General features: G+C 67.5%; 47 protein-coding genes, 1 tRNA gene and 1 rRNA gene (1 of these 49 running past the window's edge). 17 read left to right on the top strand and 32 right to left on the bottom strand.

What is annotated here, in order from left to right; all coding sequences use genetic code 11:
• From AC1DNC_RS16060 to AC1DNC_RS15995, 14 genes are all read right to left on the bottom strand, one after another.
• On the bottom strand, positions 1-1,367 hold the 5' portion of the coding sequence (locus tag AC1DNC_RS16060; RefSeq protein WP_476863532.1) for a flagellar hook-length control protein FliK. The gene continues 235 nt to the left of window position 1, outside the view; the window shows 1,367 of its 1,602 coding nt (coding positions 1-1,367); its start codon is at positions 1,365-1,367; its stop codon lies off the left edge, out of view.
• 14 nt (positions 1,368-1,381) lie between these two features.
• Positions 1,382-2,101, bottom strand: a complete 720-nt coding sequence (locus AC1DNC_RS16055) for a C40 family peptidase (protein WP_476863531.1) — start codon at positions 2,099-2,101, stop codon at positions 1,382-1,384.
• Complete coding sequence (locus AC1DNC_RS16050; protein ID WP_476863530.1) at positions 2,098-2,532, bottom strand: flagellar FliJ family protein; 435 nt, start codon at positions 2,530-2,532, stop codon at positions 2,098-2,100. The genes AC1DNC_RS16055 and AC1DNC_RS16050 overlap by 4 nt, the downstream gene beginning before the upstream one ends.
• Positions 2,529-3,857, bottom strand: a complete 1,329-nt coding sequence (locus AC1DNC_RS16045; protein WP_476863529.1) for a FliI/YscN family ATPase — start codon at positions 3,855-3,857, stop codon at positions 2,529-2,531. Before AC1DNC_RS16045 ends, AC1DNC_RS16050 begins: the two co-directional genes overlap by 4 nt.
• On the bottom strand, positions 3,854-4,534 hold the full coding sequence (locus AC1DNC_RS16040; protein ID WP_476863528.1) for a FliH/SctL family protein: 681 nt from the start codon (positions 4,532-4,534) through the stop codon (positions 3,854-3,856). Before AC1DNC_RS16040 ends, AC1DNC_RS16045 begins: the two co-directional genes overlap by 4 nt.
• Positions 4,524-5,540: a flagellar motor switch protein FliG gene (gene fliG / locus AC1DNC_RS16035; RefSeq protein WP_476863527.1), complete on the bottom strand. Its 1,017-nt coding sequence runs from the start codon at positions 5,538-5,540 to the stop codon at positions 4,524-4,526. Before fliG ends, AC1DNC_RS16040 begins: the two co-directional genes overlap by 11 nt.
• Positions 5,537-7,147 carry a flagellar basal-body MS-ring/collar protein FliF gene (gene fliF, locus AC1DNC_RS16030; protein WP_476863526.1) on the bottom strand — a complete coding sequence of 537 codons (1,611 nt, stop codon included), beginning with the start codon at positions 7,145-7,147 and terminating at the stop codon, positions 5,537-5,539. The genes fliG and fliF overlap by 4 nt, the downstream gene beginning before the upstream one ends.
• Positions 7,147-7,452, bottom strand: coding sequence for a flagellar hook-basal body complex protein FliE (gene fliE, locus AC1DNC_RS16025; RefSeq protein WP_476863525.1), 306 nt, complete (start codon positions 7,450-7,452; stop codon positions 7,147-7,149). Before fliE ends, fliF begins: the two co-directional genes overlap by 1 nt.
• Positions 7,452-7,844: a flagellar basal body rod protein FlgC gene (locus AC1DNC_RS16020; RefSeq protein ID WP_476863524.1), complete on the bottom strand. Its 393-nt coding sequence runs from the start codon at positions 7,842-7,844 to the stop codon at positions 7,452-7,454. The genes fliE and AC1DNC_RS16020 overlap by 1 nt, the downstream gene beginning before the upstream one ends.
• Entirely contained in the window at positions 7,844-8,185 is a 342-nt protein-coding gene (locus AC1DNC_RS16015) for a flagellar basal body rod protein FlgB (RefSeq protein ID WP_476863523.1), read from the bottom strand. Before AC1DNC_RS16015 ends, AC1DNC_RS16020 begins: the two co-directional genes overlap by 1 nt.
• Positions 8,186-8,352: 167 nt before the next feature.
• Positions 8,353-8,754 carry a hypothetical protein gene (locus AC1DNC_RS16010; RefSeq protein ID WP_476863522.1) on the bottom strand — a complete coding sequence of 134 codons (402 nt, stop codon included), beginning with the start codon at positions 8,752-8,754 and terminating at the stop codon, positions 8,353-8,355.
• Complete coding sequence (gene fliS, locus AC1DNC_RS16005; RefSeq protein ID WP_476863521.1) at positions 8,747-9,244, bottom strand: flagellar export chaperone FliS; 498 nt, start codon at positions 9,242-9,244, stop codon at positions 8,747-8,749. Before fliS ends, AC1DNC_RS16010 begins: the two co-directional genes overlap by 8 nt.
• The gene (gene fliD, locus AC1DNC_RS16000) at positions 9,244-10,572 is read right to left on the bottom strand and encodes a flagellar filament capping protein FliD (RefSeq protein ID WP_476863520.1); all 1,329 of its coding nucleotides are present in this window, start codon (positions 10,570-10,572) and stop codon (positions 9,244-9,246) included. The genes fliS and fliD overlap by 1 nt, the downstream gene beginning before the upstream one ends.
• Positions 10,573-10,762: 190 nt before the next feature.
• Positions 10,763-11,599, bottom strand: a complete 837-nt coding sequence (locus AC1DNC_RS15995) for a flagellin N-terminal helical domain-containing protein (protein ID WP_476863519.1) — start codon at positions 11,597-11,599, stop codon at positions 10,763-10,765.
• A gap of 304 nt (positions 11,600-11,903) precedes the next feature.
• Between AC1DNC_RS15995 and AC1DNC_RS15990 the strand changes: the two genes are divergently transcribed.
• From AC1DNC_RS15990 to fliW, 4 genes are read left to right on the top strand one after another with little or no spacing between them, the layout of a single operon-like run.
• Positions 11,904-12,389 carry a flagellar protein FlgN gene (locus AC1DNC_RS15990; RefSeq protein WP_476863518.1) on the top strand — a complete coding sequence of 162 codons (486 nt, stop codon included), beginning with the start codon at positions 11,904-11,906 and terminating at the stop codon, positions 12,387-12,389.
• A gap of 10 nt (positions 12,390-12,399) precedes the next feature.
• Entirely contained in the window at positions 12,400-13,842 is a 1,443-nt protein-coding gene (gene flgK / locus AC1DNC_RS15985; RefSeq protein WP_476863517.1) for a flagellar hook-associated protein FlgK, read from the top strand.
• A 2-nt stretch (positions 13,843-13,844) separates the two neighbouring features.
• A complete protein-coding gene (gene flgL, locus AC1DNC_RS15980) occupies positions 13,845-14,768 on the top strand; it encodes a flagellar hook-associated protein FlgL (protein ID WP_476863516.1) in 924 nt (307 codons plus the stop codon).
• On the top strand, positions 14,765-15,154 hold the full coding sequence (gene fliW, locus AC1DNC_RS15975) for a flagellar assembly protein FliW (RefSeq protein WP_476863515.1): 390 nt from the start codon (positions 14,765-14,767) through the stop codon (positions 15,152-15,154). The genes flgL and fliW overlap by 4 nt, the downstream gene beginning before the upstream one ends.
• 41 nt (positions 15,155-15,195) lie before the next feature.
• Here fliW and AC1DNC_RS15970 read toward each other — a convergent pair whose 3' ends face one another.
• Both AC1DNC_RS15970 and AC1DNC_RS15965 read right to left on the bottom strand, forming a co-directional pair.
• On the bottom strand, positions 15,196-15,759 hold the full coding sequence (locus AC1DNC_RS15970) for an AMIN-like domain-containing (lipo)protein (protein WP_476863514.1): 564 nt from the start codon (positions 15,757-15,759) through the stop codon (positions 15,196-15,198).
• Between the two features lie 269 nt (positions 15,760-16,028).
• A complete protein-coding gene (locus tag AC1DNC_RS15965) occupies positions 16,029-16,331 on the bottom strand; it encodes a DUF4193 domain-containing protein (protein ID WP_354233579.1) in 303 nt (100 codons plus the stop codon).
• Positions 16,332-16,472: 141 nt separating this feature from the next.
• Here AC1DNC_RS15965 and AC1DNC_RS15960 point away from each other — a divergent pair, with 141 nt between their 5' ends.
• Positions 16,473-16,820, top strand: coding sequence for a hypothetical protein (locus tag AC1DNC_RS15960; protein ID WP_476863513.1), 348 nt, complete (start codon positions 16,473-16,475; stop codon positions 16,818-16,820).
• Between the two features lie 18 nt (positions 16,821-16,838).
• Here AC1DNC_RS15960 and AC1DNC_RS15955 read toward each other — a convergent pair whose 3' ends face one another.
• The gene (locus AC1DNC_RS15955; protein ID WP_476863512.1) at positions 16,839-17,321 is read right to left on the bottom strand and encodes a GyrI-like domain-containing protein; all 483 of its coding nucleotides are present in this window, start codon (positions 17,319-17,321) and stop codon (positions 16,839-16,841) included.
• 171 nt (positions 17,322-17,492) lie between these two features.
• On the opposite strand from AC1DNC_RS15955, the gene AC1DNC_RS15950 reads away from it, so the two are divergent.
• Positions 17,493-18,038, top strand: a complete 546-nt coding sequence (locus AC1DNC_RS15950; RefSeq protein ID WP_476863511.1) for a hypothetical protein — start codon at positions 17,493-17,495, stop codon at positions 18,036-18,038.
• Positions 18,039-18,565: 527 nt separating this feature from the next.
• Here AC1DNC_RS15950 and AC1DNC_RS15945 read toward each other — a convergent pair.
• Positions 18,566-18,642: transfer RNA gene (locus tag AC1DNC_RS15945), tRNA-Thr, on the bottom strand.
• 148 nt (positions 18,643-18,790) lie between these two features.
• Positions 18,791-19,684 carry a DsbA family protein gene (locus AC1DNC_RS15940; protein WP_476863510.1) on the bottom strand — a complete coding sequence of 298 codons (894 nt, stop codon included), beginning with the start codon at positions 19,682-19,684 and terminating at the stop codon, positions 18,791-18,793.
• 336 nt (positions 19,685-20,020) lie between these two features.
• On the opposite strand from AC1DNC_RS15940, the gene AC1DNC_RS15935 reads away from it, so the two are divergent.
• The 3 genes from AC1DNC_RS15935 to AC1DNC_RS15925 all read left to right on the top strand — a co-directional run bounded on the left by AC1DNC_RS15935 (position 20,021) and on the right by AC1DNC_RS15925 (position 22,771).
• Positions 20,021-21,430, top strand: a complete 1,410-nt coding sequence (locus AC1DNC_RS15935; RefSeq protein WP_476863554.1) for an alpha,alpha-trehalose-phosphate synthase (UDP-forming) — start codon at positions 20,021-20,023, stop codon at positions 21,428-21,430.
• Positions 21,420-22,232 carry a trehalose-phosphatase gene (gene otsB, locus AC1DNC_RS15930; RefSeq protein WP_476863509.1) on the top strand — a complete coding sequence of 271 codons (813 nt, stop codon included), beginning with the start codon at positions 21,420-21,422 and terminating at the stop codon, positions 22,230-22,232. The genes AC1DNC_RS15935 and otsB overlap by 11 nt, the downstream gene beginning before the upstream one ends.
• Positions 22,233-22,366: 134 nt before the next feature.
• Positions 22,367-22,771, top strand: coding sequence for a hypothetical protein (locus AC1DNC_RS15925; protein ID WP_476863508.1), 405 nt, complete (start codon positions 22,367-22,369; stop codon positions 22,769-22,771).
• A gap of 44 nt (positions 22,772-22,815) precedes the next feature.
• Here AC1DNC_RS15925 and AC1DNC_RS15920 read toward each other — a convergent pair whose 3' ends face one another.
• A complete protein-coding gene (locus AC1DNC_RS15920; protein WP_476863507.1) occupies positions 22,816-23,226 on the bottom strand; it encodes a VOC family protein in 411 nt (136 codons plus the stop codon).
• Positions 23,227-23,484: 258 nt separating this feature from the next.
• Between AC1DNC_RS15920 and AC1DNC_RS15915 the strand changes: the two genes are divergently transcribed.
• Together AC1DNC_RS15915 and AC1DNC_RS15910 are read left to right on the top strand one after the other, a co-directional pair.
• Complete coding sequence (locus AC1DNC_RS15915) at positions 23,485-24,567, top strand: ABC transporter ATP-binding protein (RefSeq protein WP_476863506.1); 1,083 nt, start codon at positions 23,485-23,487, stop codon at positions 24,565-24,567.
• 158 nt (positions 24,568-24,725) lie between these two features.
• On the top strand, positions 24,726-26,138 hold the full coding sequence (locus tag AC1DNC_RS15910) for a DUF4032 domain-containing protein (protein WP_476863505.1): 1,413 nt from the start codon (positions 24,726-24,728) through the stop codon (positions 26,136-26,138).
• A gap of 98 nt (positions 26,139-26,236) precedes the next feature.
• Here the strand turns inward: AC1DNC_RS15910 and AC1DNC_RS15905 are convergent, their stop codons facing one another.
• From AC1DNC_RS15905 to AC1DNC_RS15885, 5 genes are all read right to left on the bottom strand, one after another.
• Entirely contained in the window at positions 26,237-27,607 is a 1,371-nt protein-coding gene (locus tag AC1DNC_RS15905) for an FAD-binding oxidoreductase (protein ID WP_476863504.1), read from the bottom strand.
• Between the two features lie 49 nt (positions 27,608-27,656).
• A complete protein-coding gene (locus AC1DNC_RS15900) occupies positions 27,657-29,531 on the bottom strand; it encodes a glycoside hydrolase family 13 protein (RefSeq protein ID WP_476863503.1) in 1,875 nt (624 codons plus the stop codon).
• Positions 29,532-29,533: 2 nt separating this feature from the next.
• Entirely contained in the window at positions 29,534-30,502 is a 969-nt protein-coding gene (locus AC1DNC_RS15895; protein ID WP_476863502.1) for a sugar ABC transporter permease, read from the bottom strand.
• A complete protein-coding gene (locus AC1DNC_RS15890) occupies positions 30,499-32,151 on the bottom strand; it encodes an ABC transporter permease subunit (RefSeq protein WP_476863501.1) in 1,653 nt (550 codons plus the stop codon). The genes AC1DNC_RS15895 and AC1DNC_RS15890 overlap by 4 nt, the downstream gene beginning before the upstream one ends.
• Before the next feature lie 121 nt (positions 32,152-32,272).
• Positions 32,273-33,577 carry a sugar ABC transporter substrate-binding protein gene (locus tag AC1DNC_RS15885; RefSeq protein ID WP_476863500.1) on the bottom strand — a complete coding sequence of 435 codons (1,305 nt, stop codon included), beginning with the start codon at positions 33,575-33,577 and terminating at the stop codon, positions 32,273-32,275.
• Between the two features lie 324 nt (positions 33,578-33,901).
• On the opposite strand from AC1DNC_RS15885, the gene AC1DNC_RS15880 reads away from it, so the two are divergent.
• Both AC1DNC_RS15880 and AC1DNC_RS15875 read left to right on the top strand, forming a co-directional pair.
• Positions 33,902-35,647, top strand: coding sequence for a glycoside hydrolase family 13 protein (locus AC1DNC_RS15880; RefSeq protein WP_476863499.1), 1,746 nt, complete (start codon positions 33,902-33,904; stop codon positions 35,645-35,647).
• Positions 35,648-35,649: 2 nt separating this feature from the next.
• Positions 35,650-36,684, top strand: a complete 1,035-nt coding sequence (locus tag AC1DNC_RS15875; RefSeq protein WP_476863498.1) for a LacI family DNA-binding transcriptional regulator — start codon at positions 35,650-35,652, stop codon at positions 36,682-36,684.
• A gap of 60 nt (positions 36,685-36,744) precedes the next feature.
• Here the strand turns inward: AC1DNC_RS15875 and AC1DNC_RS15870 are convergent, their stop codons facing one another.
• The 5 genes from AC1DNC_RS15870 to AC1DNC_RS15850 all read right to left on the bottom strand — a co-directional run bounded on the left by AC1DNC_RS15870 (position 36,745) and on the right by AC1DNC_RS15850 (position 44,874).
• Positions 36,745-37,050, bottom strand: a complete 306-nt coding sequence (locus AC1DNC_RS15870) for a DUF6966 domain-containing protein (protein ID WP_476863497.1) — start codon at positions 37,048-37,050, stop codon at positions 36,745-36,747.
• Between the two features lie 145 nt (positions 37,051-37,195).
• Positions 37,196-37,396: a hypothetical protein gene (locus AC1DNC_RS15865; RefSeq protein ID WP_476863496.1), complete on the bottom strand. Its 201-nt coding sequence runs from the start codon at positions 37,394-37,396 to the stop codon at positions 37,196-37,198.
• Between the two features lie 978 nt (positions 37,397-38,374).
• Entirely contained in the window at positions 38,375-38,659 is a 285-nt protein-coding gene (locus AC1DNC_RS15860; RefSeq protein ID WP_476863495.1) for a hypothetical protein, read from the bottom strand.
• Between the two features lie 149 nt (positions 38,660-38,808).
• Entirely contained in the window at positions 38,809-44,295 is a 5,487-nt protein-coding gene (locus AC1DNC_RS15855) for a DUF6531 domain-containing protein (protein WP_476863494.1), read from the bottom strand.
• A 297-nt stretch (positions 44,296-44,592) separates the two neighbouring features.
• The gene (locus AC1DNC_RS15850; protein WP_175321939.1) at positions 44,593-44,874 is read right to left on the bottom strand and encodes a pyrophosphorylase; all 282 of its coding nucleotides are present in this window, start codon (positions 44,872-44,874) and stop codon (positions 44,593-44,595) included.
• Positions 44,875-45,129: 255 nt separating this feature from the next.
• Between AC1DNC_RS15850 and AC1DNC_RS15845 the strand changes: the two genes are divergently transcribed.
• The 4 genes from AC1DNC_RS15845 to AC1DNC_RS15830 all read left to right on the top strand — a co-directional run bounded on the left by AC1DNC_RS15845 (position 45,130) and on the right by AC1DNC_RS15830 (position 55,784).
• Positions 45,130-47,988, top strand: a complete 2,859-nt coding sequence (locus AC1DNC_RS15845; RefSeq protein WP_476863493.1) for a hypothetical protein — start codon at positions 45,130-45,132, stop codon at positions 47,986-47,988.
• Positions 47,985-49,328: a type 1 periplasmic-binding domain-containing protein gene (locus tag AC1DNC_RS15840; RefSeq protein WP_476863492.1), complete on the top strand. Its 1,344-nt coding sequence runs from the start codon at positions 47,985-47,987 to the stop codon at positions 49,326-49,328. The genes AC1DNC_RS15845 and AC1DNC_RS15840 overlap by 4 nt, the downstream gene beginning before the upstream one ends.
• A gap of 64 nt (positions 49,329-49,392) precedes the next feature.
• Complete coding sequence (locus AC1DNC_RS15835; protein ID WP_476863491.1) at positions 49,393-53,727, top strand: FtsK/SpoIIIE domain-containing protein; 4,335 nt, start codon at positions 49,393-49,395, stop codon at positions 53,725-53,727.
• Positions 53,728-53,804: 77 nt separating this feature from the next.
• Positions 53,805-55,784, top strand: coding sequence for a serine/threonine-protein kinase (locus tag AC1DNC_RS15830; protein WP_476863490.1), 1,980 nt, complete (start codon positions 53,805-53,807; stop codon positions 55,782-55,784).
• A gap of 43 nt (positions 55,785-55,827) precedes the next feature.
• Here the strand turns inward: AC1DNC_RS15830 and AC1DNC_RS15825 are convergent, their stop codons facing one another.
• Both AC1DNC_RS15825 and rrf read right to left on the bottom strand, forming a co-directional pair.
• On the bottom strand, positions 55,828-56,313 hold the full coding sequence (locus AC1DNC_RS15825; RefSeq protein WP_476863489.1) for an SRPBCC domain-containing protein: 486 nt from the start codon (positions 56,311-56,313) through the stop codon (positions 55,828-55,830).
• Between the two features lie 552 nt (positions 56,314-56,865).
• Positions 56,866-56,960: ribosomal RNA gene (rrf, locus tag AC1DNC_RS15820) — 5S ribosomal RNA — on the bottom strand; the annotation flags it as partial.

The raw sequence follows: 56,960 nt of genomic DNA, 5'->3' as shown, positions 1-56,960 counted from the left end.
GTGGCTCCAAAACCGGAGTCGGCGAGTTCCTTGCGCAGTTCGGGCAGGATCCCCCGGAGAGCTTCCCGGCCGGTGTCACCGGGAGCGAACAGCTCGATGCGGACGCCGGCGCCGTCGATGTGGGCGCGCACCGTCAGCGGTCCAAGGTCCTCCGGGGTGACCTTCAAGGTCATGATGTGCTGGCCATGCGGTGCCCCGGCAAGGGTAAATAGCGGCTTGGCCAGCTGCGGCTGGAGCGCGGGCTGCTGGGCCGGCACCGGCGCTGCGGTCACTGTCGGACGGGCCGTACCGGGCGCGGGCTGCGCCACCGCGGTGGCGCCCGCGGCTCCTGCCGCGGCGACGCCGTCCGTGGCGGCGGGCAAGCCGGGCGCGGGGGCGTCGGAGTCCCGGTTGGGAAGCTTTCCGGCGCCGCCGACGACGCCGGCCAGGCCGAGTGCCGCCGTTACGGTGGCGTTGGGCACCGCTGGAGTGGGCGTCGCCGTCGTCGGAAGCGTCGCCGGAGCCGTCGTGGGAGCCGCTGCCTGGTGCGTTGCCGGTGAGACCGCCGCGGCGGGATCCGCGGGCGCAGCCGGGGCGGCCGCAGCCGTCGGATCCGCGGCAACAGCTTGAGCGGAGGGGGTGCCGGCAGCCAAGCCGCCGCCTGCCGGTGCGCCGGCGGAACGGGCGGCGCCCGGAGCCGCGGCGGCCGCGACGGCGATGGCCGGAAGGGCCGTAGCCGAAACGGCACTGCCCGGCAGCGTCGCTCCGGGCTGCGGAGCGGCCACAAGGCTGCTCGGGGTGTTGCCCGCCGGTTCCTGGCGCACGGCGGTGGCGCCCGGAACGGAAGCCGGAACCGGAGCGGCGGCAGGGCCGTTGTTCATGGCCGGAACGCTGGCAGTTCCGGCCACGTTCACCAGGCGCGGGTCCATCAGGCCGGAAGCTGCGGTGGTCTGGCTTTCCGCCGGCAGGGCGCCGTTCACGGGCGGCGTCGCAGCAGCACTTGCACCGGCCACAGCCTGCGCGGCGGGGATGTCGCCGCTGGGCGCGGCGGGCTGGACGGGCTGGACTGGCTGGATTGCGGCGGCAAACTGGGCCGAGGCTGCCAGGACTCCGGGCGCGACGGCGGCGGGGTCGGCAGCAGCAGCTGCATCCTGGGCCGGCGCGTCGGCTTGGTGCTTCGAGCGGCCGGCGTCACCCGACGCGGCGGGGGTGGATCCGTTGGGAACGGCGGGGGCAGCCGGGGAAGCGGCCTCGTGGCTCACGGCGTCGCTCAGCACGGAGCCGAAGCCGCCGCCGTCGGAGGCTCCTTGCTGGGCGCGGGCGCGGCCCCCTTGCTGGGCGCCGCGGGCCTGCACCGGGGAACCGGCGAGCGCGGTCGCCAAATCCATCGAAGCCATGCCTTTCATCGGGCGCCTCCCGCCGGGACGATCCGCCGGATGGAGGTCAGGTTGGACTGCTGCTCCCAGGCGTCGCGGATCTGGATGGTCTTGCCGGGCACGGGCGCGTCGATGGCCTTGCCGTTGCCGAGGTAGATGGAGATATGGTTCCCGCCGAAGCTGATCAGCAGGTCCCCGGGCTTTGCCTCGGCGAGCGATGCCACCGGCGTTCCCTGTTTCATCTGGTCGCTGACGACGCGGGGAAGCTCGACGCCGAGGTCCTTGAAGACCCGCTGCGTGAAGCCGGAGCAGTCCATCCCGGTAGCAGGGTTGGTGCCGCCCCAGACGTAGGGCACCCCGATGTACTTCTTGGCCATGGCAACGACGTCCGTTCCGGTCGCGGTCCCGGCAGGGACAGACACCGGACCGGCCATCGAGGCGGGCCCGGCGAGCCCCGCCAGGTCCCCGAGGCCCTTGGTCGCGCCGAGGCCCAGGCCGCTTCCCAGGCCCAGGCCGCCGGCCAGGGAAGAGGGATCCGTCGCCGCGACGTCGGCGTTTCCGCCCAGGGCCGCGCTGAGCGCGTCGGTGAAGGACCCGGCGTCGGCGTTTCCTGCCCCGGTGGCGAGGGACGTCGCTGTGGCGGCCTTCAGCGCCGCGGCGGTGCTTTCGGTCTGCGCGGGACGGGTGAGTTCAGCAATCATCGACTGGATGCCCTGCATACGGCCCAGCGCCTCGGTCATGCTCATGAGCGCACCTGCTGTTCATCCCGGTGCCAGATCGTCGAGGAGATTTCGTCCAGCGTGGACTGTTCGGCACGTAACTCGGCGGTGTTCAGCTCAGCGTGGTGGCGGGCCTGCAGCTTTTCCAGGCCAACGGACCGGGTGCGGGCGGCGATGAACTCCTCGCGCGCGGTGGCCTCATCCGTCTCGGCGACGCGGGCGAGGTTCTGCAGGTCCGCGAGCATGCTGTGGGACGCCGAGCGGGCAGCCGCGACGGCACGCAAGGACGCGGAGCTCTCGATGGCCTCGTCGGTGGCGGACAGCTCCCGGCGGGCGGAGGCTTCGCGGGCGCGGACGGAGCTGGACCGGGAACGGGCGCGGGCCAGCCCGGAGGCTGCCTGGTCCTGCTGGATCTGGCGGAGGCGCAGCAGCCCCGCGAGCGAAAATTGCCGGTTCATGCCGCGGCTCCCAGGATCGAAGTGAGGTGGTCCAGTTGACGCCAGGACTCAGGGTGGGGGGTGGACTCGTCCATCGGCTGCTGCAGGAAACCGCTGACGGATTCCTCGTGCGCCAGGGCGGCGTCCACCAGCGGGTTGGTCCCGGACTGGTAGGCGCCGACGTCGATCAGGTCCTGTGCTGCCTTGCGGGCGGCGAGGACGCGGCGAAGCGTGGAAGCCGCCTCGAGGTGCGGGCGGGCGTTGACCTTGGACGCGACGCGCGAGACGGACCCCAGCACGTCCACCGAGGGGAAGTGTCCCGTCACGGCGAGCTTGCGGTCCAGCACCACGTGGCCGTCGAGGATGGATCGTGCGGCGTCGGCGATGGGTTCATTGTGGTCGTCGCCGTCCACCAGCACGGTGTAGATGCCGGTTACGGAGCCGGTTTCGGCGGTGCCGGCGCGCTCCAGCAACCGGGCGAGGATGGAGAAGGTCGACGGCGGGTAGCCGCGGGTGGCGGGGGGTTCGCCGGCGGAGAGGCCGATCTCGCGCTGGGCCATGGCCACCCGGGTCAGGGAGTCCATCATGAGCACGACGTCCTGCCCCTGGTCGCGGAAGGATTCGGCGATGCGGGTGGCCGTGAACGCGGCCCGCATGCGCATCAGCGCCGGCTCATCGGAGGTGGCGACGACGACGACTGAGCGGGCCAGCCCGGCGGCGCCCAGGTCGTCCTCCAGGAATTCGCGGACTTCACGGCCGCGCTCCCCCACGAGGGCGATCACGGACACTTCGGCGTCGGTGCCGCGGGCAATCATGGACAGCAGCGAGGACTTGCCGACGCCGGAGCCGGCGAAGAGGCCCATGCGCTGGCCCTTGCCAAGGGTGGTCATGGTGTCCAGGACCCGGACGCCGGTCTGCAGCGGGGTGTTGATCCGGGCGCGCTTCATGGCGTTCGGCGCCTCGTTGTCGATCGGCACGCGCGGGCCGCTGAGCAGCGGGCCCTTGCCGTCAATCGGGCGGCCGAGGCCGTCGAGCACCCGGCCGAAGAGTCCCGCGCCGGTGGGAACCAGCACGGTGCCGCCCTTGGCACGGACTGCGTCACCGGCGGCGACGCCGGCCAGGCGTCCCAAGGGCATGCAGCGCACGGCGCCGTCCAGGGCTGCCACCACCTCGGCGTCGAGCCCGGGGTTCTCCCCCACGGTAACCAGGTCACCGAGGGCGCAGTCCAGGCCGGACACCTCCAGGCCCAGGCCCATCACCGAGGTGACGATGCCGACCCGCTGGGGTGCGGCAGCGGCAAGTGCGGCCGCGAAGTCATCGCCCTTGGGGCGCCACTGGTCGATCATGGCTGCCCTCCGGAGAGCGCGTCCGGGGCCTCCGCGGCCCGCTGCTGGTCCCCCAGCAGAGCTGCCTGGGCGCGGGCCAGGGCGCTGCCGAGGCTGGCGTCGAGCCAGCCTTGCTGGTACTCCACCTTCGCGTCTCCGCGCAGCAGGGACGAATCGGCGAGCAGCGGCAGGCCGGCCGGCAGGTCCTGGCCTTCCTTGGCGAGCACCTCGATGTCGGCGGGATGCAACCGGATGGCCAGCACCGTGGCGGCGTCGTTGCCGGACAGGGCGCGGGCCAGGGCGGCGCGGGCGGTCCGGGTGCCCTCGGCGAGTTCGTAGCCGAGGATGGCCTCGGCCAGCTCCAGGGCGGTGCGGGCCAGCACCTCTTCGGCGTCGTGCAAGGCCTGGACGTTGCGGTGGGCGAAGTCGGTACGGGCGACGGCGAGGGCGCGGACGGCACGGTCCAGGTCCTGCTGCCCGGCGGCGAGGGAGGCGGCCTGCTCGGCAGCCATCCGGTCGCGCCAGCGGCGCTGTTCCTTCGCGGCGGCGCGGACACCCGCCGCGTAGCCGGCGGCGTGGCCCTCGGTGTAGCCGGCCTGTTCGTTGGCCGGGCCGCCGGAACGCAGTGAGGGGAAGACGATGCGGGCCGGGGCGCCCCCGGCCGAGCCGGCGTCCGTCGAGGACGCGTCAGTAAACATAGTCTTCTTCGTCCCCGCGCTGGATGGTGATCTGGCCTTCCGCTTCGAGCTCGCGGATGGAACGGACGACGGCGGCCCGTGCCTCCTCGATCTGCGAGGCGCGCAGCGGTCCCAGCGCCGCCATCTCGGATTCGAGGATTTCCAGGTTGCGGCCGGAGACGTTGGTGGTGATGGTTTCCAGGACCTGTTCCGTGGCGCCCTTCATGGCGACGGCAAGCACGGAGGCGTCCAGGCCGCGGAGCACCAGCTGGACGTCGCGGCGTTCCAGCTTGACGATGTCGTCGAACGTCACCATCTGGGCGCGGATCTCCACGGCGAGGTCGGGGTCGAGCAGGTCCAGTCCATCCAGGACGGAGCGTTCGGTGCCGGCGTCGGTCCGGTTGATGATTTCCAGCAGCGGCTGGATGCCGCCCACCACCTTGGAGGCCTGCTGCGAGACTGCCGCGCCGCCGCGCAGTTTCAGCGTGTCGGCGACGATGCCGATGGCTTCCGGCGCGCCCGAGCCCATGGTCGCGATGCTCAGTGCGACGTCGGCCCGGAGCGAGCCGGGCAGCCCGGACATCACGGCCGAGGCCTTGCGCGGGCTGAGGTGCGCGAGGACCAGGGCGATGGTCTGCGGAAGTTCGCCGTCGATCAGGGCGAGGATCTGGACCGGTTCGATGTCTTCGAGGAATTCGAACGACTTACCGGCCATGTTGACGGTGAGCCGGTTGATCAGGCCCGCGGCCTTCTCCGAGCCGAAGGAGGCCTCGAGCAGGCCCTCGGCCAGTTCCCGGCCGCCGCGGGCCTGCCGCGGGCTGCTCAGGGCGGCCTCGTGGAAGTCCTTCATGATCTGTTCGGCGACTTCCGGGTCCACCTTGCGGAGCCGGACGATCTCGGCAGCGATTTCTTCCGCCTCGGCGTCCGTGAACTGTGCCATCACCCGGGCCGCGTTGGGCGGGCTCATCTGCATCAGGACGACGGCGGCGCGCTGGGTGCCGGTAAGGGTCGAATCGACGAGTTTCATGCGGGCTGCCTGTCATCCATGAGGCTGCGGAGGTAGTCGGCTGCCTTCTCCGGGTTGGAGGCGACCATGTTGTCGATCTCCTGCATGCGGCGTTCGGCTTCCAGCACCTCCATCGGCGGCGCGGGCAGCGGCTGCAGCGGCAGGGCAGTCAGCGGGATGGCCGACGTCGCCGGGGCGGGGTCCAATGCGGTGACGGCGGGGATCGTCGGCAGCAGGTCCAGGCGTTCGCCCAGGTCCACCGGCTCGCGCTTCTGTCGGCGGCGCAGGACGACGACGACAATCAGCGCCAGGATGAGCAATCCGAGCAGGATGCTGCCGGCGGTGACCAGGGTTGCGAAGAAGGCCTGCTGCTTCTGTGCCTCGAGGTCGGCCTTGGCCGCGTCGAGCGAGGCGTTGGCCTGGTCCGCGGCCGCGGTGCTGAACGGGATCACCTCGACGGTGACGATGTCGCCGCGGGCCTTGTCCACGCCGGCGGCCGAGGTCACCAGCGCGGTGAGCGAGCCGATGTTGAGTCCGCCGGCGGCGGCCTGGCTGACGGCCACCGAAATGGTCTGGCGCTTGACGGCGCCCGGCGGGATGACCCGGTCCTCGGTGACCTTGTTGACGGCGTTGTTCTTGGTGGCGGTCGTGGAGTCGAAGCTGCCGTTGCCGCTGGTCCCGCCGGGGACGGCGATGTTGTCCGGACCGAGGACGCCGGCGGCGCCGCCAGCGCCCCCGCTGTACTTTTCCGTCTTGGAGCTTTCGCTCAGCGGCAGCGCGCCGGGGGTGTTGGAGAAGGTTTCGCTCTTTTGCTGGGCCGACTCGCCGGTGATGTCCGCCGCCACTGCCACGGTGGAATTGCCGGGACCGACCACGCGGTCCAGGACGGCGCGGACGGCGTCGCCGGTGCGCTGCTGGTAGTCGGCGGCCTGCTTCGAGGAGGAACCTGCGGCTCCGCCGCCCACCGTGGACAGAACGTTGCCCTGCGAGTCCACCACGGAGACGTTGGCGGGCTTGAGGTTTTCGATCGCGGCGGAGGTCAGGTGCACGATGGCCTGGACCTTGTCGCCGGAAAGGGTGACGCCGGGCGCGGTCTCCACGAAGACCGAGGCCGTGGTGTCCGGGGTCTTGGAGACGAAGACGGTCTTTTCCGGGATGGCAAGCCGGACCGCGGCGGTCTTCACGCCGTCCATGGCGGAGATGGTGCTGGCCAGTTCGCCCTCGAGGGCGCGCTTGTAGGTGACAGACTGCTGGAATTCCGAGGAGGTAACGCCCATCTTGTCCAGCAGCGAGTAGCCGGTGGCCGCGGCTGTCGGCAGGCCCGCTGCCGCAGCCTTGAGGCGTTCGTCGTAGACCTTGTCCTGCGGAACGAGGATGGTGGAGCCGCCGTCGCTGAGCTCGTAAGGCACGTTGTCCTTGCGGAGCTGCTCCACGATGCCGTTTGCGTCCGTGTCCTTGAGGCCGGAGAACAGCGGCGCCAGGGTGGGCCGGGTGAGCCAGGCGGAGAGAGCCACAATTCCGACCACCAGCAGCGCAGCACCAATGACGGCCAGCGTGCGCTGGCCGGTGGTGAAGCTCTTGAGTCCGGCGCCGAAACGCTGGAAGAAGACAGTAATCTGCGGAGGCATCAGGCCTGCATCCTCATGATCTCGTTGAAGGCGTCAACGCCCTTGTTCCGGACGGTGGCCACGAGTTCCAGGGTGATCTGTGCCCGGCTCGCAGCGATGGTGGCGTTGTGGATGTCATCCAGGTTGCCGGTCACCGCGGAGACAGCGAGCTGCTTCGACGTCGATTGCAGCTGCTGGAGGTTGTCGACGGCGCCGGTGAGCGAAGTGGCGAAACCAGAGCCGTCCGTCGCGGGCACCGATGCGGCGCCGGAGAGGTAGTCCGTGGGCAGTACGCCCTGAACCGGCGCGATGGGGGAAACAGGCATCAGGATCTTCCAATCTCAAGGGCGGCGAGATAGGTCTCGCGTGCGCGGTCCACGACCTGGGCGTTGGCCTGGTAGCCGCGCTGGGCGATGATCAGGGCACCCATCTGCTCGGCCATGTCGATGTCCGGGTACTTCACGTTGCCGTTGGCATCGGCAAGGGGGTGGTCCGGCTGGTAGACGATGCGGCCTGCGCCGTCGCCAAGCTGCGTGCTCTTGACGTACACGCCGGTGCCGTCGGCGCCCTCGGCCGCTTCAACGTACTTGGCGCGGAACGCCGGTCCGGAGGTGGCGGAGGCGTTGTTCATGTTGGCAAGGTTGTCCGAGACCGCGTCGAGCCACTTGCGGTGCACGGTAAGGGCGGAGCCGGCGATGCCGATTGCGTCGAAGGTCATTAGTTGGTCCTCATGGCTGCGCGCACGGCGGTGAATTCCCCACCGATGGCGCGGGCGGCGAACTGGAAGCGCAGTACCGTGTCGATATTCGAAAGGGTCTCGGTGTCCAGGTTGACGTTGTTGCCGTTGAGCTGGGTGGGCTCGAGGGAAGTCGCCGTCGTGGCCTCGGCATGGCCGTCCCCGGACTCAACGGACGCGGCAAGGGCAGCTTCAAAGCTGACGCGCTTGGCGTGGTAGTTCGGGGTGTTGACGTTCGCGATGTTGTTCGCGATGGCGCGTTGGCGCAGAGCCAGCCCGTCCATGGCGCTGGCCAGGGCTGCGGAAGTCACGGATTCGAGCACAGAGTCCTGCCTGGGGAATTGTGGGGTGGCCGATCCGTGGCCGGTAAACGAGCGATCCGTGCTCTTACTGTGGTTATCGGCACAGTTCCGCGCCGCGTTAGAGAAAACGTGAAAGGTTTATTCGGGTTTTTTCAATTCACTGTTCGACGGCGGTTTTTGCAGCAGGCTCAGCTGTTGACGTCGAGGTAAATTGCCCCCGCTGGGTCGCCGATGCCGGGCACCGAGCTGACTGCCTGCAGTTGCCTGCCGACGTCGTGCTTCGCTGCCTCCAGTCGCCGGGCGACGCGCTCCTGGGCCGCCGAGAGCGCCATGGCGCGGCGCCGCGCCTCCGGCGGCAACGGCGTGCTCAGCGCGGGCGGAGACCAGCGCTCGGCCGGGAGCGCCGCTACCGGCTGCTCCGGCGAGGAGAGTGGTCCCAGCGGATCCTTCAGCGTCTTCTCCGCAGCGACCACAGCCATCTCCAGCACGTCCAGCACCAGCATCCACGCGGCGAGGGCAGGATCTGCTGCAAGCTCCGCCGCGGGCGGGTATTCAGCCGCGTATTCCCCCCGAAAGGCTGGCTCAGCCAAAACCAAGGCTCCCGCCACCAGCGCCCGGCTGCGTGGCCCAGGCCCCGGCTGCAGCGAACGGCTTCGCGGCGGAGGCTGCCGTCTGGGCTGCCGGGATGGCGGCGGCAGCCTCGTGCCAGGCTTGGCGCAGGGGCTCCAGCAAGTCGATCGCCTCGCGGGTCAATCCTGCGTCCCGCTGGACGTTGGCGTTGACGAGGGCCGTGAAGGCGTAGTTGTAGAGGCCCAGCAGACCGTCCGCGCCGTCCCAGGCATCGGTCTTGAGAGAGGAAATGAGTTCGGCGATGATCGCCTGGCCGTGCAGGAGGTTCTCAGAGGCAACGGGCCAATTGGCGGACTGCTGCGCGGTCTCGGCGCGGCCGAGGTCCAGCAACAGGCGGTCGTACAACATGGTCAGTAGGCGGGCGGGCGGTGCGGAGAGCACCGAATCCGCGAGGTATTGGTTGCGCTGGGCTGCGCCGCCGCTGCCGTAGCCGAAGGGGGTGCTGGTCATTACTTGGAGCTCCCGCTGGAGAGGCCGGCAAGCTGCCCTGCGAGCCAGGACTGCTGCGCCTTCATGTTGCTCATTGCCACTTCGAGAGCCGAGTAGGTGCTTTTCAGGGTGGCTTGCCGGGAGGCAAGACGAGTGTCCCAGTCGCTGATCCGGTCCGCAAGATCCCGGACCTCCGACTGCTGGCCGGTGATCTTGGTGGTCAGCGTGCCGGTGTACTTGTCCGAGGCGGCCATGGCCGCGGAAGCGATGCGACCCGCAAGTTCCTGCACCTTTGCTGCGGTGCCGGCCGGATCGGCGGCCAGGGCGGCGCCGAATTTGGTGGCGTCAAACTCCATGGTGCCGGTCTTGGTGATGCTGATGCCCATCTCAGACGGCGACCGCGGCGGCGTGCCCACCGGTAGCGAGGCGGCGGAGAGGATGTTCTGGTTCACCGAGCGCACGGTGCTGTCACCGGCAAAGACACCGGCTGAGGTCGAAGTACCGCTGGTGTTGGTCGTGGTGCTTACCGTGGTCTTGCTGGCCACCAGCGAGAAGATGCCGTTCACGCCGTCCACCAGATCCGAGGCCAGCTTGGTGATACCCGCGTCATCGCGGGACACGGTCACGGTCACGGGCGCCGCGGTGACGTCCTTGGCGGTAATGGAGACCCCGGGCAATAGGTTGGTGAAGGTGTTGCTCGAAGACGTCACTGTCTGCGCGGCCGTCGTGTTAGGCCAGAGCGAAATCTCGGCGTCCTGGGCGGTCTTCACGTTGGTGAAGGTGGTGCCGGCGTCCGTGATAGTGAAGGCACCCGCGGTGCCGGACTTGGTGGCGGTGAACTGGAGGCGGAAGTCTCCCCCGCCGACGTCGACCTTGGTAGCGGTCACACCGGCCCCGGCGGCGTTCACCGCGGTGACGACGTCGTCCAAGTTGTTGGACGCGGGGGTGATCGTGTAGTCCTTACCGCCGCTGTTGATGGTCATGGTGGTGTAGGGCCAGCCGGTTACGGCGTTGACCTTGGGCGTCACGGTGACCTGCGTCTGGGCAAGCTTGGTTACCTGGAAGTCGATGGAACCGGCCTTGGCTGCCGCGGTGGTAGTGGCTACGACTAGGTCGCTGCTCGTGGTCGCGGTGGTGAGATCGAGCGCCCCGGGCTTTGCAGCGGCAGTCGCCTGGGTTGCCAAGGCCGCCACTTTGCCGTTGAGCCCTTGGAGCGCGGACACCATGGACTGGATGTCGTAGGACTTGTTCTTGAGCAGCGTTTGCGGGAGAGCCTCCGACTGCATGATGGAGCTGATCAGGGCGGTGGTGTCGAGCCCGCTGGCCAGTCCGTCGAGTGAGATTCCCATCGCTGCCTCTCCTTGCTGTCAAGTGCTGCAAAAACGTTCGGTGGTGGTGTTAGTTCTGACGTATCGGGTGTTGCACGTAAGGGCCGGACGATGGTTTTGCCATCGTCCGGCCCCTCCGCAGCTGGATGATCGGGAGTGTCTCTTCGTCCGATCGCCGGTGGCAGCCCTACTGCTGAACTGCCGGATTCGCCTAGCGCAGGAGCGAAAGAACGCCCTGGCTGGACTGGTTGGCCTGGGCCAGCATTGCGGTGCCGGCCTGGGACAGGATGTTGGCCTTGGTGAACTTGACCATTTCCGAAGCCATGTCGACGTCGGCGATGCGGGACTGAGCGGCCTGCAGGTTCTCACCAGCGATGTTGAGCGACTTGATGGTGTGCTCGAGGCGGTTCTGGGTAGCACCCAGGTCCGCACGCTGAGCAGAGATCTTGCCGATGGCGTCGTCGATCTTGCCGATCGTTGTGGCAGCCAAGGCGGCCGTCGAGACGTCAAAGTCGGTTCCCGCACCACCCAGCGCGCCAACGGCAGTGGGCACGTCGCCGAGCTTGATGTCGATCTGCTCTGTGGTCGCATCCTTTCCGGTACCTACCTGGACCTTGAGGGTCGCGCCGGTGTCGAGCAGCTTGATGCCATTGAAGTTGGTAGAAGCACCAATGCGGTCCAGCTCCTTGCCAAGAGCCGTGGCTTCCTTAGCAATTGCCTGGCGTGATTCCGTGTTGTTGGTGTCGTTACCACCCTGGACAGCAAGGTCACGCATACGCTGCAGGATGGAGTGAACCTCGGTCAGGGCACCTTCAGTCGTCTGGATGACAGAGATGCCGTCCTGGGCGTTGCGAGCCGCCACAGCCGAGCCGGTGACCTGCGACTTCAGGCCCTCGGAGATGGACAGGCCTGCTGCGTCATCGCCGKCGCGGTTGATGCGCAGGCCGGTGGACAGCTTCTCCAGGGACTTGGAGAGGTCGTTCTGGGTGGAGTTGAGGTTGCGGTACGAGTTGTTCGCCGCGAGGTTGTTGTTAATAACGAAGCCCATGGTATTTCCTCCGTGATTGGGACTGTAAGCGATGGCCCATCCGTGGGCCTTCAGCAGTAGTTATCGCCACTTGTCATGCAGGGGTAAGGAGAAATCCAAAATTCTTTTCAAAAGTTGCTCGCGGTCGAAATCCGCGTGTTATCAGTCTTATTCCTGCTAACGGGTGCGGAAATCCTGCCGATAGTTTGTACGAACCCTGCTGCAGGCCTCATCGTCCGCACGAAGCGACCACGCCGCGGGTTCCATGAATGAACCGCATCAATCGCCCGCACCATTCGCACTCATATAGGGAGCCGTCCGGACCATGGCCATCCACGAACTTTCCGCCCTGCTGTGGCGGGAGCGTGAACTTCTGGACGTTCTGACGTTCAAGCTGGAAGAAGAGCAGCTGCTCCTTACCTCCGGCAAGTCCCGCTGGCTGCCCCACGGCACCCGCGAAGTGGAGCAGGTTCTGGGACACCTCTCGCAAGCGAGCCTGGCACGCACCATCGAGGCCGCCGTCGTCGCCGAAATGTGGGGCCTTCCCACAGATGCCACGCTCGGCGAACTCGCCGAGGCCGCCCCGGAGGGCGCCTGGGCAGAGGTGTTGAGCGCGCACCTCGCGGCCCTGACTCGCCAGACTGCCCTGATCAAGGAACTGCGCGACGCGAACGAACAATATTTGCGCACCGCAGTCCGGTCCACGCAGGAGTCCCTCGCAGACCTGCGTCCAGCCGCCGCCGGCACCTACGACGCGCACGGCAAGACCGGGGAATCTGCCGCCTCCCGCATCTTCGACAAGCAATTCTAAGGAAGCGACCATGAGCACCTTTGGCGCGCTGAACACCGCCTACCGCGGACTGACTGCTTCCCAGCAGGGCATGAACGTCGCAGGACAGAACATCGCCAATGCCGCCACGGAGGGCTACACCCGCCAGCGCGTCCAGCAGTCCGCGATCGGCGCCCCGGCCCCGGGGATGTTCAGCAGCGGCACAGTCCAGACGGGCCAGGGCGTTTCGGTGGACGCAATCGCACGGCTCGGCAACAGCGTCCTGGACACCAGCGTCCGTTCCGCCGGCGCTCAGGCCGGCTACGCCGGGATCCGTTCGTCGGCACTTCAAGGCATTGAGGGCATCCTGCAGGAGCCCGGCGACAACGGCATTTCCTCCGCTCTCCAAGGGTTCTGGTCCGCGTGGCAAGGCGCCGCGAACCAGCCGGGCGAGGACGGCCCCAAGGGACTGCTGCTGAACGCAGCCAACTCCCTTACGGACAAGATTTCCTCCAGTTATCAGGCCCTGCAAGGTCAATGGAGCAGTGTCCGCGCCCAGGCTGCCGACGCCGTGGACGTCGTCAACTCCGCGGCCAACCAGGTGGCCGCTTACAACGCCACCATCCGCTCCACCCTGGCCGCCGGTGGATCCGCGAACGAGCTGATCGATGCCCGCGCCAAACTCACCGAAACCATTTCCCGGCTTGCCGGCGGAACCGTGCGCGAACAGCCGGACGGCACCGTGGACGTCCACGTCGGCGGCAACCCCTTGGTGATGGGCACCTCCGTCCGGGTGCTGGAGCTCTCCGGCAGCCAGTCCGGCGACGCCCTCGGATCCACGGTGCAGTTGCTGTGGAAGGATTCCGCGGGGGTGGCATCCTCCGACGGCGGCGAAATCGCCGGCGCCCTGTCCGTCCTCGCCCCGGCCGCCACAGCACCTTCGACCCCGGGCACCGGCGGTGCCATCGCCGAAGCTGCCGAGACCTACAACAAACTCGCGGCAACCCTCGCTACGACCGTGAACGAAGTCCATAAAAAGGGCCAGCTTCCCGATGCCGCACCGGGCACTCCCGGCGCCATCGGCGTCGACTTCTTCACGATCAGCGGCACTCCCGCTGCACTTGGGATCAAAGCCCCGACCGGCACCGCCGGCATCGCACTGAAATCGCCGAACTCGGGCGCCCTGGATACCAGCATCGCGGACCAGATCTCCCAGCTGGGCACCGGCGCAGCTTCCCCGGACAAACTGTGGTCCGGGATCGTCACCGGAATTGGCGTCCAGTCCCGCGGAGCCCAGCAGCGCGAGTCCCTGACCTCCGCCGCCGAAGCCTCCGCTCTGACCAGCCGCGCCTCGCAGGCGTCGGTGAGCCTGGACGAAGAAAACGTCAACCTGCTCACCAACCAGCACGCCTACCAGGCGGCCGCCCGCGTGATGACCGCCGTCGACGAGGCGCTGGACGTCCTGATCAACCGCACCGGACTGGTAGGAAGGTAATCATGCTGAACCGCGTAACGAACCTGACCATGAACGCGAACGCCCAGCGGACGCTGCAGTTCCAGCAGGCCAAGCTGGCCGAACTGCAGGACAAGGCCACCTCGCTAAACAAGATTTCCCGCCCTTCGGACGACCCCGCCGCCACGGCCCAGGCCCTGGCCACCCGGTCACTCCAGGCGGCCAACGCCCAGTACGGCCGGAACATCGACGACGGGAACACCTGGTTGACCGCCGCGGATTCTGCCCTGGAGCAGGCGACGAACGTGATGCGCCGGGTCAAGGACCTGACAGTGATGGCGGGCAACGGCTCGTTGAACCAGTCCGGCAAGGACGCGATCGCCGCGGAGCTGGAATCCCTCAACCAGGATCTGGTGGGGATTGCCAACTCCCAACACCTGGGCCGCAACATCTTCGCCGGCAGCTCGGACGCGTCCGGCGCGTTCACCCCGGGAACACCACGCAACCCCGCCATCCGCAGCGACACCGGCACCCCTCCGACGTTTAACGGTACGGGCGTCAACCCGGTGGAGCGCCGGATCAGCGCCACGCAGACCGTGCGTGTGGACGCCGACGGCGCCGGGATTTTCGGCAACGGCAATGGTTCCGTTTTCGACGTCGTGAGCAAGCTGGCGGCCGATCTGCGGACGGGCACGGATGTCACCCCGCGTGTGGGCGACGTCGACACCGCGTTTAAGAACATCGTCAATGGCCGTGCTGAAATTGGAACGCGGCAGGCACAGCTGGAACGTGCCGGCAACGTCAACACCGAAATGGAGGCCTCGTTGGACGCCCAGCGGAGCGGGATTGAAAAAGCTGACCTTGGCAGCGTGATCATGGACCTGAAGCTTCAGGAAACCAATTACCAGGTGGCCCTGGCGGCTACGGCGAAGGTCTTGCAGCCCACCCTGATGGACTTCCTGCGATGAACTCCGTTCTCAGCAGCACTCCCGTGACGTTCACCGCGCCCATGCCGGGGCTGGAAAACGTCCACGACTTCGCCCTGCGGAACATCGACAGCGCCCCGGGTCTGTTCGCCCTTGAGTCCGGCTCCGCACCGGTGCGGCTGTTCCTCGCGGATGCCGCAGTGTTCGTCCCGGGCTACACGCCCCCGCTTCCGGCCGCCGCGCTGGACGCCCTGGAACTCGGCAACGACGAGACGCCGCAGGTCCTCGTGGTGGTTAACCACTCCCCCACTTCCACCACCGTGAACCTGATGGCACCGATCGTGCTCAATCCCGCTAGCCGTCGCTGCACCCAGCTGGTGCTGGACGGCAAAGAGTACCCGTTGCGGGCGGAGCTCGGCGCGCTGTAGCCGGGACCGCCGTCGACCCCTCGGCGCCCGACCGGAGCCGCTCACCAGAAGTGGGCGACGTCGGTGACCAGGCGTGAGCCGCCGTCGGGCCCGGCAAGCGTGAAGACCCGGAACGGCAGCCGCGCCCGGACGCCCAGTCCTAGGCTGGTGTAGCCCTCGAAGCTTCCGGCCCAGGCCACTTGGCGGAACGTCTGGTACCCGGCAACATTGCTTAGCTCGGCCTTGTTGACCGGGTTGTAGCTCGACCTGCCGTTCGCGTCGTTGGCCGGCGCGTTGGCGGTGACCTGGATGAAGGCCTGCCCGCGCAGCGCGATCGGCAGCCCGGAACCGTCCTGCACCACCTGCGGCACGTAGCGTACGGAGTAGCCTGCCAGCGCCCGTCCGTTAAGGTCTATCACCAGGCGGTCGAAGCAATAGTGCTGGCCGGTCCGGACGTTGACCACCTTCGCCTGGCTCATCGCGGCATTGGCCTTGGCCAGCGATCCCCAGACGAGGCCGCAGTAGGGCGCAGCGACCGCCGGTGCGGGCGCCAGGAGACCCCAGCCAGCCGCCGTCAGTAAAGCCACCAGCCAAACGGCGAGCCTGTTCCCACGGGATCTTGTCACGACAGCCGCCCCCTCAAATCATCCGGATATCCACCCCACCCGGATACCTCAAGAGTAGAACCGCGCGTTTGGGTTGACGAGAGGTCGTTAGCCCCAACTAACTCGCAGTAGGTGTCGTTTTGAGGGTTGAAAACGGCAATTACTGCGAGTCAGTTGGGTTGGGCATCTCCGGATACGGCAAAGCGCCGGGCCCCCAAGGGCGTCCGGCGCTTTGCTTTGTGTAATTCAGAATTCTTGAAACAACCCCCGGTGTTCCAGGCAGGAAGGTTTTAGCCTTCGCAGTCGCGGCAGTACTTCTGGCCGTTCTTTTCCTTGGCGACCTGGGACCGGTGACGGACCAGGAAGCAAGAGGAGCAGGTGAACTCGTCCGACTGCTCGGGAACAACAATGACGGTCAGTTCTTCGCCGGAGAGGTCGGCGCCGGGAAGGTCAATGCCTTCGGCGGTGTCGTTCTCGTCGACGTCGATAACAGCAGTCTGGGCACCGCCGCCACGGGATGCCTGAAGGGCCTCCAGCGATTCAGCGGGAGATTCTTCTTCTGTCTTGCGTGGGGCGTCGTAATCGGTAGCCATAGCGGGGTTCACTTTCGTTGCTGCACAGCGCCATTTCAGGCACCTCAGTGAAGCAGTTTAGGGCATCATGCTGGTAGTTGGCGCATAGTGTGTTGAAAGCGACATCCCGCGTCACGAACCGGTTGAACCAAGGAGGCAATGATGGCTACGAAACTCAACAAAAAGTCGCTCGCCCACGCCCGTCGACTGATCAAGGACGGCAAGGTCCAGCGCGACACCCGGGACGACTGGAGCGAGCACGCCCCGTCGGCCGAACAGGAAAACAAGTTCATCGATAAGAACGGATTCGCCGAGTTCTCACAGTGGCATCTGGGCCTCGACCCGGATGCTTCCGAGGGCACCAAAGGCAGCGTCACGTTTCCCTTCGGCGACTTCAAGAAAGTCCACCGCTGCGCGGTCATATCGCTGGAGAGTCGCGCGGCGCAGCACGGCCACGACGACATCGCCGACGCCGCCAGGAAGCTTCTCGAAGAGATCGACGCCGACTAGCGCCGGACTGCGTGCGGCTCAGGTCACCGGCCAGACAACGAGGGTCTTCCAGGCCGCCGGGTCCGGCTCGGTGGCCGGATCGCTGAGGTAGTACTCCCACATGGCGTCGCCCGGCGTCAGGCCCTCCGCCTGCATCTTGGCCATCACGGCGCTGTAGGTCTCCGGGAGTGCGTCGTAGGGGCCCACGTGCATCGCCTCGAGGGCACGCCCGGCGGGGAGCACGCCCGCTGTCACGGCACCCTCTCCCCCGCCCGGGTACGGTGCGGCAAGCGGGAAGCCTGCTTCGACGTCGACGACGTCGGTGGGCATGCCGCGATACAGGGCGAACGGCGGGCCGGCCAGCTGCACGTTTTGCTGCTGCACGGCCGTCATCACCGAACGGTAGGCGCGGTCGAAGAAGTCGCGCAGGGCGTTCATGGGCACGGTCTCGCGCAACACCGCGGTCGGCGTTTCCTGGAGGTCGGTGGATTTGATGTCCGGGGCCGGGTTCGATTCAGTCATAGCGCAAGGCTCCGCCCTCGGCCGCAGGCCGGTCAAGGGGCTCTTGGCCCCTGCCGTCGATGCGGCGCAGGGCCTGAATGCGAACGCCGGCGATGACCGCTGCAATCGAATCATGCGCCCGCGAGCGCGCGGCCCACTTGCCATCCCGTAGGTGGTCCGTAGACTCAGCGCATGTCTGTTCTTGGGGGAATGACGACCGTGCGTTGCGCCGCGGCGCTGGCCGCCTGCCTGGTGTTGGGGCCCGTGCTGGCCGCGTGCGCCTACGAAGACGACGGCGGTCCCCAGCCTTCGGTGGCCGGCTCCAGCGGCCGCCCGGGGTACACCCTCCCGCCCAAGGATCCTGACATCCTCGCCGTTGAAACCCGCAACTACGCCGAACTGGAGCGGCGCCTTGCCACAGCATCAGGAAAGCCGCTGCTGACCGATTCAGGTCCCGCCGACGGCCCAAGTGTCGGCTTCCAGAAATCAGCCACCGTAGAGACGGCCGGGCCCCACACCGTCACCGCGGCCTGCGTCGGCATCCCCCACGCCCAGATCTACCTCTCCCAGGACATCAAGGGCGGAAGCCAGTACACAGTCCTCGAGATCGACTGCTCGGAAACCCGTGCGCAGGTTGTCCAGCTGGCGGCAGGACACGTCGGCGCCCACCTCACCCGGGCCGATCCGAACGGCGCCTGGACCGGAGCGGTCGCCGGACTCAGGATCACCTCCGAGTAAGGCTCGTCGGCTGGAGCATGGGCGTTGCCCGGCCCGAGGACCCGGAATGACTGCCCAAGCTAATGGGACCGCATTAGGACCTTCAGCCCTAAGTAACTGTGAGAGGCGGGCGCACACTGTTGCCGAGGTCGGATCAGCCGGGATCGGGCTCAGGCGTGGGAGGGCATCTCATGGATGTTCGGGTCGTGGAGTCACTGGTCATGCTGCACATCGGGGATGGGGTGCTGACCGCTTTGTTCCCCGTAGAGCATTCCGCACGTTGGGAGTTCGGTCCGTGGGCCCCACTCATGGGCTGGTTCAAGAAGCGCCCGGGCCTTACCCGCGCCATTGGGGTGGCACAAGTCGCCGGTGCCATTGCGGTGTCAGCGTCCCTTTCCAAAACCCCGGGGCCGGCCTGGAAAAAGTGACGGGGAGCGGTCCAGACGCTGGTGGAGCCGCCGCATCTCCTCGGCCGCGCTAAGCGTCCCGACTGGTTTGTACAAAAACCCCTCCGTCCCGGGGCAAAATCGCCGGGACGGAGGGGTTCGTGGAGCCCCCTGTCGGATTCGAACCGACGACCCCCGCTTTACAAGAGCGGTGCTCTGGCCAACTGAGCTAAGGAGGCAATGCGCCGTCGTCGTCCGGGCACGAGACGGCCGGACGCTAAGCGCTAGATAAGGGTAGCCCACGGACGCCCGCCGGTAAAAAATGCCAGCAACGCAACAGCCCGGCCCCGGAGTAACCGGGACCGGGCTGTTTCCGCGGGACGGACGCTACTTCTTCTTGGCGTCCACCGCGGCCTGCAGGAACTGCTCGAACGGGGTCTGCGCGCTGGCGCCCTTGCCCCACTGCTTGCCCTCGACGAAGACGGTCGGCGTTCCGGTGACGCCGATGGCCGCAGCCTCCTGCGTCGTGTACTTCACGTACGGGCGGTAGGTCTTGTCGTCCACGCACTTGTCGATGCTCTTGGCACCGGTATCTGTGGCCAGCTTCTTCAGCTCGTTGTCGGAGAGGCCGGGACTGCCTTCCGCCGGCTGCTTGGCGAAGAGCGCGTCGACGAAGTCCGAGTACTTCTCCGGCGATTCGTTCACCACGCAGGCCGCGGCGTTGGCCGCGCGCGAGGAGTAGTTGGTGCTGGAACGGCTGTCCAGGAAGCCGAGCGGGCGGTACTCGACCGTAATCTTGCCCTCGTTGCGCAGCTTGGTGAGGGTCTCGTTGTACCGGGACTCGAAGTCCTTGCAGACCGGGCAGATGAAGTCGATGTACAGGACCACCTTGACCGGCTTGCCAGCCTCGGCCTCGGCGCCCGGCGCCTTGATTTCGGCAGGAGGCGTCGCAGCGGGCGAGGGCACGTCAGCTACGTTGACCGTGGCCGGTTCCGTCTTCGCCACCCCGGTGTTGGCCAGCAGGGTCACGCCGCCGTGGACGTTGCCGTTCGCCGGCGTCGGGCCGGAGTCGGCCACCGGGGCGTTGTTCTTGATGTTCGAGGTCACCACGAGGGCGACAATCACGATGATGGCGACGACGGCGGCCACGATGCCCCAGCCGATGAGCAGCTTGTTGCGTTTTTCCTTCTTCAGCTGCGCCTCGCGGATCTCACGGGCTTTCTCGCGGGCCGCGGCTGTGCGCTCCGCTTTGGACTGACGGGGTTCGTTTGCGGCGCTCATTAGTTCCTCGTGTCGATCGGCCTGGGATGGTCCACTTGGGTGGCAACTTCATCATTTTAGGGGAGAAACAAGGGAGCTTGCGCTTTCAAGTTTCCTTCTGTGTGCCCAACGGACGAATAGCCCGGAAGATTCCACCCGGCTAGGGTGGATAAGAGCCATAAGCGACCCCAGGGGGCACCAATGCAAGCAACCGAACGCGCCGAGCAGAGCGCCGAACAACGCGCCGAGCAGGCCGCCGAGCACGATACTGCCCAGACAGCCGACCGGGCGCAGCACACCGAGCCAGGCGCCGAAAAGCACCCGGACGCATCGGAGCCGGGCGCCACGTTCGATTTCATGGTGGTGTCCAACCGCATGCCGGTGGACCGGTGCTCCCCCGATGAGCCTGGCTGCGAGGACGGCTGGCGCCGTTCCCCCGGCGGCCTGGTGACCGCGCTGGCCCCGATGATGACCAAGACCGACGGCGCCTGGGTGGGCTGGCACGGCGCCCCCGACGAACACCTCGAGCCCTTCAGCCACGGCGGCATCGACCTTATCCCCGTCCAACTCAGCACCCGGGACATCGAGCTCTTCTACGAGGGGTTCTCCAACGCCACGCTCTGGCCGCTGTACCACGACGTTATCGCTCCGCCCGAGTTCCACCGCGCCTGGTGGGACTCGTACCGCAAGGTCAACAAGCGGTTCGCCGACGCCGTCATCCGCCACGCCGCCCAGGGAGCCACGGTCTGGGTGCAGGACTACCAGCTCCAGCTGGTCCCCAAGATGCTCCGCGAGGCGCGCCCGGACCTTAAGATCGGCTTCTTCAACCACATCCCCTTCCCGCCGCCGGAGATCTTCGCGCAACTGCCGTGGCGCCGCGCGATCATCGACGGCCTGCTGGGCGCGGACCTGGTGGGCTTCCAGCGCAGCAGCGACGCCGGGAACTTCATGCGCTCCGCCCGCCGCTTCCTCGGCGCCAGCGTCAAGCAGCAGCAGGTCCACGTCAAGGGCGCCGACGGCGAAACCACGCACATCGCCCGCGCCCAGGCGTTCCCGATCTCCATCGACGTCAAGCAGATCAGCGAACTGGCCCGGAATCCCGAGATCATCGAACGCGCCAAGCAGATCCGGCGCGACCTCGGCAACCCCAAAACCATCCTGCTCGGTGTGGACCGATTGGACTACACCAAGGGCATCCGGCACCGGCTCAAGGCGTACGAGGAACTCCTCGAAGACGGCAAGGTCACGGTGGAGGACGCCTCCCTGATCCAGGTGGCCAGCCCCAGCCGCGAGCGCGTCGAACAGTACCGCCTGCTGCGCGAGGAAGTGGAAGGCACCGTCGGCCACATCAACGGCACCTTCGACACCATGCAGAACACCGCCGTCCGCTACCTGCACCACAGCTACCCGATCGAGGAAATGGTGGCGCTGTACCTGGCGGCCGACGTCATGCTCGTCACCGCCCTGCGCGACGGCATGAACCTGGTGGCCAAGGAATATGTCACCGCCCGGACGAACAACGACGGCGCCCTGGTCCTGAGTGAATTCGCGGGCGCCGCGGACCAGCTCAAGCAGGCACTCCTGATGAACCCGCACGACATCGACGGCCTCAAGGACACAATCATGCGGGCAGTCAACATGCAGCCCGCCGAGGCCGCGCGGCGGATGCGGGCCATGCGCAAGCAGATCCTGGACCACGACGTCGACCTCTGGTCCGCGGACTTCCTGAGCGCGCTCCAGGAAAAGGTGGTCCGCGATGACTCCTGAGGCCGACGCCCCCCGGACCAAGCTTTCGCTCTCCCCCGAGCTGCTGGAGGCCGTGCACCGCGTCGCCGGCACGGAACAGCTCCTGGTGGCCATGGACTTCGACGGCACCATGGCACCACTGGTGGACCATGCGGAGGATTCCCGGGCCCTGCCCCGATCGGCTGACGCCTTCGCGGCCCTTGCGGAACTCCCCCGAACGACGACGGCGCTCATCTCCGGCCGGGCCTTGGACAGCCTGCGGGCGGTCGCCTCACCGCCGGAGCAGACCCTACTGATCGGCAGCCACGGCGCGGAAGTCTGGATGGGCCCCGGCTCCACCGAACTGGTCTTGGAAGACAGCCAGCGGGAACTGCTGAAGGAGGTGCGCCAGGTGCTGGCCGACATCGTGGACCAAGCGCCCGGAACCCTGCTGGAGGACAAACCGGCCGGCGTCGTGCTGCACACCCGGCTGGCCGCCGACGATGTCGCCGAGGACGCTGTGGCGGCGGCGAAGGCTGCCCTGCAGGACCGCCATGGCGTCTTCGTCAAAACCGGCAACCGGGTGCTGGAGACCTCCGTGGTCCACGCCTCCAAGGGAGAAGGGATCTCATTCCTCCGCCAGGCCACCGGAGCCACCGCCATCGTGTTCGCCGGTGACGACACCACGGATGAAGACGCCTTGGGCAGCCTCATCCGCGGCGACCTGGGCGTCAAGGTGGGACTGGACTTCACCCAGGCCGAATTTCGGGTGGAAGCCCCGGCACACGTCTCCGAGTTCCTGGAAGCGCTGCTGCGCGAACGGCGAAAGGCCGTCGGCGCCTAGGACGTCGCCGCCTGGCTCCCCCGCCCGCCCCTTCAACCCGGCACTCCCGGGTCATCCTGTCCGGGATCGACTGCCCTCGCTAGACTTAAATTGCGCCGCACAAGACGCAGATTTCGTTTCGGAAGGGAACGATCATGACCAAGAACAGCGGCAAGGAAAACACCTCGGAGGCAGCCGGTTCCGGCTCGAACCCTGAGGAAAAGGACCTTCGGGGCCGGTACGTCGAAGGCGACTTCGGCAAGTCCGGCGCCCAGTCCGGCCGGCACTCGGACGACGAGGAAGGCCAGTACATTGAGGGCAACTACGGTGCGGCGGGATCCGAAGGTGGACTGCCCGAACCGCTTGGCGACAAGGCCCGCGAATCGGGACGCTACGTCAGGGCGGACTACGGCGGTGCCGGATCGGCACCGGCGCGCACGGCGGAGTCGGAAGTCGGCCGGTATTCCGAGGGCAACTACGGCGCCGATGGCACCGTGGATCCCACGCGCAAGGCCCGCCCACACAAAGAGCCGGAATCTGAAGCAACTGACTCCCAGTAGCTGCCATTTCCGGCCCTCAGGCGCGTATAAGCCTGATCCGCGTATCAGCTCGGTGCGGACTCAGGTTCGTAACCGATCAGCCAGTGAAGTCCGTGGCGGTCGATAACTTGGCCGTCCGAGGCACCCCACGGCTTCGCGGCCAGGGGGTCCACCACCCGCCCGCCGGCCGAGAGCTTGTCGAACCACTCGTGCAGGACTGCAGGTTCCGCGGTCCCCAGCAGTGAGAGCATTAGGCCTTCGCACCGGACACTCGTCTGGCCGGCCGCCACATCGGATCCCGCCAGGGCCACTGGCCCGTTGAGCTGGCCATGGGCGACGGCATCGGGCGGGCCGTCGTCGCGGTTGAACTCCTGATAGGTGAACAGGGACAAGCCGCCGCCGAAAATATCCGCGTAGAAGCCAAGCGCTTCCCGCGCGGTGCCGGGGAAGCTGACATAGATCTGCAAGGCCGTCATGGGCACAGCATACACAGCGCCAGCTCCGCCAAAGTGAGCGATGTTACCTGTGAGATCCGTAACTTTTTAGCCCCAAACACAAAAATCTGACATACTCTGTATGTGATGTGGCGCACAACTACCGTGCGGCGTCACTGGATGCTCCTCGGCTTCGGCCGGGGAGCATGCGCATCCACCACCGGATGCCACAACTGAATACAAAGAACCATTCACTACGGATCGTCCGGCACGTACCTGCCGGTGAAGGGATTGATAACTGTGGCTACAGTTACTTTTGATAACGCTACGCGTCTGTACCCGGGCACAGAGAAGCCCGCTGTTGACAAGCTCAACATTGAAATCGCCGACGGGGAGTTCCTAGTCCTCGTTGGACCCTCCGGCTGTGGAAAGTCCACCTCCCTGCGCATGCTTGCAGGCCTTGAGGATGTGAACTCCGGCCGGATCCTGATCGGCGACCGCGACGTCACCGACGTTCCGCCGAAGGACCGCGACATCGCCATGGTGTTCCAGAACTACGCCCTGTACCCGCACATGACGGTGGCGGACAACATGGGCTTTGCGCTGAAGATCGCCGGCGTCAGCAAGGAAGAGCGCGCCGAGCGTGTCCGTGAAGCTGCCAAGCTCCTGGACCTCGAGCCGTACCTGGACCGCAAGCCGAAGGCCCTCTCCGGCGGCCAGCGCCAGCGCGTCGCCATGGGCCGCGCGATCGTGCGTAACCCGCAGGTCTTCCTCATGGACGAGCCGCTGTCCAACCTTGATGCCAAGCTGCGCGTGCAGACCCGCACGCAGATCGCGTCGCTGACCCGCCGCCTCGGCGTCACCACCGTCTACGTCACCCACGACCAGGTCGAGGCCATGACCATGGGCGACCGCGTGGCCGTCCTCAAGGACGGCCTGCTGATGCAGGTGGACACCCCGCGCAACCTCTACGACAAGCCGAAGAACGTCTTCGTCGCCGGCTTCATCGGCTCCCCGGCCATGAACCTGCTCGAACTTCCCGTCGTCGACGGCGGCGTGCAGTTCGGTGGCACCGTCTACCCGGTCCCGCGCGACGTCCTCGAGGACGCCTCCGGCTCCACCGTCACGCTGGGCACCCGTCCGGAAGACCTCGAGACCGCGCCGCAGGGCGAGGGCCTGCAGGTTGAGGTCGACGTTGTCGAGGAACTCGGTGCCGACGCCTACGTCTACGGCCACACCGCGCTGGATGGCAAGGACCACGACATCGTGGCCCGCGTCGACGGCCGCCGTCCCCCGATGAAGGGCGAGACCGTCTGGGTCCGCCCGCAGTCGGGCCACGTGCACCTGTTCGACACCAAGACCGGACTGCGCCTCGGCGACTAGTCCCCACCGGCTCCCTAACCTCGCTTCGCTTCGGTCAGGGAACCCTGCCGGCGTGGGCCCAGTCCGCTTACGACGGCGGCTCTCCTCCGGGAGGGCCGCCGTCGGCCGTTAACCGGCAGCTTTAGGCGTGGCCCACCCAAGTACGGGAGAATTGCGTTATGACCGAGGACAACGGTGCCCAGTGGCACGATGAACCCACTGACTACGGCCAGATCGGCAAGCTGCCCCGGTACCAGGCCGCCAGCGCCAACGACGAGAAGGCGGCGTCGAGTTCGCTGAGCATTACCGCGGCGGCCACGGAACCCGAGCTGCTGGATCTGCCGTGGCACATCGCCCTGGAGGACTGGCCCGCGGAGTACCTCGCCGCCCTCCCCCGCGGCATCTCCCGGCACATTGTCCGGTTCGCCCACCTGGGCGGCTCCGTGATCGCCATCAAGGAAACCTCGGAGCACATCGCGCGGCACGAGTACCACATGCTCCGCAAGCTCGCCCGGCTGGACGTGCCGTGCGTGGAGCCGGTTGCGGTTATCACGGGGCGCACCACCCCGGAGGGCCGGCCGCTGAATCCCGTGCTGGTCACCCGGCACCTGAAGTTCTCGATGCCGTACCGTGCACTGTTTTCCCAGATGCTGCGCAAGGACACCCTGACGCGCCTGATCGACGCGCAGGCTCTGCTCCTGGTCCGGCTGCACCTGATCGGCTTCTACTGGGGCGACGTCTCGCTCTCCAACACCCTGTTCCGCCGCGACGCCGGGGCCTTCGCCGCCTACCTCGTGGATGCCGAGACCGGCGAGCTGTACCCGGACCTGTCCACCGGCCAGCGCGAGTACGACCTGGAAATTGCCCGGGTCAACATCGCCGGCGAACTGATGGATCTGCTCGACGGCGGGCTGATCGAGGAAAAGGTGGACCCGGTGGCCACCAGCGAGCTCATCATGGAGAGCTACCGGCGGCTGTGGACCGAGCTGACGGAAAAGGAATCCTTCGAGATCGGCGAGCGCTGGCGGGTCGCGGCGCGAATCCGGCGGCTCAACGAACTGGGCTTCGACGTCGAGGAATACGCGATCAAGACCACGCAGAACGGCTCCACGATCCAACTCCAGCCCAAGGTGGTGGACGCGGGCCACCACCAGCGCCGGCTGCTGCGCCTGACCGGCCTGGATGCGCAGGAGAACCAGGCCCGGCGGCTGCTGAACGACATGGACTCCTTCCGTGCGGACAACAACCCTGGGATGGACGAGGAGTACAGCGCGCACCTGTGGGTGAGCCAGATCTTCGAGCCGATCGTCCGCTCGATTCCCCGCGACCTCTCCGGAAAGCTTGAACCGGCGGAAGCCGTGCACGAGATCCTGGAGCACCGCTGGTATATGTCGGAGAAGGAGAACCGGCACATCCCGCTCGCCGAGGCCGTGCAGTCCTACATCGACTCGGAGCTCCGGCACCGCCGTGACGAGGCCGCGATCATGCTGAACCCCGACACAGAGCTGCTCAAGATCCTTGAAGTCGAGACCGAGGAGTCACGCTACGGCGAAGACGAGGCGATCGACGAATACCCGGACTCGGACGACTGAGCCCTCCCCCAACCCAACTGACTCGCAGTCGTTGTCGTTTTGAGGGCTCATAACGGCAACTATTGCGAGCTACTTGGGCGGGAAGAAGCACAGCCGGGCTAGATCGCCTTGCCGGGGTTCAGGATTCCGGCGGGGTCGAAGAGTTCCTTGATCCGGCGCTGCAGCTCGCGCACCGGTTCCTTCTGCTCCAGGCCGAGCCAGCGCAGCTTGTACTGTCCCACGCCGTGCTCCCCGGTGATGGTGCCGCCCATCGCCAGGGCCACGGTGACGGAGTTGTCCAGGGCCGCCCCCAGCCGTTCGATCGCTGCGGCGTCCGTGGCGCCGCCCGTGCGGTCCACCCAGAAGGTCGGGTGCAGGTTGCCGTCGCCGGCGTGCGCCACCACCTTGAGCTTGACCTGGTGGCGGACGGCCATCGCCTCCAGCTCCGCGACGTAGTCCACCAGCCGGGACCGCGGCACGGCCACATCCTCGCCCACCCGGTATTCGTCGTCGACCTCGACGCCGCGGCTGTTGCGGCGCAGTTCCACCAGCTGCTCGGCCTCGGCGTTGGCTTCCATGGTGACCACGGCCCCGCCGGCAGCCAGCACCGGCCGGATCGCGGCCGCCTCGGCCGCGGCGCCGAAGCCGTCGGTCTGGACCAGCAGCAGCGCGGCGCCCCGGGACGCCAGGTCGGAGCCGTGGGCGGCGTCTAGCTGGGCGAGCGAGCCGCTGTCCAGCAGTTCCATGATGGCCGGCTGCACGCGCGCCTTGCCCACCGCCAGGACCCCCGCCGCGGCGCTGCGGAAGTCGGGATAGAAGGCCGCGATGGTGTGGACCTCCCGCGGCAGGTACTTCAGCCGCACCGTGATCCCGACGACGATCCCGAGGGTCCCCTCGGATCCCACGAACAGCCCGGTGAGGTCGTAGCCCGCCACGCCCTTGAACGTCTGGTGTCCGGTGTGGATCAGCGTGCCGTCCGCAAGCGCGACGTCGAGCGCCAGCACCGAGTCCCGTGTCACCCCGTACTTCGCGCAGCGCAGGCCGCCAGCGTTCGTGGCGACGTTCCCGCCGATGGTGGATAGCTTGAAGCTGGCCGGGTCGGGCGCATACATCAGGCCGTGCACCGCGGCGGCGGCATTAAGCTCGGCGTTGATGACGCCGGGTTCGACGACGGCGGTTTCGTCGTCCGGGTTGAGGTCGAGGATGCGGTTCATCCGCTCTAGGCTCAGCACCACGCAGCCTTCGCTGGCGTGCGCACCGCCGGACACGCCGGTGCCGGCCCCGCGCGCTACCAGCGGCACCCGCTGGGCAGCGCAGGCCCGGACGGCGGCCTGGACGTCCGCCACGGATTCCGCCAGGACCACGGCCTGCGGGAGCTGGTAGTCCAGCACCGGCGCCTGGTCCACGGCATACGCCGCCAGGACCGCCTCATCCGCGATGACCTTCGCCCCGCCCAGGGCGGACGTCAGCTCCTCAACAATGCTGCGCATGCGCTCTCCAGTTCTCCGTCGAATCCGGCCCTCAGTCGTGGCCTTCAGTCTAAGGTGCCGGTAGCGCAACTCCGGGCAGCACCCAGACGCCGGCTGCCGGGCCGCCGGCACGGACGGTCGCTGCCGCCCCACCAGCGGCTGCCGCTATCGCGCCGACGGCGAAGGCCGGGGTATCCGCAAGCGCGGCGAGCTGCCGGGCAGAGAGCAGGCCCGCTGCGAGGTCCACCCCGGCCGCGGCCCGGGCCACCACCACCAGTACCGTGTTGTCCGCGGTTTCCCGCACGAAGGCCAGCGCATCGCCCTGCGCGTGCAGCCAGCGGATTCCGCCGCCGGTGAGGGCAGGCTGGGCCCGGCGCAAAGCGGTCAGCGCGGAGTACGTGTCCCGGAGGTCGGTCAGGATCCGGGACGGGTCGGTCCAGGGCATGGGAGTCCGGGAAAACTCCCCGTTGTCGCCCTTGAGTCCGAACTCGTCCCCGGCGAACACCACCGGCACGCCGGGCAGGGTGAACATCAGCACGGCGCCCAGCTGCTGGCCGCCGTCGATCATGACCGTGGCGGCGCGGGCGGTGTCGTGGCTGTTCAGGGCATTCATGTTCTGCTGCCGGACGTCCCAGCTGAAGGCCGCCGCCAGGTCCTGGTGGGTCGCAAGGAAGTCCTCCGCGCCCATCCGGTTGGGGCCGGGCAGCGGCGTGCCGAAGAAGTTGACGTGCGCGGCGTCGCCGGAGAGCCAGGCCCATAGCGGGCGGGTGAAGTTGGAATACGTCATGGCGCCGTGCCAGTGCTCGCCGCTGAAGTCCGGAGCGGCATCGTTGGTCGCCTCGGCCAGCAGCGCCGCGTCCGGGTTGATCTGGCGGACCCGGTCCGCAATCAGCCGGGCCACCTCCTGGTTGAGGTCGGTTTCGCCGAGCCGGCCGGTCATGTTGCCGACGTCGATCCGCCAGCCGTCCAGGTTGAACGGCGGCCGAAGCCAGCGGGCCACCGGGGAGTCGTCGTCGAGGACGAATTTCTCCCGCAGCCCGGCCGAGGCCCAGTTGAATTTGGGCAGCGAGGCCACCCCGTACCAGGCCTCGTAGCTGCTGTGGTCCTGGCTGAAGTAGTAGTAGCCCGCCTCCTCGGACCCGGGCGCGGCCAGTGCCCGCTGGAACCACTCGTGCGCGTCGCCGGAATGGTTGGCGGTCAGGTCGCCCATCACTTTCAGGCCGCGGGCGTGGGCCGCTTCGACGAGCTCCACCAGAGCCTGGTCCCCGCCGAGCAGGGGGTCAACGGTGGAAAAAGTGGAAGCGTCATAGCGGTGGTTGGACCGGGCGGGGAAGAACGGCGTCAGGTAGATGACGTCCGCCCCGAGCTCCCGGATGTGGTCCAGGTGCTCCGTGACACCGTGCAGGTCGCCGCCGTAGAACTGGAAAGGCGTTTCGGCGGACGCGCCCTGCACTTCGGTGGTGTCCCAGTCGCAAGGCACCGCCCAGTCCGGGACGGTGTGCCCCGCAGCCCGGGCGGAGCGAGCGAAACGATCCGGGAAGACCTGGTACAGGGTGCCCTGCCGCAGCCACGCCGGCGCGGCGGGGAAGGCAGTCAGCCGGAAGTCCGCGTAGTCGGAGACGTCCCGGCCGAAGAGGCCCTGCGCGTTGAGGTGCCAGTACCGCTGCCCGGCCTCAATCAAAAACCGGTAGCGGGCCACCGGGTTGGTGACGGGCATGTCCGCTTCCCACCAGGCCCAGCCGTCCGCTTCCCCGAGGTTTACGCAGCCCGTGTAACGGGGTTCGCCGTCGTGGATTGAGCGGAGCCAGACCCGGCTGGCCGCACCCCACGCTTCGGGGACGCGGATCCGCAGCCGGGCCTGGTCCCCCAGGGCCGGCTGCTGCGGGGCGTGCAGGCCGGACCCGTCGTGGTGTGGGAGCAACCCGGCCGCGGCAGCACCTGACATGCCTAGCCCTTCACCGAGCCCGCCGTGAGCCCGCTGACGATGTAACGCTGCAGGAACAGGAACAGGGCCATCACCGGGATGGCCGAGATCACGGCGCCGGCGGCAAAAACACCCCAGTTCTCGGAGCGCTGCTGCGCCACGAATGAGTACAGCCCGACGGCGAGGGTCTGGCTGTCCGGATCGGTCAGCACCACGGACGCGATCACGAATTCACCTGAAATGCCGATGAAGGACAGCAGCCCCACGACGGCCAGGATCGGCGTGACCAGGCGCATGATGATGCCGAAGAAGATCTGCGTGTGGCTGGCGCCGTCAATCTTGGCGGCCTCGTCCAGGGACTGCGGCACGGTGTTGAAGAACCCGTACATGAGGTAGGTGTTCACGCCCAGGGCTCCGCCCAGGTACACCATGATCAGGCCCAGCTGGCTGCCCAGGCCCAGCGCCGGAATCACCTCGGAGATGCCGCTGAGGAGCAGGAAGATGGCCACGACGGCCAGCAGCTGCGGGAACATCTGCAGCAGTAGCAGGCTCAGCAGGCCGAACCGTCGGCCGGTGAAGCGCATCCGGGAAAAGGCATACGCCGCCATCGCCCCGAGGAACACCGTGGCCGCGGAGGTCACGCCGCCCACCACCATGGTGTTCAGGAACCAGCGGGCGAAGGGCCGCGAGGGCATGTCGAAGAGGGCGGTGAAGTTCCCGAAGTCGATCTTGCTGAACAGTGCGTTGGAACCGACGAGCGTGCCGGTGGAGTTCAGCGCTGCGGAGAGCACATAGAGCAGCGGGAAGACCGCGAAGATCGTCACGATGACACCCACCAGGTGCCGCCACCCCTTGTCCTTGAACCAGACGCCGAAGGGGCGCCGGCGCTGCAGGGACTTGAGGTATTCGACGTCGGTGGCGGCGGTGCCTGTGCCTGTGCCGGTGCCGGTGGCGTCCACCGGGGCGGTGGTGTGCGGTGCTGACCCGTTCATGAGTTCACGTCCTCGAGTGCCTTGGTCTGCTTGAAACTGATGGCCGAAACGGTGGCCACGATGATGAAGATGATGATGGCGAGGGCGCTGGCCAGGCCGTAGTCACGGCCGGTGCCCTGCCCGAAGGCAACCTTGTAGACGAGGGTGATCAGGATGTCCGTGGCTCCGATGTCCCGGTCGGTGTCGGCGAACCGCGGACCGCCGCCGGTGAGCATGAAGATCACGTTGAAGTTGTTGAAGTTGAACGCGAAGGAGGAGATCAGCAGCGGGGCGATCGACACCAGCAGCAGCGGCAGCTTGATGGAGCGGAACACCCGCCACGGGCCGGCGCCGTCCATCCGGGCAGCTTCGTCGAGTTCGGAGGGAAGCGACTGCAGGGCGCCGGTGCAGACCAGGAACATGTAGGGGAAGCCCAGCCAGAGGTTGACCACCAGGACGCTGATCTTGGCCAGGACCGGATCCGTGAGCCAGCCGATCGAGGCCCCGCCGAGCAGGGTCTGGTTGAGCCAGCCGAACTCCGGGTTGAGGATGCCGGACCAGACCAGGCCGGTGAGGAACGCCGGGAAGGCGTACGGCAGGATCATCAGGATCCGGTACACCTTCTTGCCCTTGAGGTCTTCCCGGTTGAAGGTGATGGCCAGGAACAGGCCCAGGGCGAAGGTCAGTGCCACGGAGGCCACGGCGAAGGTGAAGGTCCAGAGGATGACGCCCAGCAGGGGTCCGCGCAGGCTCGGGTCGGTGAAGGCGCGGGCGAAGTTCTCCATCCCGACGTCGATCTTCCAGCCCGTGGAGAGCGTCTCGCCGTTATCCGCGGCGAAGGCGCCCTTGCCGTTGTCGCGGTAGACCGCGCCCGTGGTGGTGTCGGTGAAGGTGTCCGCGCCGTGGTCGTACTTCAGCGCCGGCTTGAACTGGTAGGCGTTGCTGCCATCCGCGGTGCGAAGCGTGCCGTCGGCAGGGTTCGCGGAAACGGGAACCTTGATGTCCAGGATGCCTTGCTGATTGGCCACGATTTCCTGGAAGTTCAGGGTTTGGTAGCCGTCCAGCGTCTTGGCCTTGCCGGTGGAGTCCTTGCCGGCCCCGGAGACTTCCTCCAGCGGCTTGTCGGTGGTGCCCAGCGAGACTTTGCCCTGCGGGTCCGTGAAGAGCAGGTAGAACGAGTTGTCCTTGGCCAGCACGGAAGTCTTGTACGCCGGTGAATCCGGGACGCGCTTCTGGGCGGTGAGCTGGATGGCGGCGATCGCGTCATCCTTGGTGCTGTTGTGCCCGTCGCCGTAGTTCGTGAAGGCGATGTAGCCACTGAACATGACCACGAAAACCTGGAAAACCAGCAGGAACAGCACGCCGGGGGCCAGATACTTGGCCGGCAGGCCGCCCTTGCGCAGGTAGATCCAGTTGATCACCAGCACGACGGCGGCGGAGACACCCAGCGCCAGCCAGGACTGGCTAAGGAAGAGCATGATCAGGACGTAGACGGCCAGGGCGTCCACGAGGCCCAGGAGCACGATCTTGGCAATCGTCCCCTTGATCCCCTCCGGACCGGTCCGGCGTTGGTGGAGGGTTCTGGCCTGCCGGCCGTGGTTTGCGGGGACGGCGTCCGAAGGGGACGTCGCTGCGGGGTCTGTGTCCTCGCGGAGTTCGGTATCTGACATGGCTCTCTACAGTCCTTGGGAGAAGCTGGGGTGATGCAGGAAGGGCCGGGCGGCCTGGTGGCCGCCCGGCCCGATGCTGCCGGGGAAGGGCGCGCGTGGCGCTCATTCCCCGGCGCGGGTACTAACCCTTGATTTTGCCCTTGATGCTGGCGGCCATCTTGGCCCAGTCAGCGGCCGGGTCGCCCTGGCCCTTGATCAGGGCGAGCTCGGTGGCTCCCCAGTCAGCCCAGACAGCGCTCATTTCCGGGATGGCCGGCATCGGGACGCCGGTGGCGCCGATCTTGCCGAAGGCGGCGACAACCGGATCGCTGGCAGCCTTGTCGAAGGAGGCCTTCAGTGCCGGCGGACGGCCGCCTGCCTTGTACATGGAGTCCTGGGCTGCCTCAGAGGTGAGGTAGTTGGTGACGAACTCGTTCGTGGCGAGGGCGTTGGCGCTCTTGGAGCTGATGAAGAAGCCGTTGACGCCGATGAACGGCTGGGCCGGCTGGTCGCCGGCGGTCGGCAGCTCGTCAACCGCGAACTTGATGCCCTTCTTCTGCACGTCCGGGACATTCCACGGGCCGGTCAGGTAGTACGGGGACTCGCCGGCGAGGAACTTCTCCTTGGCGATGTCACCGGTGATGTTGGAGTTGATGATCTTTTCGCCCTTGTCGCCCCAAGCGGCCAGCTTCTTGGCGAACTCGACGCCGGCGGCGTCGCCGATCAGCAGCTGCTTCGGGTCGTAACCGCCGTCGGCGGCCTTGCCGAAGACCTGCGAGCCCATGGAGGACTGCAGCGGGTACAGGTGGTACGGGTCGCCCTGCTTCGGGTCCATGCCGACGAGGAACGGGAACTTGGCCTTGCCCTCCGCGACGGCCTTCTTGCCGTTGGCGATGACCTCGTCCATGGTCTTGGCCGCGTCCGGCACGATGGCCGTGTTGCGCAGCAGCGCGATGTTTTCGATCGCGTAGGGAACGCCGTAAACGGAACCGTTGTAGGACATGGCCTTGATCGAGGACTCCTGGAAGGCGTCCTTCTTATCGCCGAGTTCGACCGGCGCGATGACGCCGTTCTGCACAAACTTGCCTACCCAGTCGTGCGGGCCGACGATCAGGTCCGGGCCCTTGCCCGTCGGGACCTGGGTGATGAAGTCGTCGCGGACGGCGGCGAAGTCCTTGACCACGAGCTTCACGTCGATGCCGGTGTCAGCCTTGAACTTGGCGGTGATGTCCTTCAGTGCGGGCGAGCGCTCGGCGTCGACCCACATGGTGATCGTGCCGGCGCCGCCGGACTTGAGGTCCGGCTTCGCGGTGGCTGTTGCCGTGGCCGGGCCGGTGGCTGCTGCCCCGCCGCAGGCACTGAGCGCCAGAGCCGCAACGACGGAGATTGCACCGGCCGTGAATACCCGGCGGCTGGTTCCGGTTGTGAGGGTGTTCTGCACCTTCATTGGTGTCCCTTTCATAAAAATCCTGCATCCACGTGGAGGGCTCTTCGGAAGACTCCTTGGCCCGGTGGCATCGTCGGTGATGTGGCTCACAGCTGCAAGCGCTTCCAAGCTACACGGTGATGGACGCTTTGGAAAGTCATCCTAGCGTGGCGTGTCGTCCGACCCTAACCGGCCCTGAAACGCGCGGGAAAGTGTGATGGCGCCGCATCTGCGGGAAATTGGGGCTTCGCCGGGCGGCTCTCTCCACGGCGGCCTCGACGGCGGTGCGGCGCCATTGACTGGAAGCGTTTTCAATTTTGGCCATGTGGACTTACGATTACCGGCATGTCCGTTGATTCAGTACTCACCGCCCCCGCCGCGCTGGCCGGCCCGCTGACCCTGGTGCACGCCGCAGACAACACCCCCGGCTGGTGGCGCTCGGCCGTCATTTACCAGGTGTACCCGCGCTCGTTCCGGGACCTTAACGGCGACGGGGTCGGCGATCTGGCCGGCATCACAGCCGAACTCCCCCAGCTCGCCGAGCTGGAGATCGACGCGGTCTGGCTCTCGCCGTTCTACCGCTCCCCACAGCGCGACGCCGGCTACGACGTCAGCGATTACTGCGACGTCGACCCCTTGTTCGGGACCTTGGCAGACTTCGACGCCATGATGGCAGAGGCCAACCGTCTTGGCCTGCGCCTGATCGTGGACCTGGTGCCGAACCATTGCTCGGACCAGCACAGCGCGTTCCAGGCGGCGCTGGCTGCCCGCGCCGGCAGCCCTGAGCGGGACATGTTCATCTTCCGCGACGGCCGCGGCGAGTTCGGCGAGCTGCCGCCCAACAACTGGCAGTCGCACTTCGGCGGTCCGGCATGGACCCGGATCACCGAACCGGACGGCACCCCCGGCCAGTGGTACCTGCACCTCTTCGACACCTCCCAGCCCGACTTCAACTGGGACAACGACGCCGTCCACGCCGAATTCGAGCGCGTCCTGCGCTTCTGGCTGGACCGGGGTGTCTCCGGCTTCCGCGTAGACGTGGCTCACGCCCTGGTCAAGGCAGCCGGCCTGCCCGAATGGGGCGGCCGCGCCGACGGCAACAGCTCGCACGGCTTCCCCGGCCACGAGGCGCCAATGTTCGGCCAGCCCGCGCTGCACGACATCTACCGCACCTGGCGCCGCATCCTGGCCGAATACGGCCCCGACCGCATTCTCTGCGCCGAAGCCAACGTGGATCCGCTGCCCCGGCTCGCCGACTGGGTGCGCCCCGACGAGATGCACCAGGCCTTCAACTTCCCCTACCTGCATACCGGCCTGGACCCGCACCGCATGCGCGGCGTGATCACCGATTCCCTGACCGCCCTGGACGCCGTCGGCGCGCCGAGCACCTGGGTGCTGTCCAACCACGACGTCGTCCGCCACGCCACGCGCTTCGGCTACGACGGACCTGCGCCCCGCGACGGCGACGGCATCGGCCCCGCCGATCCGCAGCCGAACGAGGAGCTGGGGCGCTCCCGTGCCGCGGCGGCCTCGATGTTCATGCTCGGCCTGCCCGGCGGCGCCTACCTGTACCAGGGCGAGGAGTTGGGCCTCCCCGACGGAATCGACATTCCGGACGCCAAGCGCCAAGACCCCACCTTTGGCCGTACCGGTGGCGAGCGGCTGGGCCGCGACGGTTGCCGGGTGCCGCTGCCGTGGCGTTCCGCCGAAGCGCACGCAGGCTTCGGCGCCGGGGCGGATCCCTGGCTGCCGCAGCCGGCGAGCTTCGCCGGCCTGGCCCGGGACGCGCAGGCCGCGTCGCCGTCGTCGCACCTGAACCTGTACCGCCGGATGCTGGAACTCCGGCGCGAGCTCAGCCTCGGCCAGGGCTCGCTTGCCTGGCTCGAAGACTGGTGCACGGACACCTCCCTGGCCTACCTCAACGGCACCACCGCGGTGCTGCTGAACGTCGGGCCGGAGCCGCTCGAGCTGCCCGCCGGACAGGTGCTGCTGCGCAGCTCCGCAACCGCGGAGCAGGCAGAAGACGCCCATCGGTTAAGCTCAGGTGAAACTGTTTGGCTGGAAATCTACATCGAGGACACGGAGAGCTGAAAATGCCCGGTATCAAGGACGTCGCGGAACGGGCCGGCCTCTCCATCGCCACCGTTTCGCGTGCCTTGAGCGGCAAGGGCAATGTATCCGCCCAGAGCCGTGAGCGGGCCCAGGCCGCCGCAGCCGAGCTCGGATTCGTGCTGTCCTACCACGCCTCCAGCCTGGCGTCGGGGCGGAACCACAACGTGGGCGTCGTGGTTCCGTCCGTGCACCGCTGGTTCTTCTCCTCGGTGGTTGAGGGCGTCTCCGCGACCCTGCTCGACGCCGGCTACGACCTCACGCTGTACAACGTCAGCGAAGGCGAGGAACGCCGGCACAGCGTGCTCAACGACTTCCTGCTGCGCAAGCGTGTGGACGCGGTCATTGCGGTGTCCTTGGAACTCAGCGAGGCCGAGATCCAGCAACTTCTCGCCATCCATCGGCCGATCGTCGGGATTGGCGGCCCGCTTCCGGGGGCCTCGACGATCCGGATCAACGACTCGGGCATCGCCGAGGCGGCCGCCCGGCACCTGATCCAGCTGGGCCACAGCCGGATTGCGCACATGACCGGCGACGCCGCGTATGAGAAGGACTTCCGGCTGCCCGGAACCCGGCAGGGCGGCTTCACCAAAGCCATGCGCGACGCCGGGCTGACGATCCGTCCGGAATGGCTGGTGTCCGCCGACTTCACCATCCAGGGCGCGTATGCCAGCGCCCGGCAACTACTCGGCAGTTCGATGGAGCGTCCGACGGCGGTCTTTGCGGCCTCGGATGAAATGGCGATCGGCACCATCCTCGCCGCCCGCGACTTCGGGCTGCGCGTGCCCCAGGATCTGTCGGTCATCGGGATTGACGGCCACGAACTTGGCGAGCTCTTCGGCCTGACCACCATCGACCAGGACCCGCGGGGCCAGGGCGCCCTGGCGGTCCGGCGCCTGCTCGCGGGGCTGGAGGGCGGCGCGGAGACGGCGGCTGCAGACACCGAGTATCCGACCAAGTTCGTGATCCGCTCCAGCACAGCCGTGCCGCCCGTCGACGCCGTGCCCCTGCGGGGATAGCAGACCCAACAGGCCCTGCTCGGTAAGCGCTCCTAGCGGATCTTCATTCCCGGGGCCCCATCAGCCAGCGCTTCCCGTGGCAACATCGATGGCCAGGGTCTTGAGTTCCCGCAGTAGCTTGTGGAGATGCTCATTCACTTGGCTATCAACTTTTCCATCAACCATTATTACCAAGTCGTTCAAGCTGCCCATTCCGCGGTAAGCAGACAAGATGTCCCTGGCTATATCCTTCTGCGCTTCGGGAAGGTTCTCGGTCTCACGTACAGCCGATACAATCTCTTCAAAAAATCTTGCTTCCGATTCGTAGGAGTAGCGTCCAAGAAGCGCCGCCAGTTCTGCAGGAATGTGTTCCAAGCCTGACGTCATTTGAGGCTCCATGAATCTTTGACGCTCCCGTCGGAGAGCGTCCAGGGCTGCTCAACTACGGTTTGGTCTGTTCCACCCATGTATAGGCCTCCTTGGTTTGCAACTCCGCCTTTGTGTACTGGCACCATCAGCAGCCCGATGAAACCTAGTCGCTGAAGAATCCGCCATTAGCCAGAATCGCCTGGCCCATGATCCACTGGCCAACAACGCATGCCAGAATCATCGCCGTTCCGAAGACGTACACTCCATTACGCCCGCCCTTACCCATATGATGCGCATCGGGCTTTCGACCGGCCCGCCATAAGCTGAAGAGAACCAGCAGGCAAGGAATCATCGCAATCTGCATCGGGATCCCGCTCCCACTTCGACTGTAAATCCCTATCCGGTCGGAAGTCTTGCGAGTATCCGGCATATCCGTGGACGGCGTTGCGTTCGAGTTGATAGAAGGGCGAATCCAGGTCGACACCGATGTCAACGATTCTCCTCCCGGAATTTATTTGGATGTTAATCCACGCCTTGTTGAAAGACTTGTCCACGGCTGACTCTACGCGGGTAAGCGTTCGCCGCACTACGAGTCCGGATTTGCCAGTAGCCTCAGTTCTTCCAAATGATCGTGCATCCAGCCTGGTTTGCCTTTGTAGTACCCATATCCCTGTGCGTCGGCATAGGGAGTGACACGCCCTTTCATCCACCTTCCGATCGCAACAGTCCCCGCACTTGGACGTTCGGTTAGGGACGCCAAGACTCGTTGGCTGATCTTCCGGCCAGCCACGCCGCCGGCACCTCCGGTCGCCGCCCCGAACACCCTTCCTTGGGCGGCCGCTCCCAGGGCGGCTCTGAAGGTGTGGGGCCAAGGCCCGTTGTAGTACCCGTAGGTGCCCTGGATGCCGCCACCAATGCCAACTGAGCTGGCCCCGGCCACGAGGGTCGCCTTCGCTCCGGTCAAACCTGCCCGGGCGGCGATACCGGCACCCCCAAAACCGCCGAGGGCGCCGCTGAGCCGAACTTAACTCACATCCACTTTGCCTGTTGTCGCCTTCTGGATGATCATGTATGCGCCTGCGCCCACGAGGCCCATACCGATAGGTCCGCCCACTCCAGTGGCCATAAGGACCCCACCGGCGATCACCATGGCGCCGCCAGCGACGTACTCCCAGTTGTTCTTCCACCGGTCCCCCGCCGCGGCGAAGGCCCCCGGCTGGAGCCGCCAGAGGCCTACCTAGAATCGCTTACTTGGCGCGCGGCCACGCTTAGGGACACTTTGCCATTTGCAGCTTGACCTGAAGCGGCGCAAAATGCCCGATTCAGGTCAACGCGGCATGGATCATTCCGCCAGCCGATAATCCTGCGCTGATTGAATTTGGTGGAGGAAGTCTTTCATGACGACCCGGGAGAACCAGCCGATCTCGAAATCGTACTCAGCGCCAACTTTAAATGAAGACGCTACCTCTTGTCTTCGGTCGAAAGTCACTCCCTTCGACACCTCAATGGGTCCGCAATTCGACGTTTGAACGAGAACCGCCGGCGTCGACACCGATCCTCTCAGCCCGCCTGACGCCGTCTTCGGCTCCGCCGACACCACCACACAGCGCACGCTTTCAATAGCCATCGAGTCCAACTGCGCGCTGAACAGCGCACCTCCACCAATCACCAGAATGAGAAGGCCACCTAGTCTGTACAACCACTTGACTCCCGGCCTAGTGACCTTTCGTGTCGCAGGGCCACGCTTTGTCGACATGTCTTTGTTCGACCTTTCCATTACCCGCCACTTGCATGGCGGCCGGCTGACGGTCCGGAAGCCCCGCTCCCGAATCCCTGAATGGCACCGTTCAAAAGTTCCTGGCGCGACGCGCCGCCCGGCTGCAATCCTGTGTTCCCCACCGAAATTACGCTCCCGCCAAGACGATCGACCAACTGCTCCGTCACGACGGAGCCCCAGTTGACGGGCTGGCCAGCGTGAGCCCCGCGGGAGATAGCACCAGTCCATCCCGGGACCCGGGTGGCTACGTCATCAGCCAGACCAGACCCTATCTTGCCGACGACGAAGGATCCACCTGCGCCGGTCACGAAGCCGGTACCGGCGGTCGCGACAAAGGTACCGAACGTGTGGTCTACGTCATCGTCCAAAGCATAGGACGTGACGTTGCTCGCCGAACCGCCCACGCCGGCCGCCAACGAACTTCGAATTGCGGTACGACCCAACACGGTACCGGCCGTCCTCACCACGGGCGATGCTGAACCCGCAGACACCGCGGCACGCGCAGTGCTAGCTCCGCGGGATAGAAGTCCGCCCGCGGCTCCACCGAACGCGCCCCCCACGGCGCCAACCGCCGCATCTTCCCAGACCCTCTGCATCTCAACGGATCCTACGGTTGCCTTCTGAACTACGACTGACGTGCCGCCTGAGATCAGCGCCCCGGATGCTGCACCAACAAGAGCCAATCCAACCGGCCCACCGACGCCCGTGAACATCAACGCAACACCGGCAACGATCGCTGCCCCGCCAGCGACGTACTCCCAGTTGTTCTTCCACCAGTCCCCTGCCGCGGCGAACGCTCCGCGGTTGGAGCCGTCATAGGCCTTCAGTTCGTCGTCGGTCAGGGGCCGCAGGCCGGTGGGGTCGGTGGTGTTGAGCGGGTTGTTGCCGGCGTAGGCGTAGGGGTTGCCGTCCCAACCCGCCCCGAGGACGGGGGCGAGGGGGTCGGTGGAGAGGAACCCACGCGTAGCCGGGTCGTAGGCGCGGGCGGCGAGCCATTCCAGGCCCGCGATGTCCAGGCCACCGTTGCCGGTCAGGGTGATCCCGGCGGGCAGGGCGCCGGCGAGCGCGGAGACAGCACCCAGACCCCTGGCGCCGGGTTCCGGCGTGGTGGCCGCTGCCGCGCCGATGATGGCCCAGGGGTCGGTCTGGTCGGTGGGGCGGGCAGCACGCCAGCCCGGTGCGGTCCAGGCATCCCCGAGGCCGGTCACGCCACCGGGCAAGGAGAGGACCTGCCTTCCGCCGACGCCGGCCAGGGTGGGGATCGGGTTGGCGCTATCCCACCACAGCTCCGAACCATCCAAGGCGGCGAGTTCGCCCAACGCGTCCACCCACAGCTCATGCCGGGAAAGCTGCGCCCCGTCGGGGTTCCGATCGGTCATGCCCTGCAGTTGCCCGGTCTGACCCCAGGCGTATTCGGTCCAGGACCCGTCCGGGCGGATCTGCCGGGTGCGCCGGCCCAGGCCGTCGTGGACGTACTCCGTCCGGGACCCGTCGGGGTCGGCCACGGATAACAACTGCCCGGCTGAGTCGTACTCATACGCCCGGAACCCGCCAGGGAAAGTTTCGCGGAGGAGGCGGCCCCCGGCGTCGTACTCCCATCCCGACACGGCAGCGTCCGGAGAGCCGTCCCCGGTCGTGGCGGCTGAGACCATTTGCCCGGCCCCGTCATACCCGTACCGGGTCACACCACCGGCGCGGGTCAGCCCCGTGATCCGGCCGTCGCTGTCGCGTCCGATCAACGTGACATCGGCCGAGCCCGGATCTCTGCGGTCAGTGCGGCTGTGTTCGGCCAAAGTACCGTTGCGGTAAACCCATTCCTGCACCAACTCCCCGGCGGTGGCAGAGGTTAGCCGGCCCGACGCGTCGTGGGTGAAGACCGCCTCGCCCAGCAGGGGGTTACTCACGCCGGCAACTCGTCCGGCAGCGTCCCGGGTATAGCGGGTGGTGGTGCCATGCGCGCCGGTAAAGGCGGTACGGTTCCCGTCGGCGTCGTATGCCCAGGACATTCCGTGGCCACCGCGGGTGCGGGAGCTGAGCCGCCCGCACCGGTCAAAGCCGAGCTCGTGTTCCACGGCCAGCCCGTCACCGCGGGTGTGGTCGGTGATGACCACCCGGCGTCGGAGCAAGTCCCGGCTGACGGAAGCCAGGAGCTGCCCATCCACCGAGGTCGTGGCCTCCCGCCCGGCGGCGTCGTACGTCCAGGTGGTGGTGTGCCCGTCCGGATCGGTCTGGGACAGCTGCCGCCCGGCGGGGTCATACGTCGCGGTGCTCACCCGGCCGAGCGGGTCGGCCACGGCGGCCACCTGGTCCGTTTCCGTGTGGGTCCGGGTGGTCACCCCGCCGTTCGGGTCGGTGATCCGGACCAGGCGGCCGCGGACGTCGTACTCGAACCGGGTCCTGCCGCCGACGCCGTTGACCGTCTCGGTGAGCTCCCCGGCAACGTTGTATTTAAACCGGCGGGTCCCGTACCAGGTGTCTTGGGAAAAGCTCAGCCGCCCGGCCTTGTCGTAGCCGTACCGGGACACTCCCAGTCCGGGGGTGTTGCGGGCCAGCAGCCGGCCACAGGCGTCGTATTCGAAGGTTTCGACCTCGCCGGTGGGCAGCGTCCGGGCAATGACGCGCTGGTCGGCGTCGTAGGCCAGTTCCGTGACCGCGCCGAGCGGGTCCGTGGTCCGCCAGGGCCGGCCGCACGCGTCGTACTCGTATGCGGTGACCGCGCCGGCGGGAGAGGTGACCGAGGTGATTTTCCCGGCCATGTCCCGGCCCAGGACCGTCAGGCCGCCTTCTCCGTCGAGGAGTTCCACTGGGTTCCCGGCCGCGTCATAGGTGACCAGGTCCGCGGAGCCGTCCGCACCCTGGACCCGCGTGGGCCGCCCATACTCGTCGAAGCTGTAGGTCGAGGAGGCGAACGCATCCGTCAGGGTGGCCGTGCCGGCCCTGCGGTCTGTGGTGGCGTCCGTGCGGACACCGGTCGGGTCGACGACGGCGGTCAGGGCGCCGACCTTGTCGTACTCGCGCACCCAGTCGTGGCCGGCGGGGTCCGTGATCCCGACCAGCCTGGACAGTGAGTCATGGGCGAATCCCCAGCGGGCGCCGTCCGGCAGCACCGCAGCCGTGACATTGCCGAGCTCATCGAACACCCGCTCGATGCTGCGACCCAACGGATCTACCGTGCGGACCAGCTCACCGTTGGCGGCGTACTCGAGTTCGGTCCGTCCCCCGTCCGGAGCGACGAACGCCGTCGTCCGCCCCGCCGAGTCGTGTTCGAAGGCCCAGACGGCGCCGTCGGGGTCCTCACGCCGCACGAGCAGCCCCGCACCGTCGTAGCTGAAGCGGGTTTCCGCCCCGGACGGGGTGATCGCCGCAACGGGGCGGCCGGCCCGGTCGCGGACGATTCTCGCGACATCCCCTACCGCGTCCCGGGTCGCGACCAGGTCCCCGAAGCCGTCATATTCGAACTCCACCGCGACGCCCGCCGGGTCCACGACCCGGGTCAGCTGCCCGTCGCGCCAATGAAGCTCGGTGCGCCCGCCCAGCGGGTCCAAGATGACGGAGGGGTCCCGCGACACCTCATCGGCGTATTCGTACGCCACGACCGCCCCGGACTCCGTCACCAGGGTGGTGATGCGGTCCTGCTCGTCCCAGCCGTAGCTAAGGTCTGCGCCCTCCGGGGTCACGGTCCGGGTCTTCCGGCCCCGCGCGTCGTAGGCGTGCACCGTCACCGCCCCGTCGCGCTCGGTGAAGGCAACCAGGTTTCCGTGGCCGTCGTAGGCCATCGACTGCCGCTGGTCATGGGAGTCGAGCACACCGACCAGCCGGCCCTTCGCGTCCGCGATCCACGAGTTGGAACGGGCACCGTTCTCATCCGAGACCACGGTGACGCGGCCCGGCAGATACGCAAACCGGGTCCGGCGTCCGTGCTGGGTGAGCTGCAGGGTGACCCTGCCGTGCTCGTCGTAGGTGTTCTCCGCTTCCAGAACCCCCGCGGCGGAATAGACCGCCTCGATCAGGCCCTGTTCGTTCCACCGGTAGGTGCGCGCCCCCAGCTCCGTCGTCACGCTAGTCAACCGGCCGCCGCCGCCGTAGCCGTACTCGACCCTGCGCCCGTCCGAGGCCCGCACCACGGCAACCAGCCCGTCCACGTACTCGACGTCGAGGAATCGGCCCCGTGTGTGTTCGAGCCTTGAGATAGGGCCGGCCCCGGACCCGCCGTCGGTCAGCCTTTCCCGGAGAACGGACACCGTCCGCCCCGGCCCCGCCCCGGCGCCGAGCCACACCCCGGCGAGGCTGAAGGCCCACCATGCGCCCTGGTTGTCCCGTACCACCAGGAGCTCGGCCGTGCCGTCAGGCAGGGAGCTCAACTCCGCAAGCCCGCCGGCGGTGGCCCGCTCCCGGGTGAGCCAGTAATTCTCCCCCACCGCCCGGGCCCATCCCGCGCCCTCGCGGGGGAAGTCCACCGCGCGGCCGTCGGCCAGCACCCACCGGCAGCCCTCGTCCGAAAGTGCAAGGCGTTGATCAAGGGCGGAGGCCCATCCCCGGCCGAACACCCCCGGCGTCTCCAGTCCCGACGCCAGCGAGTTGTACATCCGCGTCAGCACCAATGTGGAGGCGGTCCCGGCGAAACCCAGGTCCGTTTCGGGCTCGATGAAGTTTCCTGTGGCGGTATTGACCGGGTCGTTTGCATAACCGCTGGTCGGCATGGCGCCCGCCGCCGTCGGCGGGTCGATCACCAGCCCGGACCGGTTCGCGCTCACCCCTGCGGCCACCAGGGCCTCATTCACCGCCGCGTCCGAGAGCGTCGAGACGCTGCCCTCACCGCCGGCGGCGGCAAAGGCATCGGCGATGGTCACGGCCCATTTCGCGTCGTTTTCGTTGGCCCTTAGGTATTCCCGGTAAGCCCTGACGACACCCGATGCGTCGATGCGTCCCCAGTAGCAGTTGGAGGCGAAGGAGGACAGCTGCCCTTCCAAGGCACCGGGAGCCGAGGACACTCCCTCGTCCAGGCCACGGGAGTTCGCCGCGAAGGACCGAAGGTTCGCCGGACGCGCCGAGGACGTCCCCCCGCCGTATCCGCCGCCGGGCGGCGGGGTATCCCGGGACCCGGTGGCGGCTTCAGCCGGGGCGAATGTCGGAGCCTTGCCCGGCCGGGCGTTCGGCCGCTCCTGCTCACCGAAGAGCAAGTCACCGGCCTGTTCCAGCAGGTTGCGGTTGTTGTGCCGGCGAACCCACTCGTTGTTCCTCCGCCGCCGGGCGTCCTCCTCGTGCGCGGCCCCGATCATCTGGCCCACGTAGCCGGCCACGGTCCGCAGCGCCGCGGCCAATGCCTCCGCGTCGCTCCTCGCCGTGGCAGCGTTGGCCGCGAAAACCTCCGAAAAGTGTCCCTTGAAGTCCTCCTTCGTCGAGGCGACGAACGACGTCCGCGACCCGGAATGCTCCTCAAGCCGTGATGCCGCCGATTCGAACCCCGCCCTGACGGAGTCCGCCACGGTATAACTGAACCGCCCACCATCGGAAGCATCCGAAGCCGGCAACAACGGCACCTCAACGAACTCGGTCACAGCTAAAGCCCCCCACTGAACAAAAACTGGAATAAGAAAAGCCGCCACACGGACCGGCGCCCGCCCGGGAACGATCACCAGCGGCAGGAAGAGCCCGGAAAGAGGCATAGACCGGGTCCGGGGCGTACCGGAACCGGCTAAGAATGAAAGACCGCGCAAAGGCCGGGCAACCGCCCGTTCACCCGAACGGAGTGGCTACCCGGCCCTCACTCGCGAAAAACCGGCTCAGGCACCGCCGCCGGCTGAGAAAATATCCTGGGAGATCTTCTGCAGCTGTCCGCGCAGCTGCTCCAGCTCGTCCTTGGCCTTATCCAGGGCAGCCTTCGTCTCCGGCCAGGTCGAACCGCGGAACTCCGCCGCCAGGGGACCATCCCAGACGTTCGGATCCGACAAGACCTTGCCCTGCGAATCCAGTGCAGAGATCTGATCAGTGAAACCACCATTGATGATCGACTGCACCTGCGCGATCGCAGCCTTCGCTTGCTCAGTTGACAACACACGCGACATAAGAAGTTCCTCCCCAAAAGACAACCATTCGCCGCCGGCCACATGCTGGCGGAGGCCCAGACCACGCTGACGCTACCAAGACTCCGCAATAAATCCAACAAAAGATGAAACGTGGCCGGCCGGTAGTGGCCTTTCCGGGCCCCTGCCACTCACTGCTGCGCGGCGTCGAGGAACTAAAAACCTAGTTAGTCAATTTGAAGGAGCAACCCCGTATATCCTTCTCAAGGCACCATGAACGCATTAGGGGGGACGATCATGCCCGTACCAACGTATTCACACCCGTCCAAAAGGCAACGTCGCAGGGCCTCGGGCCGCGCGCTGGGCGCCGTCATTGTCGCCGTGGGGCTGGTCGCGACGACGTCGTGCACTAAGGCCCCCGGGTCCACAGCAGTGGCTGAGCCGGTGAAACTCCTGCAGAGCGTGCGCGTGGGCCTGTCCTCCGCCGCCGGCGTGCAAACGATCGACGGCACGACGATTTCCGTCTCCGCGGCCGGAGACTCGTCGTCGGCGGACACCAAGTACGATGCCGCCCAGGCGGTGGGCGATCTCCCCGTCCGGGTGAGCCTGCAGTACCGCGCCGGTGACAAGTCCGGCTCCGACCTCAATGACCTCAAGGGGCATTCAGGGCCGGTGGAGATCGACTTGACGTTGGAAAACCTCACGGTCAAGCCGCAGGTCATCAAATACGACGCGGCCGGCCAATCCCGTTCCGACACCGCCCTGGTGGGCGCCCCGCTGACCATCGCGGCAGCAACCAAACTTGCCGGGGTCCGGGCCGACGACGTCAAAGCCGGCTCTGCGGATGGCAAAACCGGCACGAACGGCGTCCTAAGCAGCGCCGAGGACGGTGCCACCGTGGTGCAGTGGGCCACCGTTCTGGCCCCGCCGCGGTCCGGTGCGAGTACCACCCTGCGCCTCGTCGCCGATGTCAGAGACTTCCAGGTCCCCGCTTTCGACGTAGCGGTCCAGCCCGGCCTCAACACCGACCTCAGCGCCGACGGCGTCCTCGCCGGCGCGTTTTCCTCCGGCGCCGGGTCCGAGATGGAGCTGCAACGACGCACCATCTCGCTGGTCTCCGACGTCAACACGGTGCTGACTAAAGCAGGTTCCACGATCACCGACGTCCGGCGGAACCTGCAGGCGACCTCCCAGACCTTGGGCGTGAAGACCGCTGGCGAGCTGCGCGATAACTCGAAGGCGCTGGGCTCCACCATGGTGGACCTGAAGGGACAGCTGAAGGCCCTCGGCGCCGATCTGGAGGCCGCGACTAAGGCAACTCAATCCACCACCGCATCCCAGTTGAAGCTGACCGTGTCGACCGTGGATGCGATGCTGGGCGACACGACGGCTGTGCCCGCGAGGGCCCCCATCAGCGGCGACGGCTGCACGGCCGAGGTGGCCAAGTCGGGTAAGTCGGCCACGGTCTTCTCCAGCATCCAGACCATGGCTTCGCAGCTGGACGCCTACGCGAAGGTGAGCGCAGGCTGCCGCGATACCGTGGCGGGCGCGATCGAAGCCACCATGGGCCCCGAGAACCCCACCGCCAAAGACTGCGCTGAACGGGGCTCGATGACGTGCTCGCTCTACGGATCCGCTGTGACCGTCACCGGTGCGCTGCTGGGTCTGGTCAAGAAGGGCGACGAGCTGGTGGCGGAACTTCAGCCGCAATTGGTCGAGGGTGCGATCAAGGATCAGGCTGCCTCCGCGGCGACTCTGGAGAAGGTGCGCGCCGATTTCGCTGCCGTGCTCGACGGCGCCAAGACCACCGAGGACTACAAGAGTGCGCTCGCCAACGTGAACGAGGCGATCAAGTCCGCCAAGGCGTCCGTCGCTGCCACCCGTGACGCGTCTGCCGCGGTCCGCAGCAGTAACGACGGCCTCAGGCAGAAGCTGGTCGACATCAAGAAGACCGCCCAGGCCGCGCGGAGCGAGGTCGGCGACAGCTCGCTGCTGAACGGCTCCATGACGCAGCAAACCCAGCGGCTTGCCGATGAGCTGTGCAAAGTGGCGGACGGCAGCTCCCCCGCTGCAGGCAAGCTCACCGCCACGCAGGCGGAGCAGCTGCGTTCCTACCTGACCTCTACCCCTTGCGAGGCCACGGACCAGAACGGACTCCCCGTGCCGGCGCTGACTCCGCCGCTGGGGTTCAAAGACCCGTTGAACGACCGGCTGGTGGCCCAGTCGACGGCCTGGGACACCGTCCTGGCCGCCACCGACACCAGTGCCCCCGACTTGGTGATCGGCCAGGCCCTAACCACCTTGGGCACGACGATCGATGACCTCGACGCCAAATTGGACGCAATCACGACGGCGACGAAGGCGCTCGACGGCGCCGCAACCGGAGACGTCAACAGCACCAAGCGCGAACTCGACGCCCTCAACGCCGCGCTTGGCGGAGCGATCGACTCCTCCGGCAAGGTCGGTACGACGCTCGGGAAGCTGAAGGAGCAGCAGGACAGCCTCGGCGACAAGATCAAGAAGTCCCTCAGCGAAGTCTCCGCCGACACCGCAGCGGAGGTCTACAAGGCCGTGGACGACCAGGTGCGCCAGGTCGCCGAAATCGGTGACGCCGGTTCCGAGTCCGTAGTCGCGGCCTTCAACCGCTCCATCTCAGGGTTGAAGACCACTTCGGACGAAGTGGTAGCGGACGCCAAGGGCACCGTGAACCGGCAACGGGACGAATTGCACCAGCAGGGCGACGCGCTGGCCGCATCCCTGGACAAGAGCACGCGGGCCTCGCTTGCGAGCATCGCCACCAGTACATCCGGATCGACCCGCGACGTCGAGGGCGCCAGGGCACTCCTGTCCTCCAGCCTGAACAAAGTAATGCTTGATCTGGGCGATCGCTCGGTGAACGGCTCTGGCCTGCTGGGTTCCATGGCGACAAGCGCAGCAAAAGCCGACACCGCTGATTATCAGCTGGCACTGGCATCGCAGAACGCCGAGGGCTATGCCAACATCCGCTCCCGGGATGTGGCGGGGCTGCTGTTGCGCCAAGCGCAGTTCAAAGCCTCACTCGCCTCGGTCGACGAACTGCCGCCATTCCATCTCGAGGTACCAGCCGGTGCCACGGCGCAGACCCTGTACACCTTGAAGATCGGCGGCGAAGCATGAGCCCCCGCGCAAGGCTCACGACCCTGCTGGCTGCCGGTGCCGCCGTCGTCCTCATGGCGTCTCTTGCGGTCATCATCACTCTGAGCCGGCCCAGCGAGGCGCCGCGGCCGGATCCGGTGGCCGCGACGGTCCCCGTGGCGCTGAAGGCGGAGGGCCTGCCGAAGGACGTCTCCCTCGGCGTCGTCCTCACGCTGGGCCAGTCCGGCGAACCAGGTTCTGCCTACAACCAGGCGGCACAGGGCGCTGTCGTCGCCGCACAGCGCTTTTCCCGGGGAGGCGCCGACGTCGCCCTCTCTGCCCAGAACGACCAAGGCACGGAGGGCGGCGCGCGCGCCGCCGTCCAGACCCTCGCCAAGCAGGGAGTCTCCGGGATTGTCGTAGCGACCACGGGTTCCCAGGCCCGGGCTGCGGCCAAGGCGGCCGAGGACCTTGGCGTTCCGGTGATCCTTCCCTACGCCGAACCGTCGAATCCCGGGCAGGCCACCTGGACGACGGAGCCCTCCGGCTCGTCCGCCCAAGCCGCCCTTCGAACGGCGCTGAGCGGCAAGAAGAGGGTGTTGCTGGTCAACGACGGCGGCGGGAGCCCCGGTTCCATCGGGATCTCACAGACCCTGAACCTCGCCAACTTCAACGAGGTGCGCGATCTAGCCCAGGAAGCCGCCATCCGGACCGGCGACCAGCTGCGGCCGCCGGCGAAGGATGCCCCCGCGGGCACCGCATCCACAAAGGAAGCCAACCCCGCGGACGCCGTGGTGGTCTCAGCCGCCACCCCGCAGCGCTTGGCCCGGCTGGTCCAGGCCCTGCAGGCACGCGACGTGTCCGTACCCGTGATCATGCCCGACGGCGCCACAGCCCCCGCTTTCGCTTCGACGCTCGCCGAACTCGACGGCGCCGCTTCCGGGCAGCTGGTCAGCATAGCCTCGGCCGGAGGAGATGCCACCGCGCTCCAGCAGGACGCCCAGGGGCGCGGAATGTCCGCGTTCCTGTCCGCCGTGCGGCTGGCGTCCGGGGACCCGGAGGTCATGAATTTGACTAACGACGCCCCGTTCTCCGACGACGCCTGGGCCGCGGACGCGCGCAGCCACGACGCCGTCGTGGCTTTCGTCCGAGCGGCCGCATCGGCCCGGAGCGGCGACCCCGCCAAGGTCGGAGCGGCCCTGCGCACCATGGCGTTCGGCCCTGCTGACGGCCTCGCGGGCCCGGCCTTGGACTTCTCCCGCCCCACTGCGCTCACAGCGGAAGCCATCCCGGTCTATGCGTCCCAGCAGGATCTGGGCCTCCGCCCGCAGAATGAGGATGCTCCTCGGCTCGTCTGGGTGCCGACACCGGCGAACCCCTAACCACGCTGCCCCCCGCCCACTAGGGGCGGACGGGTCACCATCTCACCACAGAAGGAGCGCCGCGGTGCGTGTGCTGATCGACCTGGACGAACGCCGTTTTGAGTGCGAAGTGGCTCAGGCCGCGCCGGCTACCACGCTGGCGGACTTCGTGGCGGCCGCGGGCGGCCCGCAGCTGGCCCCTGAGGAGACCGTGTTCCTCAATGAGGCCGAGGTGCGGGGATCGACCCCTTTCTCGGAGCTGATCATCCTGGAAGGCAGCCGGGTCTCGCGGGCGCCCTGGCAGACCCCGGAGAGGGTTCGCGATTGGAGCCTGACGCTCGCCGGCGGCGAGCAAGCCGGCGCCGTCGTCGATGTGCCGCACGGCCGTGAGATGCTCATCGGCCGGTCGCCGCACGCGGATTTGAGCCTTCCCACCGAGAGCGCGTCCTGGGACCACTGCCGCCTGCGCCGCGAGGAAGACGGGGTGCGGGTGCTTGATGGCGGCTCCACCAACGGCACCCCCGTCAACGGCCTGCACGTTGGCGAGGACGGGGTCCTTGTCACCGAAACCGCCACGATCACGGCCGGCGGCACGGTGCTTCTCCTGCGCCGGTCCCTGGAGGAGACGCCGGCACCGGCACCCGGCAGCCTGCACAACCTCACACCGGCTGGGACCGCACCCTTCAACCGGCCACCCCGCCCCGGACGCGCACCGGCGGGTGAACCTCTCGTTCCGCCGAGCCGGAAGGAAGTCCCGCCGGCCAGTAAGTTCAGCTACATCTCGGTGGTGGCGCCCCTGGTGATGGCGGCGGCGATGGTCCTGATCCTGAGGGACCTGCGCTTCGCGATGTTCGCCCTACTGAGCCCGGTCATGGCCGTGGGCATGTGGTTCGAGCAGAAGCGCCGGCATACCCGCGGGCTCAAGGAAGAAGACGAACGCTTCGCCGGCGCACTCGAGGAGTTCGAGCAGCAGGTCCGTGCCGCTGCCGCGGCGGAGACCGCCCGTCGGCATCGCATGATCCCGGATCCGGCGACGGTTGCACGACGCCCGGCTCTGCCTGCCACGTCCTTGTGGCAGCGCCGCGCGGACGCGGATGACTTCCTGGCCCTGCACGCTGGCACCGGTGATGTCCCCTGGAAGCCTGAGGTGGACCGAGCGGCCGGCGCCCGGCTGGACGAGACGGTCAAGGACTCGCTTGCTGCAGCGCGGCTGCAGGCTGCCCCGGTGCTTGTGGACCTGACCGACGCCGGAGTGGTGGGCATTGTGGGCCCGCGGGAGGGGGCTCTGGCGCTTGCGCGATCCCTCCTGACCCAAGCCGCGGTGCACGTGGGTCCCGCGGATCTGACCGTCGGGGTGTTCTGCGACGCGGGGCGCGCCGACGAGTGGGAGTGGGCCTCGTGGCTGCCGCACACCCGCCAGGCGGGCAGCAGTACCGGCGAGCGCTGGATGTCGGCGCACCGTGAAACCAGCGTTGCCATGTTGCGTGCGCTCAAAGACGACGTACAGGAGCTCCCCACACCCGCGCTGCTGGTTGTGCTAGATTCCGAGGTGCTCACGGAGGGCCGGGACGCACCGGCCCGCGCGCTGCTCGGGACGGGCCGCTCGACGCCCGGGGTCCACACCAGTGCGCAGCAGCGCCCGTCCCGGGTGGCCGGCATCGTCATTGCGACCTCCGAGGAGCAGTTGCCGGCGGCCTGTACCTCGATCATCACGGTGGGTACGGACGCCGCGGCCACGGTCTACCAGCCCGAGGATCTAACCCGCGTCGAGGACGTCATCCTGGCCGGCCTGGACCAGGAGGCGGCCCTGCGCTGCGCCATGCGCGTTGCACATTTCGAGGATCCGGAGCTGAGCGTTCCCGGCGCCTCGCTGCCCTCGCTGGTGCGGCTGCCCGGACTCCTTGGCTTCGACCGCCCCGCTCCGGCCACCATCCGTCGTCTGTGGCAGTCCCCCACCGGCGTATCCACGCCGATCGGCACCGGCGAGGCCGGCACCCTGACCTTGGACCTGGTCAAGGATGGACCGCACGGCCTGGTCGGCGGCACCACCGGTTCCGGCAAGTCCGAGTTCCTCCGCTCGCTCGTGGCCGGCCTCGCGGCACGCAACGATCCGACCCGGTTGAACTTCATCCTCGTCGACTTCAAGGGCGGCGCCGCCTTCAAGGCCTGCGAACGCCTCCCGCACACGATCGGCACTATTTCCAACCTGGACGAACAACTCGCTGACCGGGCCCTCCGTGCACTGGAGGCGGAAATGGAGCGGCGCCAGCGGATCTTTGCCGCGGCCGGCGAAGGCATCGACAACCTGGACGCTTACCTGGCGACGAACCCGGCTGAGCCCATGCCGAGGCTGCTGCTGGTGATCGACGAGTTTGCCATGCTGGCCAAGGACTTCCCGGACGTGCTCAAGGCGCTCGTGAGCGTAGGCGCCGTCGGCCGGACCTTGGGAGTGCACATGATCCTGGCAACACAGCGCCCGGCCGGGGTCGTCAGTGACGACATCCTCGCGAATACGAACCTCCGGGTGGCCTTGCGCGTGCAAAGCCGCGACGATTCCAGCAACGTCATCGGTGTACCCGCCGCGTCGGCGATTGGCCGGGCCCAGATGGGCCGCGCCTTCGTGAAACTGGGCCAGGACGAGATCACTCCGGTGCAGACTGCCCTCGTGACCGGGCAGGCCCAGCTGGGCGGCGGACCGGCCGTGGACGTGCGGGAGATACGCCAGTTCGGCGTCCCGGCGCCCGCCCCGAGCCCGCGTGCTGCGGCGGCGGACGGGAACGACCTGGACCTGCTCATCGATGCGGTTGTCGGGGCCAATGCCGAAGCAGGCTACGCCCCGCCACGGCAGGTCTGGCCCGAGGCCTTGGGCGAACGGGTAGAGCTGGACGGTTTCCTTGCGCCCAATGGTTTCCTTGCGCCCAATGACGCCGCCCACAGCGAAGCGCCGGCCGCTTCAGCCCTGCAACCTGCAGTCCCTGCTCTGCCGAAGGCGGGCGCCGTCCAAGGCTCCTCGGTTTTGGTGGCCGTCGTGGACGAACCGGAATTGCAGCGCCAGTCCGCGGCTGGGTGGGACCTATCCGTCGGGAACCTGATGCTCATGGGCGTGGCCGGCTCCGGCACAAGCACGGCGCTGGCATCGATCGCGCTGACCCTCGCGAAGGACATCGATCCGTCCGAGCTGGACCTGATGATCCTCGACATGGGCTCCCGCGAATTGGAACCGCTGGCTGCGCTGCCGCACACGGTGGCCTATCTGGGAACCGGCGCCGGCGCCAAAGAACAGCAGGCCCGCTTCCTGCGGCACCTGAATACCGAGTTGGAGAGCCGCCGCGCAAATCCGGGGCGGCACCGCCGCGCCGTGGTGCTGGTGGACGGGCTGGCCTCGCTGCGCGACGAGTTCCAGGACTTTGAGGGCCAGCAGCTGCTGGCGCTGTTGTACCGCGCCTATGCGGACGGTCCGGCGTTGGGGCTGTCCTTTGCGGTCACCACCACACGGGCCAAGGCAGTGCCCTCGGCCATAAACGAGGTGACACTGCAGAGGTGGCTCTTCCGGCTGGCGGACGCCTACGACTACTCCTCGCTGGGTGTCCGCGGCAAGGAAATCCCCGCTCCGCTTCCCGGCCGCTGCGTGGATCCACGCACCTCGCTGCAGATGCACGTGGCGACTCCGGGTATCGGGATCGAGGCAGCTGTGAATCTCGTACAGCAGAGCTGGGCCGATGCGCCGGCCAAGTCGCAGGCCATCCGCCGTCTGCCCGCCAGCGTCACGTTGCCGGAACTGGGCGTGGAACCCCGCCTGGACGCCGAGCCGTGGCACGTCCCGGTGGGGATGCAGGAGGCGGACCTCTCCCCGGCGTTCCTCGAGATCTACGAGGGTGAGCATGCCCTAGTCGCCGGCCCGGCCCGTTCGGGCAAGTCCACCCTCCTGCTCGCGATTGCGGCAGCTGTCCGCGGCGCCGCCACAGCCCGTGGCCCGGCGCAGGTGTGGGCCATCTGTGACCGCCGCTCGCCGCTGGCTTCTTCGGACTTCGACCGGGTCGCTGTGGGCGCTGACGAGGTACCCGCACTGGTGGCCTCGCTTCGGCTGGAGCGGGGTCCGGTATTCCTGCTGATTGACGATGCCGAGCGCTTCGAGGACGCGGATCAATCCATCGCGGGCATCGTGTCTTCCGGGCAGCCAGGCCTGTGCGTCATCGCCTCCGGGCGGGCAGCAGACCTGCGCGGGCTCTACAGCCACTGGACCAAGACGGTCCGCAAGTCCCGGCTGGGCGTCCTTCTGCAACCGGACGTGAACTACGACGGCGAACTGCTGGGGGCGACGCTCCCGCGGCGGTCCCCCGTGGCGATGACCACCGGGCGCGGCTATCTGGGCGTGGGCGGCCAGATGTCCCTGATCCAGTCCATCAGCACCGGGGATTGACCCGGCGGGCGGCAGCCCGTGAACATGCACCAGCCGCCCGGAGCGGAAACCAGATCGACAGCGTTGGAGAATACGGAATGCAATTGGCACAGGCGGGTCAGGCGTTGGGAGCGTCCTACCGATTCGGCGATCGGGTGGGCTCGGGTGCCGTCGGCGAAGTCTGGACGGTCACTTCGGCCGACGGCGCGACCTTTGCCGCCAAGGTCCTGCGTCCCGAGCACGCCGACGATCCCTCGCTCGTGGAACGCTTCGTCCGTGAGAGGTCCGTGCTCCTCGGTCTGCAGGACTCCCACATCGTCACGGTCCGGGACATGGTGGTGGAAGGCCCACGCTTGGCGATCGTGATGGACTATGTTGCCGGCGGCTCGCTCCGGGACGTGGTGCAGGCCGCCGGGCCGCTCCGCCCGGCGGACGCGCTCACGGTGGCGGCCGAGGTCTACGACGCCCTGGCCTTGGCACACTCCCGCGGTGTCACCCACCGGGATATCAAACCGGACAACGTACTCCTCGCCCGCCCCTGGGCCGAGTGGGGTCCGGGAGACGTGCGGGTCTCCGACTTTGGAATAGCCGACGTGGTGGGCGAGCGGATCCGACAGACCACTGGCCTGATCGGCACACCGCAGTACATGCCGCCCGAACTCATCAGCCAGGGCCGCTCGGGCCCGCCAGGCGATGTGTATTCCACCGGCGTCCTGCTCTACGAACTCTTGGCCGGGCGCACCCCCTTCGCAGGGCCCGGGCCAGACTTCAGCGTCGCCTACCGCCACGTGTCCTCCCGCCCGCCTCGGATTCTGGTGGCAGACCCGCTCTGGCAGATACTCGACGCGTTACTCTCGAAGGAACCGGACCAACGCCCGACTGCGCGCGAAGCCGCCGCTACCCTTCGGCGGCTCCTGCCCTCAGTAGAGGGTGCAGAGGCCATGGCCCGCTCCGAGGCGCCGGAGGACTTCGCCGACGTCGAACGCCCCGCCACGGTTGTCCGCGGCGCCTTCTCGGATTCGGAGCTCGAGGCCTTCGCCGCGGCCCCGGCAGAGGACGCCGGCCAGGACGTCCCGGACTTGGGCGAGGCGGGCAGCGCAACGATCGTCCGTTCCATGCCGCGCCGCGAAGTCCCGCGGACACCGGACGCCAGGCCTGCGCACGGCACGGACACCGTTCCGTTCTGGCGGACCCGAAAGGCAATGATTCTTGCCGGTTCCGCTGCGCTCCTGCTGGTGGCCATGGTCGCGGGCTTCACCGTGCTTGCCCCCGCGGACCAGCCGCAGGCCAACGGCGGCTCCGGCGCCCAGCTGAGCACGCAACTTCAGGGCACGGCCCTGCCGACCGGCCTGACAATCTCGCGGGCCGCAAACTACGAGCCCTCTTCCGGTCAGGTCCGCCTGACCATCACCTACTCCGCTCAGAAGGCGCCGCTGTCGGGGGAATTCCTTGAGATAGTCCCGGGCCTGGCCGCCGGAGAAGCGTGCCCGGCGGTCACGTGGAACGGTGCCTCCGTGAGCCGGAACCAGGCCTCGCTGACCGGTCTCGACGTCGAGTGCGGCTGGCGACTCTCCGGGTTGAAGATCCCTGCGGGAGGTCAGGCCGAGGTGACCGCCACGGTGCCGGTCTCGCCGGGGGACCAGAAGGCGTTCGACGCGTGGCTGCGTGCGGGTTCGGAGGCAACAACGGCCGCGACTCAGGATCCGGCAGTCAAGGGCACTGCTTATCCGGTCCAGCGCCTGAAGGGGGTGGAAGTGCGCACTCCTACGCGGGTCGTGACGCCGAGCCCGCTCCGGATCACCCTGGTGCCGGTGTGGGCCAGCGGCGCCGATGAGCTGAACCCGCTGTACGTCAGTCCCGCTTCGGGGAAACCGTCGCAGATGCTGGATTCCGTGTCCGACGGCGAAAAGGGTCTGCGGTTCTCCGACGGCTGCGGCGGGGCCCTGGCAGTAGACAGCTCCGGGCTCACCGTCACGGCCCTCCAAATCACACCCCAATGCACGGTGCGCGCCAGTGTCGGGAATTTCACCGAGCTTCAGTCCCCGAACTTCGCGATCACGTCCCGCGAGAACTCGTAGGCTCTTTTGTCGGACGGCTGGGAGCCCGTTCGCCGGCCGGCGGCTACGCTGACCCACCCATGAACCGCACAAAGCGATCGAGCACGTCCGGCCAACCGGCCGCATACTCGGCGCGGGTGGCTGCCGGCTCCTTGGCCCCTTCCCATCCCCCGTGGACGACGCGGACCTCTGTGCCGTCCTCCACAGCGCGGAAAGCAACCCTCAGTTCCGTGGACCACAGGGCTTGGGATCCCGGGTGCCAACTTGCATGGAAGGACAACGGCGGCTGCCAGTCGTCGATGGTGCCCCATACGGAGCTGCGGCCGTCGTCCGCGGTCTCAAGAATGAGGCTCTCTTCGAACTCGACGTAAGACCCCGCCCCGAAGACGCTGTGACCTTCCAACGGCCACCAGAGGTGCGTGTGCTCGGTAAAGCCCATGAAGGCCCTTGCGACAGCGCCCGGGACGACGACGGTGCACACCACCGGTTCCAGGGCGTCATCCCCGCCGGAATCCGGGGCGGCTGCGGCGTGGCTGAAGAGATTATCCATGGTCACCAACTCTACGTTGCACCGAACGCCAGGTCCTCCCGCCCCCATCCGACACTCCCTCACCTCTGACCGGTTCTCCCCCGACGCTCCCTCACCTCTGACCCGTTTCCACCCGACGCTCCCTCACCTCTGACGCGATTACAGACGACGCTCCCTCACAACTGACGTGTATCCACCCGACGCTCCCTCACCTCCGACGGGTTGCGCGGGCCGGTGCTGAGGATTGGTTTCACTTATATGCGCCGCTGCTGAGGGAGCGTTGCTGGTATGCCAGCCACGTCTGAGGGAGGGTTGGTGGTGTGCGCGCCGGAGCTGAGGGAGCGTCGGTGGTGTGCCGGCCACGTCTGAGGGAGCGTTAGTGATATCCGCACCGTTGCTGAGGGAGCGTCGGTGGTGTGCCGGCCACTTCTGAGGGAGCGCTCGTGATATCCGCGCCGGTGCTGAGGGAGCGTGCGTGGTGTGGGCTCCCGGTGCTGAGGGGGCGTCTGGGTTGTTTTTGGGTTAAATGGCGCAGGCCCCGACACTGTGTGTCGGGGCCTGGCTGTAATGGTTGTCCGGCGGTGACCTACTCTCCCACACCCTCCCGGGTGCAGTACCATCGGCGCTGTGGGTCTTAGCTTCCGGGTTCGGAATGGGACCGGGCGTTT

The organism is Arthrobacter sp. 01N442 (genome assembly GCF_056399345.1).
The sequence above is the reverse complement of the archived record's forward strand: the minus strand, read 5'-3'. Positions and strand labels throughout refer to the sequence as shown.

What these genes read in the sequence shown, in the direction of transcription:
- AC1DNC_RS16055 (WP_476863531.1), bottom strand. Translation starts at nt 2,101, where the DNA reads ATGAGCATGACCGAGGCGCTGGGCCGTATGCAGGGCATCCAGTCGATG.
- AC1DNC_RS16050 (WP_476863530.1), bottom strand. Translation starts at nt 2,532, where the DNA reads ATGAACCGGCAATTTTCGCTCGCGGGGCTGCTGCGCCTCCGCCAGATC.
- AC1DNC_RS16045 (WP_476863529.1), bottom strand. Translation starts at nt 3,857, where the DNA reads ATGATCGACCAGTGGCGCCCCAAGGGCGATGACTTCGCGGCCGCACTT.
- AC1DNC_RS16040 (WP_476863528.1), bottom strand. Translation starts at nt 4,534, where the DNA reads ATGTTTACTGACGCGTCCTCGACGGACGCCGGCTCGGCCGGGGGCGCC.
- fliG (WP_476863527.1), bottom strand. Translation starts at nt 5,540, where the DNA reads ATGAAACTCGTCGATTCGACCCTTACCGGCACCCAGCGCGCCGCCGTC.
- fliF (WP_476863526.1), bottom strand. Translation starts at nt 7,147, where the DNA reads ATGCCTCCGCAGATTACTGTCTTCTTCCAGCGTTTCGGCGCCGGACTC.
- fliE (WP_476863525.1), bottom strand. Translation starts at nt 7,452, where the DNA reads ATGCCTGTTTCCCCCATCGCGCCGGTTCAGGGCGTACTGCCCACGGAC.
- AC1DNC_RS16020 (WP_476863524.1), bottom strand. Translation starts at nt 7,844, where the DNA reads ATGACCTTCGACGCAATCGGCATCGCCGGCTCCGCCCTTACCGTGCAC.
- fliS (WP_476863521.1), bottom strand. Translation starts at nt 9,244, where the DNA reads ATGACCAGCACCCCCTTCGGCTACGGCAGCGGCGGCGCAGCCCAGCGC.
- fliD (WP_476863520.1), bottom strand. Translation starts at nt 10,572, where the DNA reads ATGGGAATCTCACTCGACGGACTGGCCAGCGGGCTCGACACCACCGCC.
- AC1DNC_RS15990 (WP_476863518.1), top strand. Translation starts at nt 11,904, where the DNA reads ATGGCCATCCACGAACTTTCCGCCCTGCTGTGGCGGGAGCGTGAACTT.
- flgK (WP_476863517.1), top strand. Translation starts at nt 12,400, where the DNA reads ATGAGCACCTTTGGCGCGCTGAACACCGCCTACCGCGGACTGACTGCT.
- flgL (WP_476863516.1), top strand. Translation starts at nt 13,845, where the DNA reads ATGCTGAACCGCGTAACGAACCTGACCATGAACGCGAACGCCCAGCGG.
- fliW (WP_476863515.1), top strand. Translation starts at nt 14,765, where the DNA reads ATGAACTCCGTTCTCAGCAGCACTCCCGTGACGTTCACCGCGCCCATG.
- AC1DNC_RS15965 (WP_354233579.1), bottom strand. Translation starts at nt 16,331, where the DNA reads ATGGCTACCGATTACGACGCCCCACGCAAGACAGAAGAAGAATCTCCC.
- AC1DNC_RS15960 (WP_476863513.1), top strand. Translation starts at nt 16,473, where the DNA reads ATGGCTACGAAACTCAACAAAAAGTCGCTCGCCCACGCCCGTCGACTG.
- AC1DNC_RS15955 (WP_476863512.1), bottom strand. Translation starts at nt 17,321, where the DNA reads ATGACTGAATCGAACCCGGCCCCGGACATCAAATCCACCGACCTCCAG.
- AC1DNC_RS15950 (WP_476863511.1), top strand. Translation starts at nt 17,493, where the DNA reads ATGTCTGTTCTTGGGGGAATGACGACCGTGCGTTGCGCCGCGGCGCTG.
- AC1DNC_RS15940 (WP_476863510.1), bottom strand. Translation starts at nt 19,684, where the DNA reads ATGAGCGCCGCAAACGAACCCCGTCAGTCCAAAGCGGAGCGCACAGCC.
- AC1DNC_RS15935 (WP_476863554.1), top strand. Translation starts at nt 20,021, where the DNA reads ATGGTGGTGTCCAACCGCATGCCGGTGGACCGGTGCTCCCCCGATGAG.
- otsB (WP_476863509.1), top strand. Translation starts at nt 21,420, where the DNA reads ATGACTCCTGAGGCCGACGCCCCCCGGACCAAGCTTTCGCTCTCCCCC.
- AC1DNC_RS15925 (WP_476863508.1), top strand. Translation starts at nt 22,367, where the DNA reads ATGACCAAGAACAGCGGCAAGGAAAACACCTCGGAGGCAGCCGGTTCC.
- AC1DNC_RS15920 (WP_476863507.1), bottom strand. Translation starts at nt 23,226, where the DNA reads ATGACGGCCTTGCAGATCTATGTCAGCTTCCCCGGCACCGCGCGGGAA.
- AC1DNC_RS15910 (WP_476863505.1), top strand. Translation starts at nt 24,726, where the DNA reads ATGACCGAGGACAACGGTGCCCAGTGGCACGATGAACCCACTGACTAC.
- AC1DNC_RS15905 (WP_476863504.1), bottom strand. Translation starts at nt 27,607, where the DNA reads ATGCGCAGCATTGTTGAGGAGCTGACGTCCGCCCTGGGCGGGGCGAAG.
- AC1DNC_RS15900 (WP_476863503.1), bottom strand. Translation starts at nt 29,531, where the DNA reads ATGTCAGGTGCTGCCGCGGCCGGGTTGCTCCCACACCACGACGGGTCC.
- AC1DNC_RS15895 (WP_476863502.1), bottom strand. Translation starts at nt 30,502, where the DNA reads ATGAACGGGTCAGCACCGCACACCACCGCCCCGGTGGACGCCACCGGC.
- AC1DNC_RS15890 (WP_476863501.1), bottom strand. Translation starts at nt 32,151, where the DNA reads ATGTCAGATACCGAACTCCGCGAGGACACAGACCCCGCAGCGACGTCC.
- AC1DNC_RS15885 (WP_476863500.1), bottom strand. Translation starts at nt 33,577, where the DNA reads ATGAAGGTGCAGAACACCCTCACAACCGGAACCAGCCGCCGGGTATTC.
- AC1DNC_RS15880 (WP_476863499.1), top strand. Translation starts at nt 33,902, where the DNA reads ATGTCCGTTGATTCAGTACTCACCGCCCCCGCCGCGCTGGCCGGCCCG.
- AC1DNC_RS15875 (WP_476863498.1), top strand. Translation starts at nt 35,650, where the DNA reads ATGCCCGGTATCAAGGACGTCGCGGAACGGGCCGGCCTCTCCATCGCC.
- AC1DNC_RS15870 (WP_476863497.1), bottom strand. Translation starts at nt 37,050, where the DNA reads ATGACGTCAGGCTTGGAACACATTCCTGCAGAACTGGCGGCGCTTCTT.
- AC1DNC_RS15865 (WP_476863496.1), bottom strand. Translation starts at nt 37,396, where the DNA reads ATGCAGATTGCGATGATTCCTTGCCTGCTGGTTCTCTTCAGCTTATGG.
- AC1DNC_RS15860 (WP_476863495.1), bottom strand. Translation starts at nt 38,659, where the DNA reads ATGGCTATTGAAAGCGTGCGCTGTGTGGTGGTGTCGGCGGAGCCGAAG.
- AC1DNC_RS15850 (WP_175321939.1), bottom strand. Translation starts at nt 44,874, where the DNA reads ATGTCGCGTGTGTTGTCAACTGAGCAAGCGAAGGCTGCGATCGCGCAG.
- AC1DNC_RS15845 (WP_476863493.1), top strand. Translation starts at nt 45,130, where the DNA reads ATGCCCGTACCAACGTATTCACACCCGTCCAAAAGGCAACGTCGCAGG.
- AC1DNC_RS15840 (WP_476863492.1), top strand. Translation starts at nt 47,985, where the DNA reads ATGAGCCCCCGCGCAAGGCTCACGACCCTGCTGGCTGCCGGTGCCGCC.
- AC1DNC_RS15830 (WP_476863490.1), top strand. Translation starts at nt 53,805, where the DNA reads ATGCAATTGGCACAGGCGGGTCAGGCGTTGGGAGCGTCCTACCGATTC.
- AC1DNC_RS15825 (WP_476863489.1), bottom strand. Translation starts at nt 56,313, where the DNA reads ATGGATAATCTCTTCAGCCACGCCGCAGCCGCCCCGGATTCCGGCGGG.